The 57,671-nt window shown below is 63.6% G+C and carries 45 protein-coding genes and 1 pseudogene (2 of these 46 cut by a window edge); 19 read left to right on the top strand and 27 right to left on the bottom strand.

All coding sequences use genetic code 11. The annotated features are described in order from the left end of the window. Both LHFGNBLO_RS06840 and LHFGNBLO_RS06835 read right to left on the bottom strand, forming a co-directional pair. On the bottom strand, positions 1-956 hold the 5' portion of the coding sequence (locus LHFGNBLO_RS06840; protein WP_258605389.1) for a hydantoinase B/oxoprolinase family protein. The gene continues 787 nt to the left of window position 1, outside the view; the window shows 956 of its 1,743 coding nt (coding positions 1-956); it begins with the start codon at positions 954-956; the stop codon falls past the left edge of the window. 1 nt (position 957) lies between these two features. After that, complete coding sequence (locus LHFGNBLO_RS06835) at positions 958-3,042, bottom strand: hydantoinase/oxoprolinase family protein (protein WP_258605387.1); 2,085 nt, start codon at positions 3,040-3,042, stop codon at positions 958-960. Positions 3,043-3,263: 221 nt separating this feature from the next. Here LHFGNBLO_RS06835 and LHFGNBLO_RS06830 point away from each other — a divergent pair, with 221 nt between their 5' ends. The 5 genes from LHFGNBLO_RS06830 to LHFGNBLO_RS06810 all read left to right on the top strand — a co-directional run bounded on the left by LHFGNBLO_RS06830 (position 3,264) and on the right by LHFGNBLO_RS06810 (position 9,671). Continuing rightward, positions 3,264-4,091, top strand: a complete 828-nt coding sequence (locus tag LHFGNBLO_RS06830; RefSeq protein WP_258605386.1) for a ferredoxin--NADP reductase — start codon at positions 3,264-3,266, stop codon at positions 4,089-4,091. Positions 4,092-4,312: 221 nt separating this feature from the next. Then, on the top strand, positions 4,313-5,368 hold the full coding sequence (gene deoC / locus LHFGNBLO_RS06825) for a deoxyribose-phosphate aldolase (RefSeq protein ID WP_258605385.1): 1,056 nt from the start codon (positions 4,313-4,315) through the stop codon (positions 5,366-5,368). A 91-nt stretch (positions 5,369-5,459) separates the two neighbouring features. Next, on the top strand, positions 5,460-7,832 hold the full coding sequence (locus tag LHFGNBLO_RS06820) for an aldehyde dehydrogenase family protein (RefSeq protein ID WP_258605383.1): 2,373 nt from the start codon (positions 5,460-5,462) through the stop codon (positions 7,830-7,832). A 196-nt stretch (positions 7,833-8,028) separates the two neighbouring features. Next, positions 8,029-8,760: an SDR family oxidoreductase gene (locus LHFGNBLO_RS06815; RefSeq protein ID WP_258605382.1), complete on the top strand. Its 732-nt coding sequence runs from the start codon at positions 8,029-8,031 to the stop codon at positions 8,758-8,760. Between the two features lie 65 nt (positions 8,761-8,825). Continuing rightward, positions 8,826-9,671 carry a fumarylacetoacetate hydrolase family protein gene (locus tag LHFGNBLO_RS06810; RefSeq protein WP_258605380.1) on the top strand — a complete coding sequence of 282 codons (846 nt, stop codon included), beginning with the start codon at positions 8,826-8,828 and terminating at the stop codon, positions 9,669-9,671. Positions 9,672-9,878: 207 nt separating this feature from the next. Here the strand turns inward: LHFGNBLO_RS06810 and LHFGNBLO_RS06805 are convergent, their stop codons facing one another. From LHFGNBLO_RS06805 to LHFGNBLO_RS06780, 6 genes are all read right to left on the bottom strand, one after another. Further along, the gene (locus LHFGNBLO_RS06805) at positions 9,879-10,877 is read right to left on the bottom strand and encodes an ABC transporter ATP-binding protein (protein WP_258605379.1); all 999 of its coding nucleotides are present in this window, start codon (positions 10,875-10,877) and stop codon (positions 9,879-9,881) included. 15 nt (positions 10,878-10,892) lie between these two features. Continuing rightward, positions 10,893-11,954 (bottom strand): Gfo/Idh/MocA family protein, encoded by a 1,062-nt coding sequence (locus LHFGNBLO_RS06800; RefSeq protein ID WP_258605378.1) that lies wholly within the window; start codon positions 11,952-11,954, stop codon positions 10,893-10,895. Beyond that, positions 11,951-12,790, bottom strand: coding sequence for a carbohydrate ABC transporter permease (locus tag LHFGNBLO_RS06795; RefSeq protein WP_258605376.1), 840 nt, complete (start codon positions 12,788-12,790; stop codon positions 11,951-11,953). The genes LHFGNBLO_RS06800 and LHFGNBLO_RS06795 overlap by 4 nt, the downstream gene beginning before the upstream one ends. 228 nt (positions 12,791-13,018) lie before the next feature. Next, positions 13,019-13,948: a carbohydrate ABC transporter permease gene (locus tag LHFGNBLO_RS06790; RefSeq protein WP_258605375.1), complete on the bottom strand. Its 930-nt coding sequence runs from the start codon at positions 13,946-13,948 to the stop codon at positions 13,019-13,021. Positions 13,949-14,176: 228 nt separating this feature from the next. Continuing rightward, a complete protein-coding gene (locus tag LHFGNBLO_RS06785) occupies positions 14,177-15,436 on the bottom strand; it encodes an ABC transporter substrate-binding protein (RefSeq protein WP_258605374.1) in 1,260 nt (419 codons plus the stop codon). Between the two features lies 1 nt (position 15,437). Then, entirely contained in the window at positions 15,438-16,394 is a 957-nt protein-coding gene (locus tag LHFGNBLO_RS06780; RefSeq protein ID WP_258605372.1) for an N-acetylmuramic acid 6-phosphate etherase, read from the bottom strand. Positions 16,395-16,592: 198 nt separating this feature from the next. Between LHFGNBLO_RS06780 and LHFGNBLO_RS06775 the strand changes: the two genes are divergently transcribed. The 5 genes and pseudogenes from LHFGNBLO_RS06775 (at position 16,593) to LHFGNBLO_RS06755 (ending at position 21,585) form a co-directional block, all read left to right on the top strand. Beyond that, positions 16,593-17,474 (top strand): N-acetylglucosamine kinase, encoded by an 882-nt coding sequence (locus LHFGNBLO_RS06775; RefSeq protein ID WP_258605370.1) that lies wholly within the window; start codon positions 16,593-16,595, stop codon positions 17,472-17,474. Then, positions 17,471-18,253, top strand: coding sequence for a GntR family transcriptional regulator (locus tag LHFGNBLO_RS06770; RefSeq protein WP_258605368.1), 783 nt, complete (start codon positions 17,471-17,473; stop codon positions 18,251-18,253). Before LHFGNBLO_RS06775 ends, LHFGNBLO_RS06770 begins: the two co-directional genes overlap by 4 nt. Further along, positions 18,250-19,281: an SIS domain-containing protein gene (locus tag LHFGNBLO_RS06765; RefSeq protein ID WP_258605367.1), complete on the top strand. Its 1,032-nt coding sequence runs from the start codon at positions 18,250-18,252 to the stop codon at positions 19,279-19,281. Before LHFGNBLO_RS06770 ends, LHFGNBLO_RS06765 begins: the two co-directional genes overlap by 4 nt. Beyond that, positions 19,278-20,453, top strand: a complete 1,176-nt coding sequence (nagA, locus tag LHFGNBLO_RS06760) for an N-acetylglucosamine-6-phosphate deacetylase (RefSeq protein ID WP_258605365.1) — start codon at positions 19,278-19,280, stop codon at positions 20,451-20,453. The genes LHFGNBLO_RS06765 and nagA overlap by 4 nt, the downstream gene beginning before the upstream one ends. Before the next feature lie 11 nt (positions 20,454-20,464). Then, positions 20,465-21,585, top strand: a pseudogene (locus LHFGNBLO_RS06755) (NAD(P)/FAD-dependent oxidoreductase). Positions 21,586-21,673: 88 nt separating this feature from the next. Here LHFGNBLO_RS06755 and LHFGNBLO_RS06750 read toward each other — a convergent pair. The 12 genes from LHFGNBLO_RS06750 to LHFGNBLO_RS06695 form a co-directional block, all read right to left on the bottom strand. Then, a complete protein-coding gene (locus tag LHFGNBLO_RS06750) occupies positions 21,674-22,414 on the bottom strand; it encodes a GntR family transcriptional regulator (RefSeq protein WP_258605363.1) in 741 nt (246 codons plus the stop codon). Positions 22,415-22,686: 272 nt separating this feature from the next. Then, positions 22,687-23,364 carry a ribulose-phosphate 3-epimerase gene (rpe, locus tag LHFGNBLO_RS06745; RefSeq protein WP_258605361.1) on the bottom strand — a complete coding sequence of 226 codons (678 nt, stop codon included), beginning with the start codon at positions 23,362-23,364 and terminating at the stop codon, positions 22,687-22,689. A gap of 247 nt (positions 23,365-23,611) precedes the next feature. Next, a complete protein-coding gene (locus LHFGNBLO_RS06740; protein WP_258605359.1) occupies positions 23,612-25,576 on the bottom strand; it encodes a hypothetical protein in 1,965 nt (654 codons plus the stop codon). A 129-nt stretch (positions 25,577-25,705) separates the two neighbouring features. Continuing rightward, complete coding sequence (locus tag LHFGNBLO_RS06735; RefSeq protein ID WP_258605358.1) at positions 25,706-29,464, bottom strand: DUF11 domain-containing protein; 3,759 nt, start codon at positions 29,462-29,464, stop codon at positions 25,706-25,708. A gap of 10 nt (positions 29,465-29,474) precedes the next feature. Continuing rightward, positions 29,475-31,454 carry a hypothetical protein gene (locus LHFGNBLO_RS06730; protein ID WP_258609630.1) on the bottom strand — a complete coding sequence of 660 codons (1,980 nt, stop codon included), beginning with the start codon at positions 31,452-31,454 and terminating at the stop codon, positions 29,475-29,477. 350 nt (positions 31,455-31,804) lie between these two features. Beyond that, complete coding sequence (locus tag LHFGNBLO_RS06725; protein ID WP_258605356.1) at positions 31,805-32,746, bottom strand: alpha/beta hydrolase; 942 nt, start codon at positions 32,744-32,746, stop codon at positions 31,805-31,807. 13 nt (positions 32,747-32,759) lie between these two features. After that, positions 32,760-33,542, bottom strand: a complete 783-nt coding sequence (locus LHFGNBLO_RS06720) for a carnitinyl-CoA dehydratase (protein ID WP_258605354.1) — start codon at positions 33,540-33,542, stop codon at positions 32,760-32,762. Next, positions 33,535-35,613 (bottom strand): acetate--CoA ligase family protein, encoded by a 2,079-nt coding sequence (locus LHFGNBLO_RS06715; protein WP_258605352.1) that lies wholly within the window; start codon positions 35,611-35,613, stop codon positions 33,535-33,537. Before LHFGNBLO_RS06715 ends, LHFGNBLO_RS06720 begins: the two co-directional genes overlap by 8 nt. Positions 35,614-35,677: 64 nt before the next feature. Then, a complete protein-coding gene (locus tag LHFGNBLO_RS06710) occupies positions 35,678-36,841 on the bottom strand; it encodes an acyl-CoA dehydrogenase family protein (RefSeq protein WP_258605350.1) in 1,164 nt (387 codons plus the stop codon). 4 nt (positions 36,842-36,845) lie between these two features. Next, complete coding sequence (locus LHFGNBLO_RS06705; protein ID WP_258605349.1) at positions 36,846-37,940, bottom strand: carnitine 3-dehydrogenase; 1,095 nt, start codon at positions 37,938-37,940, stop codon at positions 36,846-36,848. Further along, positions 37,937-38,566 (bottom strand): HD domain-containing protein, encoded by a 630-nt coding sequence (locus LHFGNBLO_RS06700; protein ID WP_258605347.1) that lies wholly within the window; start codon positions 38,564-38,566, stop codon positions 37,937-37,939. Before LHFGNBLO_RS06700 ends, LHFGNBLO_RS06705 begins: the two co-directional genes overlap by 4 nt. A 23-nt stretch (positions 38,567-38,589) precedes the next feature. Continuing rightward, the gene (locus LHFGNBLO_RS06695) at positions 38,590-39,507 is read right to left on the bottom strand and encodes a 3-keto-5-aminohexanoate cleavage protein (RefSeq protein ID WP_258605345.1); all 918 of its coding nucleotides are present in this window, start codon (positions 39,505-39,507) and stop codon (positions 38,590-38,592) included. 77 nt (positions 39,508-39,584) lie between these two features. On the opposite strand from LHFGNBLO_RS06695, the gene LHFGNBLO_RS06690 reads away from it, so the two are divergent. Continuing rightward, positions 39,585-40,565 (top strand): GlxA family transcriptional regulator, encoded by a 981-nt coding sequence (locus tag LHFGNBLO_RS06690; RefSeq protein WP_258605343.1) that lies wholly within the window; start codon positions 39,585-39,587, stop codon positions 40,563-40,565. Positions 40,566-40,570: 5 nt separating this feature from the next. On the opposite strand, the gene LHFGNBLO_RS06685 is transcribed toward LHFGNBLO_RS06690, so the two are convergent. Both LHFGNBLO_RS06685 and xylA read right to left on the bottom strand, forming a co-directional pair. After that, a complete protein-coding gene (locus LHFGNBLO_RS06685; protein WP_258605342.1) occupies positions 40,571-40,774 on the bottom strand; it encodes a hypothetical protein in 204 nt (67 codons plus the stop codon). A 274-nt stretch (positions 40,775-41,048) separates the two neighbouring features. Further along, the gene (gene xylA, locus LHFGNBLO_RS06680; protein WP_258605340.1) at positions 41,049-42,374 is read right to left on the bottom strand and encodes a xylose isomerase; all 1,326 of its coding nucleotides are present in this window, start codon (positions 42,372-42,374) and stop codon (positions 41,049-41,051) included. 112 nt (positions 42,375-42,486) lie between these two features. Here xylA and LHFGNBLO_RS06675 point away from each other — a divergent pair, with 112 nt between their 5' ends. Further along, a complete protein-coding gene (locus LHFGNBLO_RS06675; protein ID WP_258605338.1) occupies positions 42,487-42,849 on the top strand; it encodes a nuclear transport factor 2 family protein in 363 nt (120 codons plus the stop codon). Between the two features lie 194 nt (positions 42,850-43,043). Here LHFGNBLO_RS06675 and xylB read toward each other — a convergent pair whose 3' ends face one another. Continuing rightward, positions 43,044-44,498 (bottom strand): xylulokinase, encoded by a 1,455-nt coding sequence (gene xylB, locus LHFGNBLO_RS06670; protein WP_258605336.1) that lies wholly within the window; start codon positions 44,496-44,498, stop codon positions 43,044-43,046. A 195-nt stretch (positions 44,499-44,693) separates the two neighbouring features. Beyond that, positions 44,694-46,016: a tetratricopeptide repeat protein gene (locus LHFGNBLO_RS06665; RefSeq protein ID WP_258605334.1), complete on the bottom strand. Its 1,323-nt coding sequence runs from the start codon at positions 46,014-46,016 to the stop codon at positions 44,694-44,696. Between the two features lie 218 nt (positions 46,017-46,234). Here LHFGNBLO_RS06665 and LHFGNBLO_RS06660 point away from each other — a divergent pair, with 218 nt between their 5' ends. Next, entirely contained in the window at positions 46,235-49,072 is a 2,838-nt protein-coding gene (locus tag LHFGNBLO_RS06660; protein ID WP_258605332.1) for an autotransporter outer membrane beta-barrel domain-containing protein, read from the top strand. Between the two features lie 27 nt (positions 49,073-49,099). On the opposite strand, the gene LHFGNBLO_RS06655 is transcribed toward LHFGNBLO_RS06660, so the two are convergent. Continuing rightward, positions 49,100-49,723, bottom strand: a complete 624-nt coding sequence (locus LHFGNBLO_RS06655; protein WP_258605330.1) for a LysE family translocator — start codon at positions 49,721-49,723, stop codon at positions 49,100-49,102. Between the two features lie 218 nt (positions 49,724-49,941). Here LHFGNBLO_RS06655 and LHFGNBLO_RS06650 point away from each other — a divergent pair, with 218 nt between their 5' ends. The 6 genes from LHFGNBLO_RS06650 to LHFGNBLO_RS06625 all read left to right on the top strand — a co-directional run bounded on the left by LHFGNBLO_RS06650 (position 49,942) and on the right by LHFGNBLO_RS06625 (position 56,078). Beyond that, entirely contained in the window at positions 49,942-50,706 is a 765-nt protein-coding gene (locus LHFGNBLO_RS06650) for a L,D-transpeptidase (RefSeq protein WP_258605328.1), read from the top strand. A gap of 164 nt (positions 50,707-50,870) precedes the next feature. Next, positions 50,871-52,037 carry a diphosphate--fructose-6-phosphate 1-phosphotransferase gene (locus tag LHFGNBLO_RS06645; protein ID WP_258605327.1) on the top strand — a complete coding sequence of 389 codons (1,167 nt, stop codon included), beginning with the start codon at positions 50,871-50,873 and terminating at the stop codon, positions 52,035-52,037. Further along, on the top strand, positions 52,037-52,771 hold the full coding sequence (locus tag LHFGNBLO_RS06640; RefSeq protein WP_258605325.1) for an MBL fold metallo-hydrolase: 735 nt from the start codon (positions 52,037-52,039) through the stop codon (positions 52,769-52,771). Before LHFGNBLO_RS06645 ends, LHFGNBLO_RS06640 begins: the two co-directional genes overlap by 1 nt. A gap of 254 nt (positions 52,772-53,025) precedes the next feature. Further along, complete coding sequence (locus tag LHFGNBLO_RS06635; RefSeq protein WP_258605324.1) at positions 53,026-54,555, top strand: DegQ family serine endoprotease; 1,530 nt, start codon at positions 53,026-53,028, stop codon at positions 54,553-54,555. A 168-nt stretch (positions 54,556-54,723) separates the two neighbouring features. Next, the gene (locus tag LHFGNBLO_RS06630; protein WP_258605323.1) at positions 54,724-55,335 is read left to right on the top strand and encodes a molybdopterin-dependent oxidoreductase; all 612 of its coding nucleotides are present in this window, start codon (positions 54,724-54,726) and stop codon (positions 55,333-55,335) included. Beyond that, entirely contained in the window at positions 55,332-56,078 is a 747-nt protein-coding gene (locus LHFGNBLO_RS06625; RefSeq protein WP_258605322.1) for an FAD-binding oxidoreductase, read from the top strand. Before LHFGNBLO_RS06630 ends, LHFGNBLO_RS06625 begins: the two co-directional genes overlap by 4 nt. Before the next feature lie 39 nt (positions 56,079-56,117). Here the strand turns inward: LHFGNBLO_RS06625 and LHFGNBLO_RS06620 are convergent, their stop codons facing one another. Together LHFGNBLO_RS06620 and LHFGNBLO_RS06615 are read right to left on the bottom strand one after the other, a co-directional pair. Further along, positions 56,118-57,218, bottom strand: coding sequence for a hybrid-cluster NAD(P)-dependent oxidoreductase (locus tag LHFGNBLO_RS06620; RefSeq protein WP_258605320.1), 1,101 nt, complete (start codon positions 57,216-57,218; stop codon positions 56,118-56,120). A gap of 23 nt (positions 57,219-57,241) precedes the next feature. Next, positions 57,242-57,671 carry the final stretch of an aromatic ring-hydroxylating oxygenase subunit alpha gene (locus tag LHFGNBLO_RS06615; protein WP_258605318.1) on the bottom strand. Its footprint extends 818 nt past the window's final position, so only the last 430 of its 1,248 coding nucleotides appear in the window; its start codon lies beyond the right edge, outside the window; its stop codon occupies positions 57,242-57,244.

Below are 57,671 nucleotides of genomic sequence, written 5' to 3'. Positions count from 1 at the left end.
ATCAGCGGCTCGAAAGCGCCGGCGCTGATCGGCACGTCCGGAAAAATATGGCGCATGGCGAGATAGACCGAGGACAAGGTCGTCGCCAGCACGCTGTTCATCGGCCCCGCGCAGGGCTTCGACGAGCCGGTAAAATCGAAGCTCAGCGTGTCGCCTTGCTTTTCGACCGCCAGCGCGATGGTCAGCGGCTCGTTCACCACCCCGTCGGAATCGACAAAGGCTTGCGAACGGTAGGTGCCGTCGGGAATGGCTGATATGTTGGCGCGCATCTGTTCGGCGGCGCGGCGGCGCAATTCGGCGATCGCCTCGACTACCGTTTCGTCACCGTAACGATCCAGGATTCCATTGAGGCGATCCTGGCCGATCAGCAATGCCGCCGCTTGCGCCCGGATATCGCCGATGCGCTGGTCGGCGACGCGGATGTTCGAGCAGATGATGGCGTAGATCTCCGGATCGAGCACGCCCTTCTTGAACAGTTTGACCGGCGGCAGCCGCAGGCCTTCCTGCTCGACCGCTGTCGCCGAGGCGGAAAAACCGCCCGGCACCGAGCCGCCGATATCCGGCCAGTGGCCGGTGTTCGACAGCCAGCAGAAGATTTTTCCTCCCCGGTAGACCGGCATGGCGAAGCGCACGTCCATCAGATGCGTGCCGCCGAGATAGGGATCGTTGACGATGTAGATGTCGCCCGGCTCGGGCGGCAGGCAGCGCCCGTCGGCGATCATTTCGATCACCGTTCTGGTCGAATACTGCATCACGCCGACGAACACCGGCAGGCCCTGGCTGCCTTGCGCGATCAGCGCGCCGTCGACCGCCGAATAAATGCCGTCGGAACGGTCGTTGGCCTCGGCGATCACCGGCGAGAAGGCGGCGCGCGAAAAAGTCAGGTCCATCTCATCGCAGACCTGCTGCAGGGCCGCCTGGATGACCGAAAGCGTGATGGCGTCGAGCTTGTCCATCTCAGTCCTCGCCGATGTCGATGATGATGTTCCCGTCGGCATCCGACCGCGCCCGGTCCCCGGGTTCGAGCACAGTGGTCGCGTCCATCTGTTCGAGGATCGCCGGCCCGACGATGATGGCGTCGAGCGGCAGCTTTTCGCGTGCGTAGACCGGCGTAGCGTGCCAGCGTCCGCCATACCAGACCGGCCGGATCTCGCGTCGTGCCTCGTCGAGCGTTTTTGCGCGGCCCGCCGGGTCGATCAGCCGCGAAAGATCGATTGCCGGCCTGACACCGGTCACCGAGGTGTTGAGATTGACAAGATTGGCACGGATTTCCGGCAGCTCAACCTTGAAGCGGGCGAAATAGGCTTTTTCGAACAGTTGCTGCAGCATTTCACGCGTCACCGACGACGATGGCAGCGGCACGTTGATGATGTGGGTCTGGCCGACAAACTGCATGTCGGCGGAGTGGGTGACGCGGATCGTCTCCGGCTTCACCGCTTCCTTGCCGATCAGCTCTTCACCTTCGTTTCGGTGCCGTTCCAATACCTCGTGAAGCTTGGATTCGTCGATCGTCCCCACCGGTTGGTTGACCGTGTTGACGAAATCGTGGCGCAGGTCGGCGACGACGCAGCCAAGCGCATTGGTGATGCCCGGCCGTGCCGGCACCAGCACTTTCGGCAGGCCGAGTTCGCGCGCCAATGCGGTCGCATGCAGCGGCCCGGCGCCGCCAAAGGCAAACAATGCGAAATCGCGCGGGTCGTGGCCGCGCGACACCGACACCATGCGGATAGCGCCGGCCATCTTCATGTTGCCGAGACGCAGCACCGCACCTGCGGCCTCGACGCCGGACAGACCGGTCGCCTTGCCTATTCTGTCCTCGAAGATGCCGGTGACGCGTTCGACGGTGACAGGATTTTCGACCGCAAGCAGCTTTTTCGGCGCCAGCCGTCCCAGCACCAGATTGGCGTCGGTGATGGTCGGCTCGTCGCCGCCGCGTCCGTAGCAGATCGGGCCTGGATTGGCGCCGGCACTTTCCGGACCAATCTGGATCAACCCGGCCGCATCGACGCGGGCGATCGAGCCGCCGCCGGCGCCGACCGTGTGCACCGCCACCATCGGCACATGGATCGGCATCGCATATTCGATCTCGATCTCGTTCGACACCGCCGGCTCCGCATTGCGGATCAGCGCCACGTCGGTCGAAGTGCCGCCCATGTCGTAGGTGACCAGGTTTTCAAAACCGGCGCGTTTCCCCGTATAGGCGGCGGCAATGACGCCGGAGGCTGGCCCCGACATCACGGTCTTGGCCGATTCGCGGGTGACAAAGCGGGCCGAGATCATGCCGCCATTGCCGTTCATGATCAGGAAGTCACGGGCATAGCCTTTTGATGCCAATTCCCTTCGCAACCGCTCGACATAACGTTCGAGGATCGGCTGCACCGAAGCGTTGACCGAAGCGGTGACGCCGCGCTCGAACTCGCGCGCTTCCGACAACAGCGCATGTCCTGACGTGATGTAGCCGTTCGGCCAGAGCTCGGCGGCGATTTCAGCGGCGCGACGCTCATGCGCCGGATTGGCATAGGAGTGCAGAAAATGGATGACCAGGGATTCGCATCCGGCCCCGATCAGCGTCCTCACGGCGGCGCGCATCTCGGGTTCGTCGAGCGGAACGCGAACCGCGCCAGAGGCTTCGACGCGCTCCGACACTTCGAGCCGCAGATTGCGCGGAATGATCGGAACGAATGTGCCCGTCATGCCATAGGCCTGCGGGCGTGTTCGCCGGCCAAGCTCGATCACGTCGCGAAAGCCGCGCGTGGTGATCATGCCGGTCTTCGCCAATCTGCGCTCGAGCACTGCGTTGGTGGTGGTGGTCGTGCCGTGCACGATGAGGTCGATGCCGTCGATCGGGAATCCGGTGGCGCCAAGCGCCGAAACGACCCCGAATGCCTGGTTGTCGACCGTGGTCGGGGTCTTGGCGATATGCACCCGGCCACCGTCGCGGCCGTCAATCAGAAGCAGGTCGGTAAAGGTCCCGCCGACATCGATGCCGGCGACGACGTTGCCCAGGGAATCGTGCGTCTGCGCCGAAAAATTCTCTTTCATTGTCGAAACCCGAAATGCCCGGACTACGGATATGTCTCAGTTTGGAAAGGTGTTTCACACTGGCGTCTTGACGCAAATATCATTTGTATACTAATAAATTCCGGACACAAGAGCTTACCGCTTCGGAGTGTGCAGACGGCACGCCGGGACCTGACAGGTTCGGGCGCGCAGGTGAAGGTTTGGCGTCAACGCCCAGGGCTTGGACCAGAAGGTTAGGTTTGATGAACACCACATCCGCGTTCAACACCGCCGCCGCCCGGCCGCTGCAATTCCCGATTCCGGCCAATGTCTATGCCGAGACCGTCGTTTCGGTGAAGCACTACACCGACCGGCTGTTTTCATTCCGCATCACCCGGCCGCAGTCGCTGCGTTTCCGCTCCGGCGAATTCGTCATGATCGGTCTGCCCAATGCCGAGAAGCCGGTGTTCCGCGCCTATTCGATCGCCAGCCCGTCCTGGGACGATGAACTGGAATTCTTCTCGATCAAGGTGCCGGACGGTCCGCTGACCTCGGAACTGCAGAAGATCGAGGTCGGCGACACCGTCATCATGCGCCAGAAGTCGACCGGCACTTTGGTGGTCGACGCGCTGACCCCCGCAAAACGCCTGTTCATGATCTCGACCGGCACCGGCATCGCACCCTTTGCCAGCTTGCTGCGTGATCCCGATACCTATGAGAAGTTCGACCAGGTGATCCTGACCCACACTTGCCGCGATACCGCCGAGCTTACCTACGGCCAGGACCTGGTGGCGGCGCTCGAAAACGATCCGCTGATTGGCGAACTGACCGGCGGCCGCGTCACCCTCTACAATTCGACGACGCGCGAAGAGTCCGGGCGCATGGGCCGCATCACCGCGCTGATCGGCTCCGGCAAGTTCTATGAAGATCTTGGCATCGACAAGCTCAACCCGGAGACCGACCGCATCATGATCTGCGGCTCGATGCACATGCTCAAGGACGTCAAGGAACTGGCTGAAAGCCTCGGCTTCCAGGAAGGTTCGCTGCATCATCCGGCGAGCTTCGTCGTCGAGCGCGCCTTCGTCGGCTGAAGCAGGGAAGCCTCGGCGTCCGTCTTATTCGGAATTCTGATTTTGACCGTGCGGTCAAAAATCTGCTGCTTTCGCCGCCTTTTTCAACTATGACCGCTTGAAGGACTCGTGAAGCATCGATTCACGGGCTATCTTCGGATGCGTGTCGCCCAAAAGTGTCGAGCGGTTTTGGGACAACGACACGCATCACGACGTGAAGTCGTTGAATGAAAGGGCAGGAGATGAGCAGCACAATCCGCGAAGCCGGTCTCGGTGCTGGCGCGTCCAAGGTCACGCCGCTGCCGGCGCGGGCCGCCGCCAATACTCCCGTCCCGCTGGACCATCGCATCGCCCGCAACCCCGGCATGAAGCTCGACCTGGGCTTTGTGGAATCGGTGCGCAGCGTCAATCGCTCGGCGCTGGAGCGCCGTGTCGCCAGCCTGACCAAGCGGCGCTCGATCAAGGCCGACAACCAGGCAGCCTGGCTGCTGCGCGCCGTCGCCTGCATGGACCTGACCACGCTGAATTCGAACGACACCGACGAGCGCGTGCGCCGGCTCTGCGCCAAGGCGGTCAATCCGTTCCGCCGCGACATCGTCGAAGGCCTCGGCATATCAGATGAAAAGATTCGACCGGCGGCGGTCTGCGTCTACCATCCCTTCGTCGCCACCGCCGTCGATGCGCTGCGCGGCACCGGCATTCATGTCGCGGCCGTTTCCACCGCCTTCCCGCACGGCCTTGCCCCGCTGTCGACCCGCCTGCAGGAGATCGAAGCCTCGGTCAAGGACGGCGCCGACGAGATCGACGTCGTCATTCCGCGCGGCCTGGTGTTCGGCGCAAAGTGGCGAGAGCTCTACAATGAGATCGTCTCGATGCGCGCCGCCTGCGGTGACGCGCATCTCAAGGTCATCCTCGGTACCGGCGACCTCGCCACGCTGCGCAACGTCATGCTCGCCTCCATGGTGGCGATGATGGCGGGTGCGGATTTCATCAAGACCTCGACCGGCAAGGAAAGCGTCAACGCGACGCTGCCGGTCGGCCTTGCCATGGTGCGCGCCATCCGCGCCTATTTCGAGGAGACCGGCTATCTCATCGGCTTCAAGCCGGCCGGCGGCATTTCCACCGCCAAGGCTTCGCTCGACTGGCTGGTGCTGATGAAGGAAGAGCTTGGCAGGCCGTGGCTGGAGCCCGATCTGTTCCGCTTCGGTGCGTCCAGCCTTCTGACCGACATTGAGCGGCAGCTCGAGCATCATTTGACCGGCCACTACTCGGCCAATCATCGTCACGCGATGGCATGACGGCCGATCGCCCCCCTTGTGGGGGAGATGTCCGGTTGGATAGAGGGGGGCGCGACGGAGTGCCTTCCGAGACAAGTATCTGGAGCGCCCCATGAACATTCTCGAACGCTATCACGCCATGGAGTACGGCCCGGCCCCGGAAGCCCGCAACGAGGCCGATGCATGGCTCGCCGCACGCGATTTCGGCAAGGCGCTGTTCATCGGCGGCGAGTGGAAGGCGGCCGCAGGCGGCAAGACCTTCGACACCAGCGAGCCCTCTTCGGGAAAATTGCTGGCAAAAGTGTCGGACGCCGGTGTCGCGGATGTTGACGCCGCGGTTTCCGCCGCCACCAAGGCGCTGGCGAAATGGAGCGCCAGATCAGGCTACAGCCGAGCCAAAGTGCTCTACGCCATCGGCCGCGCCATGCAGCGCCACCAGCGCCTGTTTGCGGTGCTGGAGTCGATCGACAACGGCAAGCCGATCCGCGAAAGCCGCGACATCGACGTGCCGCTGGCCATCCGCCATTTCATCCACCACGCCGGCTGGGCGCAGGCGTTGGACAAGGACTTTCCTGACCATAAGGGCGTCGGTGTCGTCGGTCAGATCATTCCGTGGAACTTCCCGCTGCTGATGCTGGCCTGGAAGATTGCGCCCGCACTCGCCGCAGGCTGCACCGTGGTGCTGAAGCCGGCCGAGTTTACGCCGCTCACCGCCATCCTGTTCGCCGAGATCTGCGAACGATCAGGTGTGCCGAAGGGCGTCGTCAACATCGTCCAGGGCGGGCCTGAGGCGGGCGTCGCCATCGTCAACCATCCCGGCATCCAGAAGATCGCCTTCACCGGCTCGTCCGAGGTCGGCAAGATCATCAGGAAAGCCACCGCCGGCTCGGGCAAGAAACTGTCGTTGGAGCTTGGCGGCAAGTCGGCCTTCGTCGTCTTCGAGGATGCCGATCTCGACAGTGCCGTCGAGGGGTTGGTCGACGGCATCTGGTTCAATCAGGGCCAGGTCTGCTGCGCCGGCTCGCGCCTGCTGGTGCAGGAAGGCATCGCCGATGCCTTCATCGCCAAGGTCAAGACGCGGATGAGCCGGCTACGCGTCGGCAGCCCGCTCGACAAGAACACCGATATCGGCCCGCTGGTCGACTTGACCCAGCTCGATCGCGTCAAGGGTTTGGTGGCCGAAGGCGCCAAGCAGGGCGCCGTCTGCTGGCAGCCGGATGTGGCGCTGCCGTCGTCCGGCTATTACCATTTGCCGACTCTGGCCACGGGTGTTGCGCCGGCTAACATCCTGGCGCAGGAAGAGGTGTTCGGCCCGGTGCTGGCCACCATGACCTTCCGCAACACCGAGGAAGCGATCGAGCTCGCCAACAACACGCGCTACGGCCTGGCCGCTTCGGTGTGGAGCGAAAACGTCAATCTCGCCCTCCACGTCGCGCCGCAATTGAAGGCCGGCGTCGTTTGGGTCAACGGCACCAACATGTTCGACGCCGCCTGCGGCTTTGGCGGCTACCGCGAAAGCGGTTTCGGCCGTGAAGGTGGGCGCGAAGGCATGTTCGAATATCTCTTAGCGAAACTGCCGCTCGGCCCGGTCATCAAGCCGGCAACGGCTTCGGCCCAGGCGATCGAGCAGACGGAAGGCGATGCCATCGACCGCACGGCAAAGCTGTTCATCGGCGGCAAGCAGGTCAGGCCCGACGGCAATTACTCGCTGGCGATTGCCACCGCCAAGGGCAAGCTTGCCGGCGAGGTCGGTCTCGGCAGCCGCAAGGATATTCGTGACGCCGTCGCCGCCGCGCGCGCCTGCAAGGCCTGGCCGGAGGCGACCGCCTACAACCGCAGCCAGGTGCTTTACTATCTGGCCGAAAACCTGTCCGGCCGTGCTGACGAATTTGCCGCGCGTCTCACAGAGCTCACCGGCGCCGCCATCAAGGCCGCGCGCGAAGAAGTCGAATTGTCGATCGAGCGGCTGTTCCTCTATGCCGGCCTGGCCGACAAGTTCGAGGGCAGGGTTCACCAGCCGCCGGCCCGCGCCGTCACGCTGGCTCTGCATGAGCCGGTCGGCGTCGTCGGCATCGTCGCGCCGGACAACGCGCCCTTGCTTGGCCTGATCTCACTGGTCGCGCCGGCGCTTGCCATGGGCAACACCGTCATTGCGGTGCCTTCGGAAAAATATCCGCTGCTTGCCACCGATCTCTACCAGGTCATCGAATATTCCGACGTTCCGGACGGCGCCATCAACATCGTCACCGGCCGCACCGCCGAGCTCACCGGCGTGCTGGCCAAGCACGACGATGTCGACGGGCTCTGGGTGTTCGCCGATGCCGAAACCTGCGCCAAGGCCGAAGCCGACTCGATCGGCAACCTCAAGCGTGTCTGGACCGGCCAGGGCCGCAGCCTCGACTGGGCGTCGGGTGACGCCTCAGGTGATGCGTTCCTGCGCCGTGCCGTCGAGGTCAAGAACGTCTGGGTGCCCTACGGCGATTGAGCGTTTTGCACGCGGCCGCAGCGCCGATGATCGTGTTCGGGCTTGACGCTTGGATATGTGTTCTTTAACGAGAAAAAACATCTCTAACTGTGGGCTGGCAGCGCAGCAGGCCGCACAATGGCGTCTGACTGGACCATGACGTCTTGGCCGACTGCCGATAAACCCCGATGACCACAAAGCGGGCGAGGAGAAAAGCATGGCGGATCTGGCAGGCAAGATCGTTGTCGTCACGGCGGCGGCGCAAGGCATCGGCCGGGCGAGCGCGCTGGCTTTCGCCAAGGCGGGTGCCGTCGTCCATGCCACCGACATCAACGAAGCGCTTCTCGCCGAGCTCGCCAAGACATCCGGCATCAAGACCCGCAAGCTCGATGTGCTGAACGATGAGGCGGTGGCGGCCGGCTTTGCCGAGATCGGCGCCGTCGACGTGCTGTTCAACTGCGCCGGCTTCGTCCATTCTGGCTCGATCCTCGAGATGAAGGACGCCGATCTCGACTTCGCCTTCAACCTCAATGTGCGCGCCATGATCCGCACCATTCGCGCCGTGCTGCCCGGCATGCTGGAGCGTGGCGACGGGTCGATCATCAACATGTCTTCCGTTGCCGGCGCGGGCAAGGGCGTGCCCAACCGTTTCGCCTATGGTGTCACCAAGGCGGCAGTCATTGGCCTGACCAAAGCGATCGCCGCCGACTATGTCGGCAAGGGCATTCGCTGCAACGCCATCTGCCCGGGCACGGTCGAAAGCCCGTCGCTCCAAGACCGCATGCATGCGCAGGGTGATTACGAAGCCGCCCGCGCCGCCTTCATCGCCCGCCAACCGATGGGCCGTCTCGGCACGCCCGAGGAAATCGCCGATCTCGCCGTCTATCTGGCCGGCGCCACCTACACGTCCGGACAGGCCTATAATATCGACGGCGGCTGGTCGATCTAAGCGGCCTCATTCGCCTCGGCGGAGCGTTTTTGCAAACGGCCACTGGCCGCAATCAGGAGAACAAGATGAAACTGCTGCGCTATGGCGAGATTGGGAGCGAACGTCCCGGCCTGCTCGATGCGGATGGAACGATCCGCGACCTCTCGGCTCATGTCGCCGACATTGCCGGCAAGGCGCTCGATCCGGCATCGCTCGCCGCACTGGCGAAGCTCGATGCGAAATCGCTGCCGGCGGTTCCCGGCAAGCCGCGCCTCGGCGCCTGCGTTGTCGGCACCGGCAAATTCATCTGCATCGGCCTGAACTATTCCGACCACGCCGCCGAAACCGGCGCCACTGTGCCGCCGGAGCCCATCATCTTCATGAAGGCGAGCTCGGCCATCGTCGGCCCGGACGACGACGTGCTGATCCCGCGCGGCTCGGTGAAGACCGACTGGGAAGTCGAGCTTGCCGTGGTCATCGGCAAGACCGCGAAATACGTCACCGAGGCCGAGGCGCTGGACTACGTCGCCGGCTACTGTGTGGCGCATGACGTTTCCGAGCGCGCCTTCCAGGCCGAGCGCCAGGGTCAGTGGACCAAGGGCAAGTCCTGCGACACGTTCGGGCCGATCGGCCCGTGGCTGGTGACCAAGGACGAGGTCAAGGACCCGCAGAACATCAAGATGTGGCTGACGGTCAACGGCAAGACGATGCAGAACGGCTCGACCAAGACCATGGTCTATGGCGTCGCCTATCTGGTTTCCTATCTCAGCCAGTTCATGTCGCTGCACCCCGGCGACATCATCTCCACCGGCACGCCGCCCGGCGTCGGCCTCGGCATGAAGCCGCCGGTGTTCCTCAGGGCTGGCGATGTTGTCGAACTCGGCATCGAGGGCCTCGGCCAGCAGAAACAGACGTTCAAGGCGGACGTGTAGGCGCATCACCTCACAGGTTTGCGCCGCCCCTCATCTGGCTGTCGCCATCTTCTCCCCGTGAACGGGGAGAAGGACGCTCTCGGCGACTGTTCGCCAACCACCACCGTCGCAGGAAAGGCGCCGAGTATGCGGCCTGCTCTTCCTCCCCGTTCACGGGAGAAATGCCCGGCAGGGCAATGAGGGGCAGCGCCAACCTATGCTTCGAAGCTACTTCAGCACCTTGCCATCAGCCCCAAAGCGATAGGTCCTGGCCGGATCCGGCGTCGCAAAAAGCGTCGAGCCGGGTTCGGCATTGTAGACGCCGAAGATGCGCACGGTGATCAGCCCGGCCTTCTCGCAGTCGAGATAGAGGTTGGTGTCGGCGCCGAGATGCTCGGCATGGACGACCGTCCCCTTCCAGGCGCCGGATTTCGGATCGACGGTCAGATGCTCGGGTCGCACGCCAATCGTCTTTGCCGTCTCGCCGAGACGGGCGCCATCGACGAAATTCATTTTCGGTGAACCGATGAAGCCGGCGACGAACTCGTTCGCCGGCGAATTGTAGAGCTCCATCGGTCCGCCGATCTGTTCGATTCTCCCCGCATTGAGAACGACGATCTTGTCGGCCAACGTCATCGCCTCGACCTGGTCGTGGGTGACATAGATCATCGTTGCCTTCAGCCGGCGATGCAGTTGTGCGATCTCCAGCCTCGTGTTGACGCGCAGTGCGGCATCGAGGTTGGACAGCGGCTCGTCAAAGAGAAACAGTTTCGGCTCCCGCACCACCGCGCGGCCGATGGCGACGCGCTGGCGCTGGCCGCCGGACAGCTCGGCCGGCCGCCTTTCGAGATAGGGTTCCAGCGACAGCATCGACGAGGCGATCCCGATTCGGCGATCGATCTCGGCCGCCGGGGTGCCCGCCTGCTTGAGGCCGAGGCCCATATTGTTCTTCACCGTCAGATGCGGGTAGAGCGCATAGGTCTGGAACACCATGGCGATGCCGCGCTTGGCCGGCGGCGTCGCGGAGACATCCTCGCCGTCGATCACCACACGGCCCGAGGTCGAATCCTCCAGCCCGGCAATGACCCTCAGCAGGGTCGACTTTCCGCAGCCGGAAGGGCCGACGAAGACGACAAACTCACCGTCCGTCACTTCGAGGTTGATGCCCTTCAGCACCTCGACCGGCCCGAAGGCCTTCTTCACATTCTCGATATTCAGCGAGCCCACAATATTGTTCCTAGCTTAGAGTTTGACGGCTGCGCCGCTGCGCACGCTCTCGTCGGCTGCAAGGCAGACGGCGAGCGACTTCACCGCGTCATCCATATGCCTGTTGAGATCGAGATCCTCGCGGATCGCCTTCAGCACAAAGGCCTGTTCGAGGTCGCACAGGTCCTGATGGCCGGGCTCGCCTTCCATCGACAGCATCTCGTCCGGCTTGGCGAACTTGCCGTCCGCCCCGGTCGCAGCACTGTGCAGGCGGATGGTCGAGGTCTTGGTGTGGGTGTCGATGTCGTCGGATTTGACGCCCTCCTTCATGACGATCGACACGCAGCCATTGGGCGAGATCACGTCCTTGACGAAGAAGGCCGTTTCCGAAATCATCGGCCCCCAGCCGGCTTCGTACCAGCCGACCGAACCATCGTCGAACAGCACTTGCAAATGGCCGTAATTGTACATCGAGGGCGAGACCTCTTCGGTCAGCCTGACCCCCATGCCGCGCACTTCGACCGGTCTGGCGTCGGTGATCTGCAGCATCACGTCGAGATAATGCACGCCGCAATCGACGATCGGCGATGTCGTCTGCATCAACTGCTTGTGCGTCCCCCAGGTGTGGCCCGAAGATTGCTGGTTGAGGTTCATGCGGAACACGTAAGGGCCGCCAAGCTTGCGCGCCTCGGCGATCAGCCTGATCCATGACGGGTGATGGCGAAGGATATAGCCGATCACCAGCTTCTTGCCGTTGGCCTTGGCCGCAGCAACGACACGTTCCGCATCCGCGACATTCGTTGCCAGCGGCTTTTCGACGAAGACATGGCAACCGGCTTCGAATGCCTTCACCGCGTAGTCGGCATGGCTGTCGGAATAGGTGGCGATGCAGGCGACGTCGGGCTTTTCGTTGCGCAACGCCTCGTCGAAAGAGCGCCTGATGCCATAGCCGGAGAGTCCATCGGGCAGCGGCACATCGGAGCGGTTGATCAATGCCGCGATCTCGAAACCCGGATTGGTGTGATAGGCCAGCGCATGGCTGCGGCCCATATTGCCGAGGCCGGCAACGACGACACGAAGAGGCTTTTCCAAACTCACTTGACGGCTCCGGAGGTGATGCCGCGGATCAGCTGCCGCGAGAAGATGACGTAGAGGATGAGCACCGGCATAATCGCCAGCGAGAGCGCTGCCAGGATGGCGTTCCAGTTGGTGACGAACTGGCCGAGAAACAGCTGCGCGCCCAGCGTCACCGTCTTGGTCTCTTCCGACGGCGCCAGGATCAGCGGGAACCACAGATCGTTCCAGATCGGGATCATCGTGAAGACTGCGACCGTCGCCATCGATGGCCTGACCAGCGGCAGCACGAGGCGGAAGAAGATCGTGTATTCGGACAGGCCGTCGATGCGTCCGGCGTTCTTCAGATCGTCGGACACCTGCTTCATGAACTCCGACAGGATGAACACGGCCAACGGCAGGCCTTGCGCCGTGTAGACCAGGACCAGCGCCGTCAGCGTGTTGACCAGCCCGCTCGCCACCATCAATTGCAGGATGGCGACAGTGCCGAGGCGGATCGGGATCATGATGCCGAGCGCCAGGTAGAGCCCCATCAGCGAGTTGCCGCGAAAGCGGTATTCCGACAGTGAAAAGGCGGCCATGGCGCCGAACAAAAGCACGAAGAACAGCGAGGCGACGGTGACGACAAGGCTGTTCTGGAAATAGTGGATGAAGTCGCCCTGGCCGATAACCGTGGTGTAGCCGATCAGGTCGAAGGTTTTTGGCGTCGGCGGCGCCAGCGGCGCGCCGAAGATGCCCGCGCGGGATTTAAATGAATTCATGATCACGATGATCACCGGAAACAGCGCGATCGCCGTGTAGGTCAGCAAGATCGCATGGGCGCCGATGGTACGGGGCAGCGAACGGGTTGCGATGCTCATTGGAACGTCTCCTGACGAGCTGCATTTCCAAAGAACAGCGCCCGGGCACCCCCCTCTGTCCTGCCGGACATCTCCCACTCAAGGGGGGAGATCGGCAGGGTCGGCGACAGCATACGTCCTGCGACGTTGAAAATTGGCGAAACCGGCAATGACATCCAATCTCCCCCCTTGAGGGGGAGATGGCCGGCAGGCCAGAGGGGGGTGTTCAAGCTCAACATCTCAGCCCCCTCAGAACTGGTAGCGACGCAAGCGCGTCTGGACGAGGAAGAGGTAGACGCAGACGCCGCCAAGGATGATCAGGAACATCATCGTGGCGATCGCCGCGCCCATATTGGGATCGCCGACCTGCAACTGGAAGCCGAAGAAGGCGCGATAGAGGAATGTGCCGAGAATATCGGTCGAATAGTTCGGTCCGGCCAGCGCGCCTTGCGCGGTATAGATCAGGTCGAAGGCGTTGAAATTGCCGACGAAGGTCAGGATCGAGATGATGCCGATCGATGGCAGGATCAGCGGCAGCTTGATCTTCCAGAACTGCGACATGCCGGTGATGCCGTCGCATTCGGCGGCTTCGATCACCTCTTCGGGGATCGACAGCAGTGCGGCGTAGATCAGCATCATCGGGATGCCGACGAACTGCCACACCGAGATCAGGCTGAGCGTGGTCAGCGCATATTCTTCCTTGCCGAGCCATGGCGTGAACAGGCTTTTCAGGCCGACCAGGTCGAGGAGGTTCGGCGCCACGCCCCACAGCGGCGACAGGATCAGCTTCCAGGCGAAGCCGACGATGACGAAGGACAGGATCGTCGGCACGAAGATCGCCGTGCGGTAGAAGGCGGAGAACCTGAGCCTGGGGCTCGACAGCAAAGCCGCCAGAAGCACGCCGATCGGGTTCTGCACCAGCATGTGGATGATGAAGAACCAGGTGTTGTTGCGCAGCGCATTCCAGAAATTGACCGACCAGTTGGGATCGCCAAACAGCGTGTGGAAGTTTCGCAGCCCGACAAAGACCTGGTGCTGGTCGATGTTGCGGAACAGCGACAGCTGCAGCGTGCCGGCCAGCGGCAGGATCATGATCGCGGTATAGACAAGCAAAGCCGGCGCCAGGAAGACGCCGATATGCCAGCGGAACGGTCGTTTTGGTCGTGTTTCTGCGGCCATGAGTTCGGTCCCCGCCGTCTCTCGGTTCCATAGGGTGTGATGCTAGATGATGCCTCGATGCACGGCCCGAATGTCCTTCCCCCGTCGGGCAAGGACAAAAGGCTTGCGACAGGTCAGCTAGCCTTTCCCACACAGAGCAGGGTAAGGCCGCGAGGCGGTGCCGACAATCGCAATCTGAAGTCTGAAATCCGGCCGGGCATATGCCCGGCCGGTCCGTTGCCTGAGCTCTTATTTCGCCGGCTTGTACCAGCTGTCGAGGCCGTCCTGCAGCTTCTTGGCGGCAGCCTCCGGCGTGTCGGTGCCGTTGATGACGTTGGCCGATTCAACCCACGTCTCGTTCTCGAGGTTCGGCGTGCCGCGCGACAGGATCTGGTAGGTCGAGCGGATCGTCGACTTGCACTTGTCGCGCCAGGAAACGAATTCCTGCGCCAGCGGGTCTTCCATCTTCACCGGCGTCGAGTTCAGGCTGAAGAAGCCTGGCAACGAGTTGGCGTAGATGGTGGCGAAATCAGGCGAGGCGACCCAGGACAGGAAGGTCTTGGCTGCATCCGCGTTCTTGGACGCCGCATTCAGGCCCATGCCGATATCGGTGTGGTCGGAGATGTAGCAGGTGTCGCCGGCCTTCTGCACCGGCGGCGGGAAGGCGCCCATCTTGAACTGCGCCTGCGTGTTGAACAGACCGATTTCCCACGAGCCGGCCGGGTAGATGGCGGCGCGGCCGAGCGTGAACAGGTTCTGGCTGTCGGGGTAGGTCTGGGCTTCGAAGCCATCGCCGAGATAAGGCTTCCACTTGGCAAGTTCGGCATAGGGCGCGACCCAGTCGGCGTCGGTCAGCTTCTGCTCGCCCTTGATCAGCGCAGCGCGGCCTTCCTCGCCCTTCCAGTAGTTCGGGCCGATGTTCTGGTAGCCCATGGTCGCGGCTTCCCAGAGATCCTTGGTGCCCATCGCCATCGGGATGTAGGTGCCGTCGGCCTTGATCTTGTCGAGCGCGGCGTAGAACTCCTCGTTCGTCGTCGGGATCTTGATGCCGAGCTTGTCGAAGGCGTCCTTGTTGTAGATGAAGCCGTGGATGACCGAGGCCATCGGCACGCAGAAGCTCGCCTTGCCGTCGTCGGTCTGCCATGCGGCCTTGGCCACTGGCGAGAAATTCTCCATGCCGGGCAGCGTCGAGATATCGGCGAGGTTGCCCTTCTTGAACAGCTCGAGCGACTTGTCGAACGGACGGCAGGTGATCAGGTCGCCCGCCGAGCCGGCAGCGAGCTTTGCACCGAGTGCGGCGTCATATTCGGTCGGCGCCGAGGGTGCGAACACCACCTTGATGCCCGGGTTCTTGGCCTCGAAGGCCGGGATCAGCTTGTCCTTCCAGATGGCAAGGTCGTCGCCGCGCCAGCTTTCGATGTTGAGCGTTACGTCAGCGGCATAAGCCACCCCGGCGGTGCCGAGAATGCTTGTGCCGAGAAGAAGTGCCGTCAGTAGTTTCGTTTTCATGCTAGTCTCCCTGTTGACCTTTTTCAGGTTCGGTGTTGAGAACAGGGGCCTTCGTGCCCTTGTTCCCCTCGATCAAGGAAAGCGCCGGCCGCAGCTTCTGGCCGGTCCCTTCCAGTATCTTCTCGGCCGCATCGGCGTTGGCAGCGCCGGCGGCGAGCAGAATGGCAGTCTTGACAACGCCACCGCTCTTTTCGAGCAGGCGCGCCGCATCGTCCTTGCCTCGCCCGCTGATGGCGGCGACGATGCGCGCCGCGCGGTCGCGCAGCTTGATGTTGTCGGCGGTGAGGTTGACCATGTAGCCGTCATGCACATGGCCGAGATGGATGGCGGTCAGCGTCGATAGCATGTTGAGCGCGATCTTCTGCGCAGTGCCGGCTCCCATGCGCGTCGAGCCGGCAATCACTTCCGGCGGCGTTTCGAGCAATATGGCGGTGTCGGCCAGCCGCAGCAGCGGCGTGTCCTTGTTGTTGGCGATCGCGATGGTCGCGGCACCCCGGCGCCTGGCGTCTTCCAGCGCCTGCACCGCATAGGGTGTCGAGCCGCTGGCCGAGATGGCGATCAGGCAGTCGCCCTTGCCGATACCGGCATTGGCAACTGCTGCCGAGGCCTCATTGGTGTCGTCCTCCGGCCCGCCGGCAAGCGTCTTGAAGGCTTCATCGCCACCGGCAATCAGGATGGCGATACGGTCGCGCCGAATGCCGAAGGTGCCGGGCAACTCCAGCGCGTCGGCCAATGCCATCAGGCCCGAGCTACCGGCGGCCGCATAGGCAAGCTTGCCGCCGCTGTTCAACCGGCTTGCGATGATTTCGGCGGCGGCAGCGATTGCAGGAATGGCGCCGCGCACGGCCTTGGCGGCCTCGATCTGCGCATTGGCCAGCGAGGAAAGGATGGCGTCCGGGGCCTGGATGTCCAGTCCCTCGGCATTCTGGTGAAGCGCTTCGGTGCGCGTGTCGGCCATCCCGTTCCCTCCGATCGGGGAACAATACCAAAAAAATACCACTTGTCTACACGCATTAACGAATTCCTTGCTCCGGAACCGGTCGGTCGACAAAATATGGTGATTTTTCAATAAAATACGCCTTAATCTTTTTGAAACAGAAATTAATCCTTGGCTATTGGTATTTTATTGGTATTATTCGCCTGGAGGAGAAATCGCGTGAATTTCGTGCTCGGTATCGATGGCGGCGGCACCAGCTGCAGAGCAGCCCTTGCGACAGCAGACGGCACCGTCGTCGGCCGCGCCAAGAGCGGAGCCGCCAACATCCGCACCGACCTGACCGGCGCCAGGACCAACATCGTCGATGCGGCACGGCAGGCCTTTGTCGCCGCCGGGCAGGATCCTGAAATGATCCCGCAAACCCCGGCCATTCTTGGCCTCGCCGGTGCCAATGTCGGCACCTACAGGCAGCAGCTCGAGGCGATCCTTCCCTTCAGCATCAGCCGCGTCGAGACCGACGCCGAGATTGCGCTGGAAGGCGCGGTCGGTTCCGGTGACGGCGCCATGGCCATCCTCGGCACCGGCACCGCCTATATGGCGCGCAGGAACGGCAAGTCGCGAGCCATCGGCGGCTGGGGCTTCCAGGTCGGCGACCAGGGCAGTGGCGCCCGCATCGGCCGCGACCTGCTCGAGCAGACATTGCTTGCCCATGACGGCATACGCGAGGGCTCGCCGCTGACGCAGGCCATGCTCGCCACTTTCCGCAACAACCCCGAGGACGTGGTCGAATTCACCACCAAAGCCAAGCCCGGCGATTTCGGCGGCTTCGCGCCCAAGGTCTTCGAGCATGCCGAAAAGGGTGATATCGTCGCAAACTGGATCCTCGACAAGGCAGTCACCGATGTCGCGGCCGCTCTTGGTGCGCTCGATCTCTCGGGCGACGCTCCGCTCTGCCTGCTCGGCGGGCTGGCGCCACTCTATGCGCCGCGCCTGTCGGCGCGCTACCGGGCGCTGCTGAAGCCGCCGCTCGACGACGCGCTGGGCGGCGCGGTGCAGATGGCGGTTCGCCTTTTCGCCAAAGTGGCGGAGGCGACGCGATGAGCGTGGCTGCCGACCAGATTTTCGCCACGCTGAAACAGTCGTCGCAAAGCGGTGCACCGCTCTATCTACAACTTCGCAAGAGCATCGAGGACGCGGTCAATCGCGGCCTGATCGGGCCGGGCGACGCACTGCCGTCCGAGCGTGACATCGCCAGCAAGGCCGATATTTCGCGCGTCACCGTGCGCAAGGCGGTGCAGGATCTGGTCAAGGGCGGCATCCTCGTCCAGCGCCACGGTTCCGGTACCTTTGTGGCGCCGCGCATGGAGCGCGTCGAGCAATCGCTGTCGCGGCTCACTTCTTTCACCGAGGACATGGCCAGGCGCGGCATGGTCGTGCGTTCGGCATGGCTCGACCGTGGCCTCTATGCGCCGTCGCCGGACGAGATGATGGTGCTTGGCCTATCGTCGAATGAACTGGTGGCGCGCGTGGCGCGCCTGCGTATAGCCAACGACACGCCGCTAGCGATCGAACGCGCGGCAATCTCGGCGAGCGTGCTGCCGGATCCGGCGGCAATAGGCTCCTCGCTCTACGCGGCGCTGGAATTGACCGGCAACCGCCCGGTGCGGGCGGTGCAGCGCATCTCCGCCGCCAATCTCGGCGACAGCGACGCGCGCCTGCTCGAAGTGCCGCCCGGCATTGCCGGCCTCCACATCGAACGCATTTCCTATCTGGCGAGCGGCAAGGTGATCGAATTCACCCGCTCCATCTACAGGGGCGACGCTTATGATTTCGTCGCCGAACTCCGGCTAAGCGGGCCGGGCGAAGAGGGCCGGCCATGAACGCAACCACCACCCATATGCGGCGCGAGATCGAGGAGATCCCCGAGGCCACCGCCCGCCTGCTCGACGGTTCGGCTGCAGTGCTGGCCGAGGCCGGGCGCGGCATTCGCGAACGCAATCCACATTTCATCGTCACCGTGGCGCGCGGCTCGTCCGACCATGCCGCCACCTTCATGAAATATGCCGTGGAGCTGACCGCCGGCCTGGCTGTTGCCTCGGTCGGCCCGTCGATCGCCTCGATCTATGGCGCCAAACTCAGGCTCGCCGGCTCCGCTTGCCTGGCGATCTCGCAGTCGGGCAAAAGCCCGGATATCGTGGCCATGGCGCAAGCCGCCAGGGCCGGCGGGTCGCTGACCGTCGCCATCACCAACACCGCAGATTCGCCGCTGGCGCGGGCCTCGGATTATGCGATCGACATTCTGGCCGGTCCGGAACGGAGCGTTGCGGCGACCAAGACCTTCGTCAACTCGGCTGTTGCCGGCCTCGCTTTGATGGCGCATTGCACCGGCGACGACAAGCTTCTGGCAGCTCTTGCCCGCTTGCCGGAGCATTTCCGCAAGGCGATCGGATGCGACTGGATGGCGCTGGCCCCAGCACTTGAGACGCCGAAATCACTGTTCATCCTCGGCCGGGGGCCGTCCTCGGCCATTGCCAACGAGGCGGCGCTGAAATTCAAGGAAACCTGCGCCATGCACGCCGAGGCCTATAGTGCGGCCGAAGTCATGCATGGCCCGCTGGCGCTGGTCGGCCCAGGCTTTCCGGTGCTGGCGCTGGCCGCCCGCGATGCTTCCGAGCCGTCGGTTGCCGAGGCCGCCGACAGCCTGGCGGGCAAGGGCGCGGCCGTCTTCGTCACCTCGGACAAGGCCAGGAGCGCGCAGCACCTGCCGCATGTCGCCACCGGCCATCCGCTGACCGACCCGCTGGCGCTGATCGTGTCCTTCTATGGCTTCGTGGAGGCCTTTGCCCGCCATCGCGGCCTCGATCCGGACACGCCACCCAATCTGCGCAAGGTGACCGAAACCGTATGAGCGACCGTTTTGCCCTGACTGGCGCCCGGATTTTCGATGGCGATGACTGGCACGACAAAGCGGCCCTTGTCGTGCGCGACGGACTCGTCGAGTCCATCGTTCTCGCCGGCGCCATTCCGTCCGACGTTCGTAAAGTCGAGACCGGCGGCGGCATGCTTGCGCCCGGCTTCGTCGACCTGCAGGTCAATGGCGGCGGCGGCGTCATGCTCAACGATCATCCCGATGTCGCGTCGATCGAAACCATCTGCCGAGCGCACGCGCCCTTCGGCACGACGGCGCTGCTGCCGACATTGATCACCGACACGCCTGATATCACCGCTGCGGCGGTCGCCGCCGGGGCCGAAGCCGCCCAACAAAAAGTGCCAGGCTTCCTCGGCCTGCATCTCGAAGGTCCGCATTTGTCGGTTGCCCGCAAGGGCGCGCATGATCCGGCGCTGATCCGGCCGATGACCGACGCCGACCAGGCGATGCTGGTCGCGGCGCGCAAAAATCTGCCGGTGCTGCTGACGACGATAGCACCTGAATCCGTCGAGCCGGCCCGGGTGTCAGCACTTGCCGAGGCCGGCATCGTCGTCAGCGTCGGCCATTCCGACACTGGCTACGTCAAGGCACGCGCCTTCGCCGGTGCCGGCGCGACGCTGGTCACCCATCTGTTCAACGCGATGAGCCAGATCGGTAACCGTGAGCCAGGCCTTGCGGGTGCTGCCATCGATACCGGCGCGCTGTTCGCCGGCATCATCGCCGACGGCATCCATGTCGATCCCGCCACCATGGCGATTGCGCTGCGGGCCAAGCAGGGACCGGGCAAGATCGTGCTGGTCACCGACGCCATGGCCACGATCGGCACCGACATGACGTCCTTCACGCTCAACGGCCGCACCATCTACCGCAAGGACGGCAGCCTGCGGCTTGCCGACGGCACGCTGGCGGGCGCCGATCTCGACATGATCTCCGCCGTGCGCTTCGTCCACCGCATTGTCGGACTGGATCTGTCGGAAGCCTTGCGCATGGCTTCGCTCTATCCGGCGCAAGCTCTTGGCCAATCGCACCGGCTGGGGCGGTTTGCCAACGGCACCGCGGCCGATATCGTCGCATTGTCTGATGATCTGAACGTCGAGGGCGTCTGGATCGGCGGCACCAAAGTATTTGCACTTGGCGCCACTTTGCGCTGAAGATCGAAGCTATGCACACAGTCGATTGCGTCGTCGCCGGAGCAGGGGTCGTCGGCCTCGCCGTTGCCCGGGCGCTTGCCTTGTCGGGCCGCGAGGTGCTGGTGGTCGAAAAGGCAGCCGCCATCGGCACGGTCACAAGCGCGCGCAATTCGGAAGTCATCCATGCCGGGATTTACTACGCGCCGGGAAGCATGAAAGCCCGGCTCTGCGTCGAAGGGCGCGCGCGTCTTTATGCCTATTGCCTTGACCGCAACATTGGCCATGCGCGCACCGGCAAGCTGATCGTCGCAGTCGAACCTGCACAGCTGGACAAGCTGCGGGCGATCCGCAACAACGCCGAACGATGCGGGGTTGCAGACCTCGAACTGCTGACGCGCGCGCAACCTGAAAGCCTCGAACCCGAGTTGAATTGCGCCGGTGCGCTGTTGTCTCCGTCGACCGGGATCATCGACAGCCAGGCGCTGATGCTGTCGCTGCATGGCGATGCGGAAGCTGCCGGCGCATCCTTCGCCTTTCTGACCGCTGTTGCCGCTGCGGTCGCTGAGCCCGACGGGGTCGAAATCCGCACCCAGGATGCCAGCGGCGAGGCGTTCGAACTGAAGGCCGGCGCCTTCGTCAACGCCACAGGCTTGGACGCCCAGGCTTTGGCTGCTCGCATCGGAGGCTTTCCGCAAGACAGCATTCCGCCGTTATGGCTGGCGCGCGGCAACTACTTTGCCCTTTCCGGTCGGTCGCCATTCTCGCGGCTGATCTACCCGGTTCCAGTCGATGGCGGCCTTGGCGTCCATTTGGCCCTGGACCTTGGCGGCAGCGCGCGCTTCGGCCCTGATGTCGAATGGATCGACCGTGTCGACTATACGGTCGATCCCGGCCGAGCCGATTCATTCTACGGAGAGATCAGGCGTTATTGGCCTGGCCTTCCGGATGGCGGCCTGCACCCGGCCTATGCCGGCGTCAGGCCAAAACTGTCCGGCCCGGGCCAGCCGGCGGCTGACTTCATGGTGCAAGGGCCGGCCGACCATGGCGCCGGACAGATCGTCAACCTGTTTGGCATCGAGAGCCCCGGCCTCACCGCGAGCTTCGCTATCGCTACCATGTCCTTACGCTTTTGTACCCAAATCCTGGTCGTTAGCCGGCTTTGTCGTACAGGCCCTTGTAGGTCTCGCGCAGCAGGTACTTCTGCACCTTGCCCACCGTGTTGCACGGCAGTTCACGAGCAGCTATTTGCGGCCGCGCAGGGTCTTGCTTGCCTTTGGATATTCGCTCTGGCTGAAGCGCTCTATGCACATTGCCGCCGTCAGGCGGTAGTGGTTGAGCAGTGCTTCAACCGCGCCGTCGGCGTCGCCATCCAGCGTGCGTTCCGCGATCAAGCGATGCTCGCCGAGATCGTCTCGTTCGATTGCCGGGCTGGCCTGCGACATCAGCCTGTAGCGGGAGGCCTGATCGGAAAGCTGGTCGCAGAACCCAACCAGCCAATGCGACCGGCAGGCCGCAATCAGCGCGCGGTGGAAGGCACGATGCAACTTCTCCCATTCCGGATTGTTGGACGCGGGATCCTCGGGCAAGCGGCGTTGCGAGCGTGCCAGGCGGTGCAAGGCCAGCACCAGTTGTTCTTCCCATTCACCGGTGCGGTGGGCGATGGATTCGCGAAGCGCCCGCTCTTCCATCCAGCAGCGGGTCCGCGTCAGTTCCTCCAATTCCTCCGCGCTGACCGGCATGATGAAGAAGCCACGCTGGTCGTGCCGACCGAGAAGACCTTCCGACGCAAGCCGGTTGAGGGCCTCGCGGACGGGTGAGGCACCGGCGCCATACCGGGAGACCACCCATTCGACCCGCAGCTTGCTTTCGGTTTCGAGCACGCCACGCAGGAGATCGTCACGAAGTTGAGTATAGACCGCGCTGGCAAGCGTGCTCTTGGACCCTGGGCCTTCTTCGCTCAGATCGGCGGTTCCGTATGTCAACGTTGCTCCTGTTGTCTGCGTTAGCTCCGCCATCCTGTCCGCGAGGCAGTCCGAATCTCGTACATGTACTCTACCGTGTCAGGCTTCCACGCCAAAGAGAAAGGTCATGATATTGTACTTAAAGAGGAAGGGTCACCCCATCATGCTCTGGCTAAGTAACGCTTGTCGTGAAAATCTTGCTCTTCTTGGGAAATTTTGTACAGCTTTGCCGACGGTGTCTCGGCGCCCAGCAGGGACATCATAATGTCCGCGATTTGTTCTCGACGAGAGCGTCAGCCGGGCGTCCGGTCCGCAGCCGCCCTGATCGCCTCGATGTTTGCCCGGTAGGCTTCGACGCTGCCGCCCTTGAAGATGGCGGCGCCGGCCACCAGCACGTCGGCGCCGGCGGCGGTAACCAGGGGCGCCGTTTGCGGCGAGATGCCGCCGTCGATCTCGATGCGGATCGGCCGGTTGCCGATCATCGCCTTCACCCGCTTCACCTTGTCGACGATCTCAGGAATGAAGGCTTGGCCGCCGAATCCCGGGTTGACGGTCATGATCAGGATCAGATCGAGCCGGTTGAGCACATACTCGATCATGGTTTCCGGCGTCGCCGGGTTGAGCGAAACGCCGGCCTTCTTCCCGAGGTTCCTGATCGTCTGCAACGAGCGGTCGAGATGCGGCCCGGCTTCGGCATGCACGGTGATGCCGTCGCAGCCGGCTTCGGCAAAGGCCGCCAGATAGGGGTCTGCCGGTGCGATCATCAGATGGCAGTCGAAAAAGGCCTTGGTGCGGTTGCGGATAGCCTTGATCACCGGCGGGCCGAAGGTGATGTTGGGCACGAAGTGCCCATCCATGACGTCGAGGTGGATCCAGTCGGCCCCAGCCGCCGCTACAGCCTCGACCTCGTCGCCGAGCTTCGAAAAATCCGACGCCAGCACCGATGGCGCGATCAGGGTTCTGTGAGCCATGTCCGCTTCCCGTTCTTGAGCCCGCTCTCGCCCTGGCGCATCGACCCGAAAATCGGAATTGATTTTCGGAAAGCACGATGCGTGGGTTCAAAGTGTTAGAGCGTACTTTGTGCGCCCAAATGGACGCAGGTCGCTCTAATCGTCTCAGCGCTGCTTGTCGACAGGAATCCGGCATCGGCGCCTCGTCTGTGCAACGGAAGGAGAGAGGCGGTGGTAGGCCGCCTCTCTCCTTTGCGGGCGTCGGATTTCAGTTTACATGCCGCGGCGGCCTGGCCCGTCCTGGCAGAAACGGCTTGCCGCTGCCTTGCTTCACCTTTTGCAGACTGAACTTTTTGACAGGTGGCTTGGGCACGCAATGCCCACGCACCAGTTTTTCGGTTGCACGGCAGGCGGTGACGATGACCTGGTTCTTTACACATGCCTTGCCAACCAGATGGTAGCCGCGCTTGCAGTCGATAATGATGGGAGGCTTGCGCACGCACACTCCATTGACACGCTGTTCGTTGCGCTTGCACCTGTCTGCGATTACCGGATTCCTCACGCATTTCAGGCCGACCTGCCGATAGCCGGGCAGGCAGTGTATGCTGATGCCAATGCACTTGCCGTTGACGAGCTTTTCGGTGCTGCGGCATGCAGCCACAAGCGGCTTGTCGACACATTTGCCCCGGATCAACCTCTGGCTCGGCAAGCATGAGCGGCCGGGATCGACGACGACCGGAGGAAGTTGTGGCTCCGGCTTGCCGGGATCGGGCCGCGTATCGACGGTCAGGTCGTCAGCGTTCGGGTCGAAATTGCGCTTGATGCAGGTGAAATCCTCGCTGTCCTTGTCGACGGTGGCGATAGCGCCGCCCTGCTTGATCTCCTGCAGTGTGCACTGGATCGAGCGCGTTCTGACGATGCTGAGATCATGCGCAGCGCTCGCCTTGAAGGAGCCGCCCTGATTGAAGGCGACCGTCGTGCCCGTGAAGAAGGCGCCGTTCGAGCAGCTGATCCGATAGTGGAACGCGCCCGGTGCATCGCGCTCGACCTCGAACGCCACCTGGCCCTTGCGTGGGCAGAGCTTCTTGAAACCGGCGCTGTCGGACACGGTGACCTCGCCGTGCCAGTCCGAATGCGCCGGCGGATTGTCGGGGTCGTCCTGCGGTGTGTCGGCGAAGCCGCCGCCGCCCGCGCCGGTGCAGTGGACGGTTATGTCCTTCCAGCCGTCGAAGGGCTCGAACGGGCCGTTGCCGACGATCTCGGTCTTGTACTGGAAGTAAGCGGTCGCGCCGACATTCTCCCATTTCTCGTCGGTGGCGAAGTAGCCGTTCTTGCCCGCGTCGTAGGACGCCCAAACCTGCTTGAACTCCGAGGTGATCGGCCCGTTGTCCTTCTGCCGCCAGATGCGCATCGACACCGGCCCGGCCTGGTTGGCCTGCGCGCGGCTGGTCACCTTGAGCGCCGGGCACACGGTGCCGGGTGTCGATCCCTGCTGGTTTGACTGGTAGGTGGTCAGAAACAGCTTGACGTTCTTCACCTCGAACGCGCCGAAATCGGTAGCGATGTCTTGAGTGTTCGGTTTGATGACGGGGTCGCAGACGACTTGAACGTCGAACGAACCGTGTTCGGCATAGTGCGAATCGTAAATCGGATGGGGCCAGTTACCGGCCTTGGCCTCGCTGACTGCGTTGTCCATGTCGAGCGCCGTATCGGTAAGTGCCGAGAAGCTCGCGTGGAAGGTGTGAGTGAACGAATAGGACTTCGTCGGCCCATCGGGCTGGAGGTGCTGGTTGCACTTGGCGACGATCTGATCACCGTAAGGCACCACGGCGATGCCCGTATTCGACGACAGCGGTATGGTGGAGGGGTTGAAGGAGAAATTCTCCTGGTGATTGTAATCGCGGCTTACAGGCGATGCACTCCAGATCGGCGGGAATACGCCGCACTGGCTGGGTCCGCATGTGCCCAGAGAAACAGCGACATCCTGCACATAACCTGGCCACCGCGTGTTGATCTTCATGTGGCCCCAGAACTGGACATTGCCGCTTTTCAGTGTGTCCCACTTTTGCTTGTCGCTCGAGCCGACGTGGATCGTCGTATTGGCGCTTTCTGTGTGGAATGACATTGACTTGATGTTCGCCTGCTTGGCGAAGGCCGGTGTGGTGGCGAGCGCTCCTGCGATCAGAGCAACAGTCGTCGCCGTATTGCGGAAGACGTACCTGGCTGAAGACATTTCTCTCTCCTGATGTGTCCTTCAGGAGTTGGTCGTCGCTTGGCCCGGTAAGGTTCACGCAACGATCCAAGCCAAAGAAAAACCCCGCCGGATTGCTCCGGCGGGGTTGTGGTCTTGCGTGGCGCCGAACTACGGCTTGGAGTTCAGGATGGTCGCCGGATCCTGCTGCTCCGCCTGCGGCTTGCGCCTTGGCAGAAGCTGCTGCAGCACGTCCGGGTTCAGCAGGTTCTGGTTCAGCGTCGGCTGCCTGCGGATCGGGGTGCAGTTCGGGTACCTTCCGACTGTCCCGGCCGGACAGCGCCGCGTGATGATCGGCTGGCACTGGCCGTTGATCATCTGCGAGCCGGGCGCGCATTCCACCTGCCGCTTGCGGCATGCGCCATTGATCACCTGCGTGCCACGCGGACAGACACACTCGCCGCGCTTGTTGAGGACCTGGCCGCGAATGGTGCACTGCTGCGGCTTTGGCCGGATCGGTCGGCAGGCATTACCCCTGACTTCCGTACCTTTCGGGCAGACGCAATCTCCGTTGGCGTTGTGGACCTGGCCGCGGATGGTGCACTGCTCTGGCTTTGGCCGGATCGGTCGGCAGGCATTGCCCCGGACTTCCATACCCTTCGGGCAGACGCAATCTCCGTTGGAGTTCAGGATCTGGCCACGAATGGTGCACTGCTCCGGCTTTGGTTTGATCGGCCGGCAGGCATTGCCCCGGACTTCCGTGCCTTTCGGGCAGACGCAATCTCCGGCGGAGTTGTGAACCTGGCCACGAATGGTGCACTGCTCGGGTTTCGGCTTGTCCCGCACGCAGGCGCCATTCTTGAGCGATGTTCCGCGCGGACAGATGCAGCGTCCGTCTTCGGTACGGATCTGTCCCTTGAGCAACACGCAGGGCTTCGGTTCCTTCGGCGGGATGATGACCCCGCCGTCAGGCGAGCACTGACCGTTGCGGAAGGTGGTGCCGGGCGGGCAGACGCACCGGCCGGCATTGTTCAGGACAAAGCCTGCCGAACACTCCTTCTTCACCTCATTCCTGATGGTGAAGGGATGGCAGGCATAGGCCTTGCCGCGATCGCCCTGGACGTTGGTCGCATCACCGGGGAGCACGTCGCCGCCGCCTTGCACCTTCGTGTTGGGTGACAGCACGCCGACGCAGTTCTGACCGTTGACGTTGCCCTGCAGATTGGCCAGGCGGCCGTCGTCGGGAATGACCACGGTCACATGGTGGACGCGGCTTTCCCCGGCGCCGAGCGTCAGGTTGGCAATGCAGGATGCAGGCAGCGTTGCCGGCTCAGGCGAGCAGCCGAAGGGCGGTTCGATCGAGGTGATCGCAACGCCTTCCAGTCGGCCCAGGCCTTCGACGCCGATCGCATCACCGATGCGAACCGGACCGGAGAAGGCGCTCTCGCCATCGTTCGTGATGGTGATCTCGAACGTGCAGGGTTGGCCGAGCTTGCACTCGGTATCGCCGGTCTTCTCGACACGGATGGTCGAGGTGCCGCCGCCCTTGGCGCAGGCCTGGCCGATCGGATAGACGATGTCGTCTCCCGGGGCCGGACCATAGGAGCCGCGTGCGCAGTTCTCGAACTCGCCATTGGCCGAAACCGTCACGTCGAAGTGGCGGCTGGTTCCGGGCGTCATCACGGCGCCGGGAATCTGGCACGACAGCGCATTGGCCGGAACCGGTCCGCAAGCCCATTCCGCACCGTCAGGGGTGACGGTCTGGATCTGGACAGGCGCTCCGCCGGTCACGAGCTTGGCGGCATCGTTGACCCGCACCGGACCGGCGGGGGCAGCGGTGCCAACGCTGATGACGGTGATGCGGCAAGAGATGAGCGCAGCACCAGCCAGCGAGCCGCTGCACACCTTGGTGATGCGCATGGCCGGCTTGCCGCCATTGGGATGAGGGAAGCGTGCCTTGGCACAGGCCTTGTTGTTGGTGAGGTCGTTCTCACCGGGAATGGCCTTCACCGCAGCGCAGTTCTCGACCGTATCCGGCCGATAGCCGGCCGGCATTACCGCCTTGACGAAGATCGGCGTCGAGGCGCCCGGCAACAGCACGATGCCGGCATTGTCGCAGCGGAACTGGCCGGGGCCGTTCGGTCCGCATGTCCAGGGCGGGGTCGGGCCGAAAGACGAGGATGTCGGTGCGCCGCCTGGATAGGTATCTATGACCGTCAGCGGCCCATTATATGGGACGCTGCCGTTGTTGATGATGTCGATCACGAAATAGCAGATGCCGTCGGCCGAGCAGACCGGGGTGCGGGCACGCTTCTTCAGGATCAGGTCGACCTTCTTCTCGACCGGTGGCCGGCAGTCGCGGTCACGATCGCCGCGCTGGCAGATCGGGATCGAGGCACAGCCCCGATCGTTTTGCTGGCTGCCGAACAGCGGTTTGCCGCTGGCCCCATAATTATAGGTGGCGCAGTTGCGTAAAGCACCGTCTTGCCAGCCTCCGGCCGGTTTGAAGCCGAGCTTGAGGTCGACAAAGGCACCCGGGTTGAGCGTGGTCACCGGATGGGTGCACGTCATCGGGGTGGTTGCCGGCGCACAGACCCAGGGCGGGTTCGGCCCTGAATCGAGGGTGGAGCCGGGCGGCAGCGTCACTTCGTCGAGCACGATCTTGCCGTTGTACGGTGCCGTGCCGACATTGGTGACCCTGATGGTGAAGTCGCAACCGCCGGCCATCGTGCAACGCTGGACATTGGCGCGTTTTTCGACCTTCAGATCCGGTTCCTTGGGCGGCGGGCACCTCTGGTCGCGCGGAATGACGATGTCGATCGTCTGCGTGCAGCACAGGCCCCAGCCTTCCTCCGGGCCGGCATAGGTCTCGATGCCGCTGACGATGAGGTGGATGACGTCGCCGGGTGATGCACCGACGATCTTCCAGTTGAGCACACCGCCGCCCGCCGGCACCAACTGCGTGTCGGGGATGATGGTGATGCCGGGCGTCGTCGTCGAGACCTGCACCCATTTGCCACCCATCTCCGGGCCGAGCGGCATGTGGTAGATGAAGGCGCCGCCGCCGGGCACGCAATCGACCGTGCCTCTTTCCACCTTGAAGCATTCCTTGCCGGGAGGTGGAGGCGGTGGGTTGCACTTGGTGACGTCGATCTTGATCGAAGTCTTTACGCCGGTGAGAAAATCGCCGTCGTCGGGCTTGCTCGGATCCTGCGACGGGATGATGATCTCGGTGGGCCCATTGGTCACCTTGATCAGGCCCTGGTTGTCGACGATCGTCGGCGATGGAAACGCCGCATGGTCGATCTTGGCCGTGATCTTGAAGGTGATGACGCGCTCGTTCGCAGCGCCGGCGCCGTCGAGATCGCTGTCGGAAATCCGGAAATCGGAAACCGTTGCCGTATCGTTCGGATTTGCCGAGGTGCTGATCGTTGCACCCGGCAGCGGTCCGCCGGCCGAATCCGTGCCGTCACCGGACACGTTGACGTTGACGATCTCAAGGCCAGCCGGGAGCTGGTCCTTGAAGTCCATCTTGAGCTTTTTCAGTCTGGCCACGAGGTTCGGATCGGCAAAGCTCTGCGGATCGCCGCGCAAGCCGAAGCTCAGGGAATAGACGACGTAATCGCAGCCTCTTTGAGTGCCTTTCTTGGTGAAGAAGGGCACCACCCGGTCCGGCCTCGGATTGACGACGCGCGGATTGTCGAGGTCGAGCCTAAGTTCCGGGCCGATCGGGACAGCGTCTTCAGCGAAGACTTGCACCGGGGTTAGCATGGCGACCGCGATACCGGCCGCCATCAGCCAGCGCGCGCCGCGCCTGGCGAGTGACAGGGGTTTCATGATCGTCTCCATGACGGTTGGTTGATTGCCGGTCGATTGGCTGCCGGTTGATTGGCTGCTCTGGGCGAGCGGGGAAAGTGCGAGATTCATCATCTTCCCCTCCTCACGGTTCGCAGCTGACGGCCGGGGTTCTGAGCGGCACGGTCATCTTGCAGCAAGGGAAGTAGCCACCCTTGTCCTTGTCGGACTGCCTGTAGAAGCAGAGCCCGACATCGACGGTGTCGCCCGGATAGTGGCCGGTGATGTTGACCGTGTAGGGCGCGCCGGGAACATGCGACATGGGTGAGGTCACCCCGACGCCTGGTGTCCTGGACGAAGCCTTGATCGAATCGCCGCCAAAGCCGGCATGGTCATGGAGATAGAGATCGGCCTCGAGGCCGGATGGCGTGCAGAAATACTGGACGTCTTCCACATCGAGACATGGAGGCAGGTTGCCAGGGGGCGGGAAGTCCGGCGGATAGAAGGGTGGCAGATAACCGCCCGGTATTTCTTCGTAGTAGCCGGCACGGCCTTCGCAGGGGTGCCAGACCTCGACGTCGCCGACATGGCCTTCAACCTCGGGGTCTTCGAAATAGCTGTCGAAGTCGACGAACCACGAGCCGAAAGGTGGCACGTTGGCCGGCTTGACCAGCGGCGTCGGTGTGATCTGCACGCCGTGCACGGCGAGCGGCCCGCCAGCGGCGAGCTGTTCGGCAAGGGCTGGATTGTCGCGCAATTTGTCGCCGGTGTTGACCAGCGTTTCGGTGCAGACGCGCGTGTCGAGATTGCCGTCGGAATCATAGCCATATTGCAGGTCGAGGCCGCCGGCCGACTGGCGGTTGCCTTCCGGGAAGCCGACCGCATATTCCTGTGGCACTTCCACCCAGACCGATTCCGTCGCCGGATCGTCAGGGTTCTCGCGCCAATAGCGGATGATCTCGCCTTTGCCGGAATCGGCGAACTGGCGGTAGTCATAGTGGTTTTCCACCGGACCACGCTGGGCCAGGTACATGAAGCCTTTGTTGTCAAAGGCGATATCGGTGACAGCATGGTCCTCGTCGGCATTGACCGTCAGTTCCCAGCGCGGGTCGCCGGCAAAGCTGCCGTCGCGGGCGATGCCCACCGACCAGATCTCTGCCTTCTCGCCGACCGAATAATAGAGCCGGCCGCCATGATAGGCGACGGACCAGACACGGCGTTCGTCCTGCGTGTAGCCCCACGTATCGGGGGCTTCGCTGTCGAAGGCGGCGCCCTGTATGTCCATCACCGAGCCGTCGTCGGCGAGCGGGGCAAGCCCGTGCGCCGGGCGCCCGGCAACGCCGTGGTCGAACGTATCGATCAGCGTGCCGTTGGCGTCGATGCGGTGGATCAGGCCAATGTCGAGATCGCTGGCAAAAAACTGGCGGTGGATGGCGTCGAAGGTGACGTCGCCGATGCCGGGACCGCTGTCGGTGTCGATGTCGGCGAATTTCGATACGGCGCCGGTGATGCCGTCGATCTTCCAGATCGTGCCGGGGCCGCCACCGTTTTCGGTGCCGAACTGGCCGTCCATGAAGACAGCACCCGCTGTGCCGCGGCGCTGCCGCTCCGGGCGGCCGTCCGCGTCTTCGTCAGGAGTGACGATGCGGATGCCGTGCAGCGATGTGGCGCCGGCATAGAGGTTCGGAATGCGTGAGGGAATGCCGTCGCGCACGCCATCATCATAGGTGATACCGAACACCTGGCCGATCTGCTCGGCCGTCACCTCGAAGGGTGGCGGCGTGTTGACGAGGTGGCCGGAGGCCGGCCCGCCAAGCCCTGAAACGTCGAAAACGCGCAAGGTTGCGCGCGTCGTGTCGATGAAGGTTTCGTCGACCGGATCAACACCCGGCGGCAGGCCTTCTTCGAAATTGGGAATGATGGTGCCGGAAAATCCGGTCACCGCCATCGAGCCCGGATAGATGATCTGGGTTTCCTGCGCCTGGGCAGGTCCGCCAAGCCAGAGGCTGGCGGTCAGCGCCAGTGCCAGCAATCCGCTGGTTGCCAAGAATCTACTCGGTAGGTGGATGGCGCGGCGCAAACGGCCAGCATGAAAGGGCACAAACGTGCCGTGATCGCAAGACATTGAGCTACCCCCACTAGCTACGGGAGTAACGTCCAGTCTTGCCGCCCAGATCAGGGCAAGGCGCGGCGTTCCGGCACGTTCTTCCCTGATCGAATTGTCTGCAGTCCTCCTGGTCACGATACGCCTGCTCTTACGCAGGGTCAACGGAATCAGCGAAAAGCCCAGCGCGTCGACCCGGTCCCGAAGGCGGTGATCGCGCTGAGCTCCTGTTGTTCCCGGAGACCGTGGAGTCTCTGGGTTTCTGGTCATGGCGGCTTTCCTTTCCGGGCCGCACCATGCGGCACCTGAGCGTCAGTCGCCGGCTGACGCGGAAAGGTTCATTGGAGCCGAGCTTCAGGGAAAGAGGGTGCTCACCAGATCCATTCGCCTTTTCCCAGCGCCGACACCGCATCGACGATCCGGGTAAAGCTCGCGCGTGCCCGGCCGACCGTGTGCCTGGCCCTGAGATAGCCATGCACCAGCCCCGGCTCCTCGAGCCAGGTGGCGCGCCCGCCAGCAGCAATGATGCGATCGCGATAGATCTCGCCGTCGGACGACAGAGGGTCGTATTGCGCGGTGATCAGCACCGTCGGCGGCAAGCTGGCGAAATCGGTGTCGGCCAGTGGCGCCAGCGTGGGGTCGCCGCTGCGATCGGCGCCACCGGTGCGGATATCCTTGTAGAAATCGAGGTCGCGCATGGTCAGCATCGGCGCCTCGGCGTGGGTCACGTAGGATCCTTGCGAGCGGTCGCCGCCAAGACTGGGATAGATTAGCACCTGGCCGATCGGCTTGCGCGCGTGGCCGCGTGTCGCATGGCTGACGGCGGCGGCGAGATTGCCGCCGGCACTATCGCCGCACAGCAGGATTGGCCGTTTGTAGGTGGTGGCGGCCCATTCGAAGGCGCTGACGGCATCATCGAAAGCGGCCGGGTGAAGGTGTTCAGGCGCCAGCCGGCAGTCGACCGAAACCACTTCGTAGCCGGTGCGCACGCAAAGCTCGGCGCAGACGTCGTCATGGCTGTCGAGCCCACCAAGGATGAAGCCTCCGCCATGGAAATAAAGCACCATCGCCCCTGCTTCCGGCGCCGGGGTGCGATAGATGCGGATCGGGATGTCATGCTTCGGCACGGCAATGAAAGTGGTTTCCGCCGTCACGCCCTCGGGATAGCCGGCAAAGAACTCGCGGCACAGTCGATCGTAGATGCTGCGCTGCTCGGCGATCGTGTAGTCGATCGTGTCCGGCGGATAATAGGAATTGGTGCGCTCGATGAAGGCCCAGGTCTCGGCGTCGATGAGTTTTTTGTAGTCGGTCATCGGAGCCTGCCGCTCACTTCCCCTTCCACACCGGGTCGCGCTTTTCGGCAAAAGCACGAAAGCCTTCCATACCGTCCTCGGAGCCATAAAGGGCATCGACGGTCGGCAGCTGGCGACGCGTCACCTTGTTCATTGCATCCTGGAAGGTCAGCGCTTCGGCCACCCGTGCCGTCTCCTTGATCGCGGCAAAGACCAGCGGCGGACCGCTGGCGAGCAGGCGGGCGATCTCCCAGACGCGGTCTTCGAGCTTCTCCTTGGGCAGCACCTCGTTGACCAGGCCCCAGCGATGCGCCTCGGCGACATCCATCCAGCGGCCGGTGAGCAAAAGGTCCATGGCGACATGATAGGGGATGCGCTTCGGCAATTTTATCGTCGCCGCATCGGCCAGCGTGCCGGCGCGGATTTCGGGCAGTGCGAAGGAGGAATGGTCCGAGGCATAGATGAGGTCGCAGGACAGCGCCAGTTCGAAGCCGCCGCCGACCGCCATGCCGTTGACGCAGGCGATGACCGGCTTGTTGAGGTCGCGCAATTCCTGGAGCCCGGCGAAACCGCCGACGCCATAGTCGCCATCGACGGCATCGCCGCCGGCTGCTGCCTTCAGATCCCAGCCGGCGCAGAAGAACTTGTCGCCGGCCGTCTTGACGATGGCGACACGCAAGCCTGGATCGTCGCGGAACGCCTTGAACGTCTCGCCCATTAGCCGCGAGGTCTTGAGATCGATGGCGTTGGCCTTGGGCCGGTCGAGCGTGACTTCGAGGATCGTGCCCTCGCGACGGGTCGAAATGACGTCAGACATTCTTCTTGTCTCCCAGCACCAGCAGCGCGTCGGCGATCCAGGCGCCCTTGCCCTCGGCGCAGACGATGAGCGGGTTGATGTCGAGTTCTTCGATCTCGCCGGCATTCTTCTGCACGAAGGCGGCAATGCCCGCGATGGCCTCGATGGCGGCCGCGACATCGGACTTGGGCCGGCCGCGATAGCCTTCGAGCAGCGGGAACAGTTTCAGGCGGCGCAACGCCGCCTCGATATCGTCGCGCGTCGCCGGCAGCATCAAGGTGACGCTGTCGCGCAACAGCTCGACCAGCACGCCGCCGGTGCCCAGCGTCATCACGGCGCCGAACATCGGGTCGCGGGTGAAGCCGACGATCAGTTCGGCGACGCCGTCGCGCACCATGCGCTCGACATAGAGCCCGGTGCCGAGTGGCAGGAGATCATGCGCCGCTGTGCTGACGGATTCGGCGTCCTTGAGGTTCAGCCTGACAGCGCCGACCTCCGACTTGTGGGTGACGCCGAGCGCCTTCAGCGCCACCGGGAAGCCGAGCGCCATGGACGAGATGACGGCCTCGACCGCATTGGCGGCGCGTTCGCCCTTCGGCACCGGCAAGCCGGCCCTGATCAGCCGCTCCTTGGCTTCGGCCTCGTCTGGCGTCACATGGTCGCCTCCGGCGGCGCCGGCAGCTGTCGTGTCGATCGGCTGCGCCTGCGGCTCGGCCCAGGCCCAGCCGATGAAGGCTGCCGCCCCTGCGGCGTCCATGGCCTCGGAAATGCCGAACAACGGCACCATGCCGCGCGCCATCAGCTCGGCGGTATATTCCTCCGGCAGGTTCTCCGGCAACGACGAGACGATCGCGCCATGCGCCTTGTTGGTCTTCAGCGCCGATTCGAAGGCGCGCAGCGTCGCCCACCAATCGGTCACCGAGCAGCGGTCCGGGCGCGGAAAGTCGAGCACCAGCATGTTGAGGTCGAAGCCACCCGACACCATGGCGGTGAAGGTAGCGGTCATCGCCGGCTCGTTGTTCCAGATGAAGGTGTGGTAGTCCAACGGATTGGCGACCGCGACCAGCGGCCCGAGTGTCGATTTGACATGGGCGCGGTGCTTGCTGGTGAGCTCCGGGAAATTGACCCAGCGGCCCTCTGCGCTGTCGGCCATGACGGAAGCCTCACCACCCGAGCAGCTCATCGACGACAGCCGGTAGCCGGGCAGCGGGCCGGTGATGTGCAGAAGCTTCAGCGCCTCGATGAAGGCGGGGATGGAATCGACGCGGGCAATACCCAGCCGCCTCAGGAACGCGCCCGATGCCGCATCGGAGCCGGCCAGCGAGGCGGTGTGCGACACCGTTGCTTGCCGTGCCTGTTCGGAGCGGCCGACCTTCATGGCGATGATCGGTTTCTTCAACTCGCGGGCACGTGCTGCCAGCCTTTCGAAGCCGGCTACCGAATCGAAGGCCTCGATATGCAGGCCGAGCGAAGTGACGCGATCGTCCTCGATCAGGCCGAGCGCCATTTCGGAAAGGCCGGTCTGAGCCTGGTTGCCGGCGGTCATCAGGAAGGCGATCGGCAGGCCGCGCTTCTGCATCGTCATGTTGATGGCGATGTTGGACGACTGGGTGATGATGGCGACACCCTTGGCGCCTTCGGGCAGCCTGATGCCGCCATGCTGGTCGGGCCACAGCAACGCGCCATCGGCGTAGTTGATCAGGCCATAGCAGTTCGGCCCGATGATCGGCATCTGGCCCGCAGCAGTGACCAATTCGGCCTGCAGCCGCTCGCCGTCGTCGTCATAGGCCTCGGTCTCGAGAAAGCCGGCGGCAAAGCAGACGGCGCCGCCGGCGCCGCGTTCGGCCAAAGCCTTGATCACCTCGATGGTCAAATGCCGGTTGACGCCGACAAAGGCGGCGTCGGGGGCACCCGGCAGCTCGGCCACCGAACGATAGGCCTTGCGGCCGGCGACCTCGTCCTTGGTCGGATGCACCGGCCAGATCTCGCCGGCAAAGCCCATCTTGATCGACTGGGCGACGACGGCGGCGGCCTGCGCCCCGCCGAACACGGCAATCGATTTTGGGCGCAGGAGACGTTCGAGTTTATGCATGGTCATCTTTTCGTTTGAGCACGATCTTTTCTAAAACCCGGATCCCGGCTTTGGGGATCATGCTCTAAGCCCCGAACGGACGCAGCAGCGCCCGCGAAATAATATGTCGCTGAATCTCCGAAGTGCCTTCCCAGATGCGCTCGACGCGGGCGTCGCGCCAGATGCGCTCCAGCGGCAGATCGTCCATGAGCCCCATGCCGCCATGGATCTGGATCGCCTCATCGGCGACGAAAGCAAGCATTTCGGTGGCCTTCAGTTTGGCCATGGCCATGTCCTGTTCGGTGACGGTGCCCTGATCGTACTTCCAGCCGGCTTCGAACACCATCAGGTCGGCGGCCTTCAATTCGGTCGCCATGTCGGCGAGCTTGAACGACACGCCCTGGAACTTGCCGATCTGCTGGCCGAACTGCTGGCGCTGTGCGGCGTATTCGACGGCATGGCCAAGCGCCCGCTCGGCGCGGCCGAGACAGGTGGCCCCGACCTGCAGCCGGGTCGCGCCCAGCCATGAGTTGGCGACCTCGAAGCCCTTGTGAACCTCGCCGAGAACTTGGGCAGCCGGCAGGCGGCAATCGTCGAATTCGAGGATGGCGTTGGTGTAGCCGCGATGCGAGACGTTGCGATAGCCGTCGCGCACCGTAAAACCCTTGGTGCCCTTGTCGACGAAGAAGGCGGTGATCTTCTTGCGCTTGCCGCGCGGCGACTCCTCTTCGCCCGAGGCCATGAAACAGATGGCGAAATCGGCGAGATCGGCATGGCTGATGAAGTGCTTGGTGCCGTTCAGCACCCAGTCGTCGCCATCCTGGACGGCGGTCGCCTTCATGCCGCGCAGGTCGGAGCCGGCGCCCGGCTCGGTCATCGCCAGGCAGTCCCATTTCTCGCCGCGGATGCAGGGGAACAGGTATTTTTCACGCTGCTCCGGCGTGCCGGCCAGAAGGATGTTGGAAGGCCGGGCCACGCAGGTCCAGTGCAGCGCGTAATTGGCGCGGCCCAGTTCCTTCTCGTAGAGCAGCCAGGTCACAGTATCGAGCCCGGCGCCACCGACATCGGCCGGCATGTTGGCGGCGTAGAGCCCGGCTTCAATCGCCTTGACCTTGATCTCTTCGATCAGCTCGCGACGCAGCACGCCGGTGCGCTCGACCTCGCGCTCATGCGGGTAAAGCTCGTTCTCGACGAACGCCCGCGTCGCCTCGACGATGAGCTTCTGCTCCTCCGACAGACCGAAATCCATGGTCTCAGCCCTTCTTCTTTTTCTTCGGCTTTTCGGCCTTCTTGACTGGTTTGCTTGCCTTGGCCTTCTCGGCCGCCTTGGAGGCGGTCGGTTTCTTCGCCGCCAGCTTGGCCAACTGCTTGGTATAGTCCTTGTGCAAGGCGCCGGCACCCCAGCCCTTGCCTTTGTTCTGCTTCGACAGCGCTTCCATGATGGCGACCAGATTGTCGTCGCGGATCTTTTCCAACTCGCGGATCGACAGCCCATGTGCCTGGTCGTCAGACTGGGTGGCGATCAGGTCCACCAGCTCGTCGTTGAACTCCGGTACATCCATCAGCTTGGTCCATGGCCATTTCAGGCACGGGCCGAACTGCGCCATGAAGTGGCGCATGCCGGCCTCGCCGCCGGCGACGCGATAGACCTGGAACATGCCCATCTGCGCCCAGCGCAGGCCGAAGCCATAGCGCATGATGTCGTCGAGTTCCTCGACCGTGCAGATGCCGTCCTTGATCAGCCACAGCGCCTCGCGCCATGCCGCCTCCAGCAGGCGGTCGCCGACAAACGCTTCGATCTCCTTGCGGATCACCACCGGCTTCATGCCGATCGAGGCATAGATCTCCTTGGCGACCTCGATCGCCTCGGGGAACGTCTGCTCGCCGCCGACGATCTCGACCAGCGGCAGGAGATAGACCGGGTTGAAGGGATGTCCGACAACCAGCCGCTCCGGATGCTTCTTCATCGCCACCTGCATGTCGGTCGGCTTGATGCCGGAGGTCGAAGAACCAACAATGGCGTTGGCCGGCGCATAAAGATCGATCTCTGCCAGCACGCGGTGCTTCAGGTCGAGCCGTTCCGGCACGCTCTCCTGGATGAAGTCGGCGTCGGCCACCGCCTCGGCGATGGTCTTGGCGAAGGTCAGTCTGCCCTCTTTGGGCAAGCCGCCCGGAACCATCTGCTTATAGGCGCGGCGCGCGCCCTTCATCACTTCGCTGACTTTCCGCGACGCCTCGGGATCGGGATCGAAGATAGATACGTCGATGCCGTTGAGCAGCAGTCGGGCCACCCAGCCGGCGCCGATGACGCCGCCGCCAATGGCGGCTGCCTTGTTGATGATGCTCATGCGGAGGCTCCGGTTCTTGTCGTGGCTGTTTGGGGATCGATGAGGGGCACGCGCTCGCCGGCGCGGATCACGGCGGGGTCGTAGGCTTTGCGGGCAAACACTTCGAGCACGAAGGGCCGGAAGAAGTCGATCGGCAGCGTCTCGTAGTCCGGGTCGAAGCTCGACTGGTCCCAGCGCTCGCAAAACTCATCGCAATCGTCGAAATAGACATGTCCGGCGAAGCGGTCGCGGGCATGAGGGTTGCCGCCGAGATGATGGGCATAGTAGAGGCGCTGGAAGTCGCCATGCTTCTCCACCACCCAGGTGCATTGCTCACGCACGAAGGGCTTCAGTATCGAAGCTGCGTACTCATCGTGATTGTAGGGTGCATAGATGTCGCCGATGTCGTGCAGCAGCGCGCAGGCGATCCAGTCGGTGTCGGCGCCGTCGCGCCAGGCGCGAGTCGCCGCCTGCAGCGAATGGCCGAGCCGGGTGATCTTGTAGCCGGAAAGGCCCTCATCCAGTTGCACCAGCGCGTCGAGCAGCCGCTCGCCGGTCTTGGCCGCATAGTCGATTTCATGCGCGGTCAGGAACTCGTAGTCGTCCTTGTCGCCATCCTTCATCGCGGTGAACTTGACGGTAGCCATGCCGACCTCCCGGCTGTTTCAGCTCATGCGGCTATTGGTGCACGCTTGGTCAGGTTCAGCTTCCTGCGCACTTCCTCGGGTCCAAGGATCCTGGCGCCGAGATTGGTGACGATGCTGGCGGCCCGTTCGACCAGCTGCGCGTTGGTGGCCAGCACGCCCTTGTCGAGCCACAGATTGTCCTCGAGCCCGACGCGGACATTGCCGCCGGCCAGCACCGCGGCTGCGGCATAGGCCATCTGGTTGCGGCCGATGGCGAAGGCCGACCAGTTCCAGGTCGACGGCACATTGTTGACCATGGCCATGAAGGTGTTGAGGTCGTCCGGCGCCCCCCACGGCACGCCCATGCACAGTTGCACCAGCGCGTCAGGGTTGAGCACCTTCTCCTCGACCAATTGCTTGGCGAACCACAGATGACCGGTGTCGAAGGCCTCGATCTCCGGCTTGACGCCCATCGCCGTCATCATGCCGCCCATGGCGCGCAGCATGCCGGGCGTATTGGTCATGACATAGTCGGCCTCGGCGAAGTTCATGGTGCCGCAATCGAGCGTGCAGATTTCCGGCAGGCACTGGCGCACATGTTCCACGCGGTTGGTGGCGCCGCCCATGTCGGTGCCTTTTTCATTCAGCGGCAGCGGCGCCTCGGGCGAGCCGAACACCATGTCCCCGCCCATGCCGGCGGTCAGGTTGAGCACGACGTCGACATTGGCGTCACGGATACGCTCGGTCACCTCGCGGTAGAGATGCACATCGCGACGCGGCTTGCCGGTCTCTGGATCGCGGACATGGCAATGGACGATCGCCGCACCGGCCTTGGCCGCATCGATGGCCGAATCGGCGATCTGCTTGGGCGAGCGTGGTACATGCGGGCTGCGGTCCTGCGAACCACCGGACCCGGTAACGGCACAGGTAATGAAAACCTCACGGTTCATCGAGAGCGGCATGAAATTTCCTCCCAATCCAGACCGACCCCAACAATGCCTGACTTGTCGGAAACTGTTTTGCGTTTTACGAAGGCGGCATGATCAAAAGCGAAAAACCTGATATCTTTCGTGCCGAGCGCTCGCCGCTCAAGGTGACGTTGCTGGTGTTTTCGGGCTCGTCGATCATGTGCGTGGCCTCAGCTGTCGATCCGCTGCGCGCCGCCAACCGCATCGCCGGTGAGACCTTGTTCGATTTCAAATTGGTCTCGGTCACCGGCGAGGCGCCAGTCACCACTTGCGGCCTGCCGGTGGCGGTCAGCGGCCGCTTCGATGCGGCTGAACCAGCCGATGTGCTTGTCGTCGTCGCCGGTTTCGGCACGCAGAACTATGCCACATCAGCCTTGCTTGCCGGCCTGCGCCGTGCGGCGCGTGCGGCGCGTGCCTGCGGCGGCGTTGAGGCCGGCACCTGGCTGGTGGCCCGCGCCGGCCTGCTGGAAGGGCGCAGTGCTACCACCCACTGGGAGGATATGGAGGACTTTTCGACGGCGTTTCCCGGCGTCGATGTTCGTCCCGACCGCTATGTCATAGACGGACCGGTGTTCACCTCGGGCGGCGCCTCGCCGACCTTCGACCTGATGCTGCATTTGATCCGCACCCGGCTTGGCATGGCGGTGGCGCTCGATGTGGCCAGTGTGTTCATCTACGACCAGGCCCGCGCCGCCACCGACGCGCAGCCGCTGGTCTCGCTTGGCCGCCTCGACGGCTACGACCCGCGGCTGGCGCAAGCCATTCGGCTGATGGAAGCCCATGTCGACCGGCCGCTGACCATCGCCGCGGTGGCAAAGCGCGCCGGGGTGACGGCGCGAACGCTGGAAAGCATTTTTCGCAAGTCGATCGGCGAGACGCCAGGCGCCTACTATCTCAGGCTGCGGCTGGGCGCAGCGCGCCGGCTGGTGGTCGATACGCGCGTGGCCATGGCCGATATTGCCGGGCGGACGGGGTTTTCGTCCGCCGCGGCATTTTCCAGAGCGTTTTCAAGAGCTTTCGGCGAAGCGCCGGTCAGGCTGCGCCGGGGTTAGTCGGATCAGGCAGCGTTCCGGCGATCTGTGCCGCTGTCGATCTGGGAGCGCATCTGTCTCGCCAGACGGACTTCGAAACGGTTGCTGACTGCACGGTCCCATTCGTTCTTTACATCGTCGGTTGGTCTCGGCAACGCCATCAGCCGATCGATGATCGATCCTGTCTCGCCGGACGAGAGCAGGGCGTCGATTTCGCGTTCGTGCTGCATATCGGTTCGCCTCCTTCTTCTTCACCCGCCACAGAGCCATCCTTATACGAGCTTCGTGACGGCTGTTTGAAGGCAAGAGCGAGGTGATTGAGGGGCGGCACGAGGCAAAACCTTGTCGTCGGACAAGGCCTCGCGCAAACTCGTTCTAATGCATGTCGCCCCAAAGGTGCGTAGACTGAAGCGCGTCGACTGAATCCGTTTCAACGCGACGCGCTTTAGGGCGGCAGGGGTGTTGTCCAGCCGCCCCTCGAACAGTACGAATCGGCTTCCCGCCTCAGACGTAGCGGTTGACGATGTTTTCCAGATACTCCTGGCGGCCCGAGCGCGGCTGCGGCTCGATCTTCTTCTTGACGACGCGCTCGGCGATCTCCTCCAGCGTCCGCTTGCCGGCAAGCATCGCCTTGGCCTCGGCCGAGTTCCAGCCGGCATAGCGCTCGGCGAGCGGTCCGGACAGGGCCTTGTCCTCGACCATGCGGGCAGCCGCTTTCAGGCCACGCGCGCAGCAATCCATGCCGCCGATATGGCCAATCAGCAGATCCTGCGGGTCGAGCGACTGGCGACGCAGCTTGGCGTCGAAATTGGTGCCGCCGGTCTTGAAGCCGCCCGCCTGCAGCACGTAGTAGTAGGCCAGCGCCATCTCCGGCACATTGTTGGGGAACTGGTCCGTATCCCAGCCCGACTGGTAGTCGTTGCGGTTCATATCGATCGAGCCGAAGACGCCGAGCGCATTGGCCAGCGCCAGCTCGTGCTCGAAGGAATGGCCGGCCAGGATGGCATGACCCTGCTCGATATTGAGCTTGACCTCTTTCTCCAGGCCGAAACGCTTGAGGAAGCTGTAGACCGTCGCGACATCGTAGTCGTACTGATGCTTGGTCGGCTCCTGCGGCTTCGGCTCGATCAGGATGGTGCCCTTGAAGCCAATCCTGTGCTTGTAGTCGACGACCAGGTTGAGGAAGCGCCCGGCCTGCTCCTGTTCGCGGGCCAGGTCGGTGTTGAGCAGTGTTTCATAGCCCTCGCGCCCGCCCCACAACACATAGTTCTCGCCCTTCAGCCGCTTGGTCACATCGATGCAGTGCTTCACCGTCGCTGCCGCATAGGCAAACACATCCGGATCGGGATTGGTGGCCGCACCAGACATGAAGCGGCGATTGGAGAACATGTTCGCCGTGCCCCAAAGCAGCTTGACGCCGGTCTGCTTCATTTTCCCCGCGAAATAGTCTGATATCTCGTCGAGCCGCGCCGCACTTTCGGAAAAGTCTCTGCCCTCCGGTCGTACATCGGCATCGTGAAAGCAGAAATAGGGCGCACCGAGCAGAGAAAACATCTCGAAAGCGACATCGGCCTTGAGCTTGGCCAGCTCCATCGTGTCGGTGCCGCCGGCCTTTGGGAACCACGGACGGTCGAAGGTCTGGCCGCCGAAGGGATCGCCGCCCTGCCAGGCGAAGGAATGCCAGTAGGCAACGGCAAAGCGCAGGTGGTTTTCCAGCCGCTTGCCGGCGACGACTTCGTCGGGATTGTAGAACCGGTAGGCCAGCGGATTGGTCGAATCCGGACCCTCATACTTGATCTTCTTGATATCGCCGAAAAACCCGCTGCTCATGATTTCTGTCCTCTCACAAAGTTCTGCCGCCATTACCTCAGGCGTAATTGGTTTCACGCCGGCGCTGGTCGAAAAGGGTCATGTCAAAACCACTCAACGAAGGAGACAGACCATGACCGACCTCACCACGATCGCCGAAAACTACATCACCGCCTGGAACGAGAGCGATGCCGCTCGCAGGGTAGCCTTGCTCGAGGCGACCTTCACCGAGGACGTCAGCTACCGCGATCCGATCATGCAGGGCGACGGCCATGACGGCGTCGCTGCACTCATCGACGGCGTGCAGCAGCGCTTTGCCGGCTTCCGCTTTTCGCTGAAGGGCCAGCCGGATGGTTTTGAAGACAAGATTCGCTTCTCGTGGAACCTCGGGCCGGAAGGCACCGAGTCCGTCATCGAAGGCACCGACATCGGAATCATCGAGAACGGCCGTCTGAAAAGCGTCACCGGCTTTCTCGACAAGGTGCCGGCGCAGTGAGGTAACCTTGGCAAGACGGGGGGCACTCACCCCCCTCTGGCCTGCCGGCCATCTCCCCGTCAAGGGGGGAGATTGGCTGGCGTTCCTGCCTTCGCCAATCGCCGACCTTGCAAGACTGGCATGGTCGTCGACGCTGCCGATCTCCCCCCTTGAGGGGGAGATGCCCGGCAGGGCAGAGGGGGGTACGTTCAAGCTCACGTCGTCGCACCTTTTATCGCCGGGTAAAGCGCCCGATAGCGGCTATACGCATCCGCATAGGCTCCGATCAGCGCTGCAACCGGCTCGACGGTGGCGTCAGTAGCCGGCGCCGTGCAGACGGCAAGCGGATCGGCGCCCGTCGCCGCGATCAGGCCAAGCCGCGCCGCACCGAAGGCGGCGCCGAAATCACCGTCGGCGGGGATGTCGACGGGAAGGCCGAGCGTAGTGGCGATCGCCTTCAGCCAGTAGCGCGAGCGCGAGCCGCCGCCGATCGCCGTCACCCGCGTCAATGTCGTGCCGGCTGTTTTCAGGGCTTCGAGACTGTCGCGGAAGGCGAAGGCGACGCCTTCGAGCACGGCTTGGGTGAGTACGGCGCGGCTGGACTCGTGTGCCAGCCCGGTGAACGCGCCGCGAATGGCGGAATCATTGTAGGGTGTGCGCTCACCCGAGAGATAGGGCAGGAAGGACACGCCGGTCGGCGCCTTCAGCGTGTCGCCGAGTTCGGCGGTCAGCTCGCCTGCGCCTTTTCCTGATATCTCCGACAGCCAGTTGAGAGAATCGGTCGCCGACAGGATGACGCCCATCTGGTGCCAGGTGTTGGGCAGAGCATGGCAGAACGTATGCACAGCACTTGCCGGGTTGGGCAGATAGGTGGCGTTGGCAGCAAACAGCACGCCCGACGTGCCGAGCGAGACAAAAGCGTGGCCCGCGCCGACCGTGCCCATGCCGCAGGCCGAGGCGGCATTGTCGCCGGCGCCGCCGGCGATCGGGATGCCAGCCTGCATACCCCATTTTGAAGCCAGCTCGCCGCGCAAGCCGCCGGCCTTCTCGGTACCCTCGACCAGCGACGGCATCTGCTTTTCATCGAGTGAGGTGGCTTCGAGCAGCTCGGCCGACCAGGCACGCTTGCCGACATCGAGCCAGGAGGTGCCGGCCGAATCCGACATCTCCGAAATATTCTCGCCCGATAGCCAGAGCCGCAGGAAATCCTTCGGCAGCAGAACCTTTGCCACCTTGGCGAAAACGGAGCGTTCGTGGTTCTTCACCCAGGCAAGCTTTGGCGCGGTGAAGCCGGGGAAAACGATGTTGCCGGTCAGCTTGCGAAAGCGTGGGTCGGCATCGAGCGCGGCGGCCTCGGCATGGCTGCGCGTATCGTTCCACAGAATGCAGGGGCGCAACACCTGATCGCCGGCGTCAAGCAACGTGGCGCCATGCATGTGGCCGGACAGGCCGATGCCTTTCACCGCAGCAAGTTCTTTCGGATGGGCGGCTTTCAGCTCGGCGACCGCCGCCTCGCAGGCCCGGGTCCAGTCCGCGGGGTTCTGCTCCGACCAGCCGGGATGCGGCCGTGACACGTCAAGCGACGCATGGCCGGAACCCACGACAGTCTGCCCGGCATCGATCAGCAGCGCCTTGACGCCCGACGTGCCCAGATCGAGGCCGAGATACATGTTTTCCTCCCATGCCCGTCGCGTCTGGCGGCGACGGTCCTTTCCTTGCTTCTTCGCCCTCTGTGTTGCAACGCGGGCGAAGAAGGTATCCGGCGAAATCGTGCCGCCGGAAACGCTATCCGGTCAACGCACGAATTTTTTCGACACTCGAAATAATTTGGTCGAACCAGTTTTTAAGGCAAGAATTGCCGCCGGTCAATTCGTTGCGAGATCGGCCGCGCGCCGCAAAAACAGTGCCGACAACGGACTGTCGGGTCGCGCCAGCGAGCGTTCCGCTGCAAGCGCCCGCGCCAGGGCTCCATCACCGGAACGCAACGCCGCCTCTATCAGCGTCAGGTCGATGACGTCGCGCTGGGCATGGCTGCCGCCGAATCGGTGGGCAATCGCCCGAATGGGCCGGATCAGCCGCACCGTCTCGGCATAGTTGCCGTCACCAAACGCCTTGATCGCCAGCGTCAGGGGATGGCCGACATCCCTGGTGAAGGCGGCATTGTCATCTGCGGCGCGCATGGCCTCGCGCTGCACGTCGAGAAGGGTTTGGGCCGGCGCTTCGAGGCCGGCGCCGACGAAGGCCATCATCGCGTGGGCGTCGTTGAAGGCATAATTGCCGGCCCCGGCCTTGGGCCAATTGGCGGCGAGGGCCGTCCAGCGGTCGCCGACATTGACGCCGCCGAGATGCAGCCGCCACAGGATCGCCGAGGCATCCACCATGTTGAGCGCCAGCGTCGACGGCTCGCCATAGATCGGCCCGTCATAGAGCGCCAGCACCTCGTCGGTCTCGCCGAGATCGTAGTGGAACAGCGCCAGATGCCACCAATTGTGCACCTGCAGGAAGCTTTCCCGCGTCCACGCCTCGGGATTGGCGCGCATCCACAGAATGCCGTCCTTTTGCCGGCTCTGCATTTCCATGACATGGGCGACGGCGTGCTGTGCCCAGCCGTCGCGCGGCTCGATGTCGACTGCGGTGCGGCCAAGCTGTTCGGCGCGAGCATAATCGCCCATTTCTTCGAGCCCGAAGGCCTGCATGCCGAGAATGGCATGGTAGCCGGGCATGCCGCTCTGCCAGGATGGCAGGGCGCGGCCGATGCGGTCGCGCAGCATGCGGGCGTTGCCGGTGAAGAAATCGATCTGGTGGCCGGTTTGAAGAGCCAACATGTCGAGCGGGAAGTCGATGGCGATATCCTCGAGGATGCGGCTGGCTTCATGCCAGCGCCCCCCGGCGAGGTGGCCAAGGGCTGCGACATGCGCCTGTTCGCGCGCCGTCGCGGCAAGCGGCAACGCCGCCTGATGGCATGTCCTGGCCACCGCCGTCGCCTCACGCTCGGTGGCGAGGCCGAAGAGATAGCCCTTGAACACATGAGCCATGACGAAATCGGGGTTTTCGGCGATGGCGCGGTCGGCTGAGGCGACGGGGTCGCCGATGAAGCATTGCAGTTCGCGCACGGCCTGGCTGTAAGGCGAAAACCCGGCTTCCGTCGCACCCGAAAACGTCAGGCCGAATGCGTCCCTAATGGCCATGTCATGTCCTTTGATGACCACACAATTCCAGCCCGATCCTAGAGCATTGACGGCAGGTGCGCCAACCACGTTCTGGACCAATCAATACTCAGGTAAATCCGAATACTTTCGCAGTTCATCAACCATGAGGTGAAGATTAAGATTTTTAAAATTTTCCAGATTGTGTCTTCATCGTGGCGCCGGGCCGGGGATTGAAATCGCGAAACCACGAGGGCGCGATGCGGCACTTGAAGGAGAAGCTTCCGAGCAACTGTTCGGAAGACACGAGGGAAACGGTTGCTTTGGTGTGGCGAAAGTCACGTTACATGCACCATTGCTTTATTAGCTTTCTCGCAACTACAACGTTGACGCTTCTGCCCAATTCCGTGGCCTTTGCCGCATGCGTGTTGGTCCCATCCCCGGGAAATAACGATTCCATCTGCGACAGCGGCGATTCTAGCGGCAGCCTCACCGACACGGGCGGCGACAACACGCTGACCTTTCCCGTTGGCGGCTCAGGGCAGGTCAGTGGCAATGTCACCTTTGGTATCGGCACCGACCGCATAGACATGCAGTCCGGTTCCATCACCGGCACCGTCGACCAGGGCGCTGGCACCGATTTCTTCACCATCGGTGCGGGCACGATCGGGGGCAATGTCCAGCAAGGCGCCGGCATCGACGATTTCAACATGAGCGGCGGCCAGATCGGCTCGCTCAACCAGGGCGACGGGCTCGACACCTTTACAATGACCGGCGGCCGCATCGTCGATTTCTTCGACGATGGCGACCGTGCGGTGATGACCGGTGGTCGCATCGGTCGCGTCAACATGAAACTTGACAAGAACTACTTCAACATGTCCGGCGGCATCATCGACCGCAACCTCGTCACCGGCTTCGACGAAGACACCGTCATCCTCTCGGGCGGCACTATCGGCGGCAATATCAGCGTCAGTGGCGGCAATGACAGCGTGACCGTGACCGGGGGAACGATCGGCGGCGACGTGCTGATGAGCTTGGGAGCCGATACCTTCGTCTGGAACAATGGCGGCATCATCTATGGCGCCGTCGACCTCGGCGGCGACAACGACACCGCGGCGCTGAGCAATCTCACCAGTGCCAATCTCGGAGGCTCCGATACGATCAGCGGGGGTCTCGGCACCGACGCGTTGACCTTCGATAACGTCTCGCTCGACGGGATCAGTCGGGTTCAGAACTGGGAAACCATCAACGCCACCAACGACACTGAACTGATGCTGGACGGCAATCTGGTGCTTGGCGACAGCGGCACCGGCGCGCTCAATGTCGATGCGGCAAGTACGCTGTTCGGCGGCGGCTTCAACGCCTCGATCCAGGCCTTTGCCGCCGGCCAGCTGGCGCAGGTCGCCAATGCCGGCCGCATTGACCTGACCAATGGCAGCACTGATGCGACCGACCGGCTGACGATATCCGGCAATTATGTCGGGCTGGGCGGCCTGCTGCTCGTCCAGACCGTGCTTGGCGATGATTCCTCCGCCTCGGACAGGCTGGTTCTGTCGGGCGGGACCGCTTCCGGCTCGACCGGTATTTCGGTGATCAATTTCGGCGGCGCCGGCGCTTCGACCACGCAAGACGGCATCATGGTCGTCCAGGCGATCAATGGCGCCACATCCGGTGCCACTACCTTTGCCCTCGACGCGCCGGTCGCCGCCGGCGCCTTCGAATATTATCTGTTCAAGGGCGGCGTCAGCGCCGGCAGCGAAGAGAACTGGTATCTGCGCTCGACGCTGAACACACCGGCACCGCCGGCGCCGGCGCCGCCGGCACTCGAGCCCACACCGCCGCCGGAGCCGGAGGCGCCGGAGACCGCGCCGCCGCCACCGCCATCCGAACTGCCGCCGGTGCCGCCGCCGACCGAAGGCGATATCAACAACCCGCCCGTGGACCCGACGCCGCCGGTTCAGGCCAGCGATCCGGAACCCGAGCCCCCGCCACCGCCGCCGCCGGCGGCGCCTGCGGACCCGCCACCGTCACCGCCACCACCGCCAACCGGGGTCCCCGTTCTGCCGGTGCCGACGCTGCCTGGCCCGCCGCCGGTGCAGCCGTCGCCGCCGACGCCCGGAGCGACGCCGGTGCAGGCAGCCGCGATCCTGCTCTACCGCATCGAGGTGCCGGTCTATTCGGCCGTGCCGCCGGTGGCCGAGCATCTGGCACTGGCAACACTCGGCACCTTCCACGAGCGGCGCGGCGAACAGAGCCTGTTGTCGAACACCGAACTGCAGCCGATCTGGGGTCGCGTCTTCGGCCAGGACGCCAAGATGAGTTGGTCGGGGACGGTTTCGCCTTCCTTCGACGGCACCCTGTTCGGCTTCCAGGCCGGCTTCGATGCCTTTGGCCGTGAGACCACCTCAGGTCAGGTCGACCGCGCCGGCCTGTTCATCGCCTATGGCAGCATGAATGGCGATGTGCGTGGCCAGGCATTGGGCTGGAACAATCTGTCTGTGGGCGGCATCGATCTCGGCGGCACCAGCATTGGCGGCTACTGGACCCGGATCGACCCGGGCGGCTGGTATCTGGACGGCGTCGTCATGGGCACGTTCTTCAGCGGCTCGGCGAGCTCGTCCCGCGGCATCGGCATCGATGTCAAGGGGACCGGCATCACCGCTTCGCTCGAAGGTGGCTATCCCCTTGTCCTGGCCGAAGGCTGGACGCTCGAACCGCAGGCGCAGCTGGTCTGGCAGCATCTGTCGCTCAACGATGTCGAGGACAGTTTCTCGGCCGTCTCCTTCGATGTGGACGGCGGCCTGAACGGTAGGCTGGGGTTCCGGCTGCAGGGCGAGACGACGCTGAACGGCATCGCGCTGCAGCCTTACCTCAAGGCCAATCTATGGCACGATTTCGGTGGCACCGACCACGTCAATTTCGGCGCCACCGATATCTCCACCGAAGGCAAGTCGACCTCGCTCGAATTCGGCGGCGGCGTGGTCGCCAGGGTGACTGACAAGGTCAGCATTTTTGCCACCGGCGACTACACCACCAATCTCGGCGGTGACAGGCGGCGCATCCTCGAAGCCAATCTCGGCTTCAGCGTCAAATGGTGAAGGAGGCGACTACCCGCCTCCCGGCCTCTAGTTACCTGAACGCATCGCCATCGTGGCGATGCCGGCGCCGACCAGCAGTGTGCCGCCGGTGCGGTTGAAGATGCGGATCGCCTTGGGATTGCGCACGACGTTGCGCGCCCTGGCCGCAACCAGCGCGTAGCCGAAGGCATTGGCGAAGGCGAGCGCCAGGAAAGTCGTTTCGAAGATCAGCATCTGCGTCCAGAAATCGGCGTGCCGGTCAAGGAACTGCGGCAGGAAGGCGACGAAGAAGGTGATGCTCTTCGGGTTGAGCGCGGTGACCAGCCAGGCATGCGCCGCCATCTTGGCCGAAGACACAGCATCGGTGCGCGGCTCGGCTCTCAGCGCGCCGCCGGCGCGGAACAGCTTTATGCCGAGGTAGATCAGATAGAAGGCACCGATCACCTTCAGCACCGTGAACACGGTTGCCGACGCCGCCAGCAGCGCGCCGATGCCCAGCATCGACAGCGTCATTGCGGTGAAGTCGCCAAGCGCCACCCCGACCGCCATCGGCAGCGCGGTACGCCAGCCCTGGCCGAGCGCATAGGACACCACCAGAAGGATGGTCGGGCCCGGAATGACGAGCAGGATGGTGGAGGCGGCGGCAAAGGCGGCCCAGTTTTCGAAAGACATGGTCTTCTCCTTGAGCTTAAAGAAGAGGATAAATCCTTGGCCTCGCGAAGATGTAAAGAGGTGACATCGAAAATCTTCAATCCGGTGTTCCGCTGTCTCGGTGGCCGGCGCGTTAAGATCAGATTGCGGCCCTTCACGCTTTTTCAACCATGATTGGCGAAAATACGCATAATCCGGCCGGACCGTGTTTCCCGCCGATAGCGTAGGGTTTGGGTTACATGCGTGAGTTGCCGCAAAGTCTGACGCCGCCGCACAGTGGCGACGCAATCGAAACCGAAATTCAGCTTTCCCGCCGCGCGTTGCTGTCCGGCGCCGGCGCCTTGGTGCTGCTCGGCGTCGCCGGCTGCAGCCAGACGTTGGATCTGCCGTCGCTGCAACTCGACGACGTCACCACCGGTTCGGTGCGGCCCATCCGCCCAAGCATCAGCGTCGACAAGAACATCACTGGCCCTGACGTGATGTACGCCTCTCTCACTGATGGCGGGTTCACGCTGCCGGAAGTGCCCTACAAGAAGGTCAAGCCGGAATTCCGCCGCCAGATCGTCGTCGATCCGACCGGCGAGCAGCCCGGTACCATCGTCGTCCACCTGCAGGACCGGCTGCTCTATCTGGTGCAGCCGGGCGGTGAGGCGATCCGCTACGGCGTCGGCATCGGCAAGGATGGTTTCCGCTGGTCGGGCCGCGCCAACATCCAGTATGGCAAGGAATGGCCGGTCTGGACCCCGCCGGCCGAGATGATCGCCCGCAAGCCGGAACTGGTGAAGTGGCAGGGCGGACAACCCGGCGGCCTCACCAATCCGCTCGGAGCCAGGGCGCTCTACATCTACCAGGACGGCAAGGACACCGGCTACCGCATCCACGGTTCGCCCGAATGGGCGAGCATCGGCCAGGCCATGTCGTCGGGCTGCGTGCGCCTCATCAACCAGGACATCATCGACCTCTACAGCCGCGTCTCCAAGAAGAACCCGGTCGTCGTCGTCTGACCTCTCGGCCGCTTGCGCAGCCGCAGTGAAATCTTCTTGTTTGAGCATGATCTCTATCGAAACCGGTTCCCACTTTTCGGGATCATGCTCTCGACTCTCCCGTTGCGTGATGCGCCAAGACAGGCGAATGTGCCTGCGAATTCATCGCCCGGGAGACTTCAGGAATGGCTGGAACGTTTGTTATCGCGCAGGGCGGCGGCCCGACTGCCGTCATCAACCAGACCATGGTTGGCGCCGCGCTCGAGATCCGCAAGCGGCACCCCGGCGCCAAGGTTCTGGGCTCCATCCATGGCGTGCGCGGCATTCGCGATGGCAACTATGCCGATCTTTCTTCTATTCCCGAGGACCGGCTGCGGCTGATTGCGGCAACGCCGAGTGCTGCGCTGGGTTCGACGCGTGACAAGCCGGATGCCGCCTATTGCGAAGTTATTCTCAACGGCCTGAAGAAGGCCGGCGCCGACGCCTTCATCTATATCGGCGGCAACGACACATCGGGCACGCAGCAGATCCTGACCGACGCCGCCGGCGGCAGCATCGCGTTCGTCCATGCGCCGAAAACCATCGACAACGATCTCGAGGAGAACGACCACACGCCCGGATTCATTTCCGCGGCCGAATTCGTCGCCGGCGCCTTTCTCTCCGTCGATCTCGATTTCCGCGCTCTGCCGGGCATCTATGTCGGCATCGTCATGGGCCGGCATGCCGGCTTCCTCACCGCCGCGGCGGCCGCCTGGCAGCTTGACCCCGACAGCGGTCCGCACCTCGTCTACGTGCCGGAGCGACCGTTCTCCGCCGCCGCCTTCATCGACGACGTGCGCGCCACGCTCGACCGCCACAAGCGCTGCATCGTCGCCGTGTCCGAAGGCGTCAGCACCGCCGACGGCAAGGCGCTGGTCGAAAGCCTGGTGCCGCCAGAGAAGCTCGAGCGCGACGCGCATGGCAACGTCAAGCTGTCGGGCAGCGACCTGCCGGCAGCCCTCGAGCGCGCCCTCGCCGAAGGCCTGCCGGGCAAGCGGGCGAGGGTCGATGCGCTCGGCTACATGCCGCGCGGCTATGTCGGCGCCATCAGCGCCGTCGATGCGCAGGAAGCCTTCGATGCCGGCGCCTTTGCGGTCGCGGTCGCCGACGAGGGCGGCGGCTCGGTGGCGTTGCAATATGACGGCACAAGAACGGTGCTGAAGAAAGTGCCGCTGAAGAACGTTGCTGGCAAGACCCGCCACATGCCGGATGATTTCATGCTGCCGGACGTCAACCAGCTGTCCGAAACGGGAATGGCTTATCTGAAGCGGCTTGTCCCCCAGAAATACAAGGTCGGAAAGCCCTTCGTCTGATGGGCGATCGTCTGGTCGGCGACTGGTTCGGCAAGACCATCGTCGACGCCAAGACGACGATGCTGACCGAACCGTTCGTGCATGATTTCGTGCGCGCCAACATTTGGCATCTCAAAGGCCGCGACGTCGACCTGCTTGTCGACACCGGCATGGGCATCTGCCCGCTGGCGCCCGAGATCGACACGCCGGCCGGCAAGCCGCTGCTCGCCGTCGCCACCCATATCCATCTCGACCATGTCGGCTCGCTGCACGAATTCCCGTTGCGGGCAGGGCCTAGGCACAGCGCCGCAACGTTCGACACCATGGATGAGGCGGTGACCTACGCCTACATGTTCCACAATCTCGACGACGCCGTCTCGAAGCTGCCGGCGCCGGGCTGGAAGGCGGCCGACTACAGGATTCCACCGGCGCCGCTGACTCGGATCCTCGACGAGGGCGACGTCGTCGATCTCGGCGATAGGCAATTCAAAGTGCTGCACCTGCCGGGACATTCGCCCGATTCGATCGCGCTGTTCGACGAGGCCGATGGCCTGTTCTTTGCCGGCGACGCCATCTACGATTCCATACTGATCGACGACCTGCCGGATTCCGACCGGGCCGCCTATCGCCGCACGATGCAGCGGCTGCTCGACCTGCCGGTCCGCATCGGCCATGGCGGCCACGGACCGAGCTTTGATGGCAAGCGGATGCGCGAACTGGCATCGGCCTATCTCAGGCGAACCGGCGGGGTTTGATGCTGCCGTCCGGCGCGCCCCTCGGTCCGGTGTTGACGGCATTGTGATCCGCTGCCGTCCGGAAATTAAATCTTCGTAACATCGGCCGAAAACCCTAATTCGGGCCTATGGGCACCCTAGATGCAGGGCTGTCGATCCGGTCGGCTGCCATGCCAGGCGAGACAGGCAATCCGATCGTCGACACGCCGAATAGGCGGTTCCCTAAATCGGGACGCGCCACGGCGACGGACCAACTCTCGCCCGGACAAACGACCATGTCAGATATCCTTCGCAGACATCGCGTCGCGGCCTTGCTGGGCGCTGCGCTGATCGTCAGTCCCCTCGTCGTGTCTTTCGCCCAAAGCGCCAGCAACACTGTTGCGACGACCCAGACGCCCGTGGCCGGGAAAGCGGCGCCAAACGGCTCGTTCGCCCCCATCGTGGCGGCCGACAAACCGGCGGTGGTGACGGTCACCACGGTCATGAAGGCGCAGCCGGCGGACAGCGACGACGCCTCGCCCCTCGATGGGTCCTCGCCTTTCGACGACTATTTCCGCCAGTTCTTCGGCGACCAGGGCATGCCCGGACCAAAGGCCCCGCCGCAGCAACAGGCGCAGCGTGCCGAAGCCCTCGGTTCCGGCTTCATTGTCGGCGCCGACGGCACCATCGTCACCAACAACCACGTCATCGATGGCGCCACATCGATCAAGGTGACGCTTGATGATGGCACCGAGCTTCCCGCCAAGCTGATTGCCCGCGACACCAAGAACGACCTCGCCGTGCTCAAGATCAAATCCGACAAGTCCTTGCCGATCGTCAAGTGGGGCGATTCCGACAAGCTCATGCCGGGCGACCAGGTGCTGGCTTTCGGCAACCCGTTCGGCATTGGCACCACGGTCACATCAGGCATCGTTTCGGCGCGTGGCCGCGATCTGAACAGCGGCCCGTTTGACGATTTCATCCAGATCGACGCGCCGATCAACCACGGCAATTCCGGCGGACCGCTGGTCGATGTCAGCGGCAATGTCGTCGGCATCAACACGGCGATCTATTCGCCGAATGGCGGCAGCGTCGGCGTCGGTTTCGCCATCCCGTCCGACCAGGCGCAAAAGGTGGTCGCCAAGCTGATGAAGGGCGGCTCCATCCAGTACGGCTATCTCGGCGTCCAGATCCAGCCGGTGACGCCCGATGTGGCAAGCGCCATCGGCCTCGATCGCGCCAGCGGCGCGCTGGTTTCCGAGGTCAATGACGGATCGCCGGCCGCCACGGCAGGGATCGAGACCGGCGATGTCATCACCAGTTTCGCCGGTCAGGACATAAAGGATCCTAAGGATCTGTCGCGCGCTGTTGCCGACGTCTCGCCAGGGATCAAGGAAACGCTCGATGTCTGGCGCAAGGGCAAAAGCATGGAGATTTCGGTCGACATCGGGCGCAATGGCGACGATGTGAAGACGGCATCGGCGAGCGGCGATTCCGGCCAGCCGTCGGCAGAGCAAGGCCTTCGCGCATCCGCGATGGGCCTTGGCTTGGTCGACATCAGCCCGGAGGTTCGCGAAGCCATGAATCTGGCGGCCAACCAGCGCGGCGCGTTGGTCGAGCGCGTCAATCCGGACAAAGCGGCGGCGGCTTCCGGCATTGAGCCGGGCGACATCATCGTCGCCGTCGATCAGGCGTCGGTGAGGAATGCCAGGCAGGCAACCCAGGCGATTGCGCAGGCAGGAAAGTCCGGCCGGAAATCCGTGCTCCTGCTTGTCGAACGTGGCGACGCACAGATCTTCGTCGCCGTGCCCTTCGCCAACGGCTGAGGCGGCCCTGGTCGGTGGCTAGCTTGCGGGATCGATCGCAGGCGCGCCGCCGGCCGCCCCAAAATTTCTGTTGCCCGCCGCAACATCTTCTAGAAGACTGCCGAGGGTTACAAACGGCGTGGTGCAAATCGGCCGATTCAATCGGCCTGATTCAAACGGATACTCCCGATGGTCACTCGCGGCTTCTCATCCGGGCGAAAGCCTCCGACGGATACGGATGCGCGCATCCCGCCAGGGCAGTATCTCGAACAGGGTTTTCCGGTACTGTCGGCTGGACCGACGCCGCGTGTGCGCACCGAGGACTGGTCGTTCACGCTGAAGCACGGGCCGCGCCCGATCAAGAAATGGAACTGGGCCGAGTTCAACGCCCTGCCGCTGACCAAGATGACGCGCGACATCCACTGCGTCACCGCATGGACCAAGTTCGATACGCCGTGGCAAGGCGTGCTGGTCGACGACATTTTCGCCGACGCCGGCCTGGAGCCGCCGACCGGCTTCACCTTGGCGCACGCGTTCGACGGTTACACCACCAATGTGCCGACCAAGGATCTCACCGACGGCAAAGCGATGGTGGCGCTGCTCTACGAAGGTAAGCCGATTACGTCAGACCATGGCGGTCCGGCGCGGCTGCTCGTTCCGCATCTCTATTTCTGGAAATCGGCCAAATGGCTGAACGGGCTGCAGTTCACCGAGCGTGACGAGCCGGGCTTTTGGGAATTGCGCGGCTATCACATCTATGGCGATCCGTGGCGCGAACAGCGCTATACGGGCGATCCATGAGCGAGCCGTCGACGGCGCAATCGCCCTGGCAAACGGCCAGGATCACCCGCATCGAGAAGCGCACACCGCGCGTCACCAGTTTCTTCTTCCTGTTGTCGCGGCCTTTCACTAGCCGGGCCGGACAACATGTCGATGTCAGGCTGACGGCGCCGGACGGCTATCAGGCGCGCCGCTCCTACTCCATCGCCTCTGCGCCGGAAGCCGCAGGAACAATCGAACTGGCGATCGAAAGACTCGACGATGGCGAGGTCTCGCCTTTCTTCCACGAGGTGGCGGTGGTCGGCGACGAGGTCGAGTTGCGCGGGCCGCTCGGCGGCCATTTCGTCTGGTCCGACAGTGACGGCGGACCGCTGCTGCTGATCGGCGGCGGTTCGGGCGTGGTGCCGTTGATGGCAATGATCCGCCATCGTGTTGCGCGGAAATCACCGGTGCCGGTCGCGTTGGTGTTCTCAGTGCGGGTCTGGGACGAGGTGATCTTTCGCGACGAGCTGATCGGTCTCGATGACCGCCGGAATGGTTTCGAACTGGTGCTGACGCTGACACGCGAGGCCGCCCGGCGCCCGGCAGACTATTCGCGGCGGATCGATGTCGCGATGATGGTGCAATCCATGGCGCGGCTGCCCGAGCCGCCAAAGCTCGCCTTTGTCTGCGGCTCGAATGCCTTCGTCTCGGCCGCCGCCCAGGCGCTGATCGATGCCGACATTCCGGCAGGTCTCATCCGCACCGAGCGCTACGGGGTATAGGTTCCGATCCGAACATACGAGCCTCCGTGCACGGCCGTTTCAGGCCTCGATTTCGAGCGCCGACAGCGGCTTGGAGCAGCAGGCCAGGATGAAGCCGTCATCGATCTCGTGGTCGAGGATGCCGCCATTGTGGCTCATCTCGACGCTGCCGGAGACTTTCTTCACCTTGCAGGTTCCGCACAGGCCGAATTCGCAGGCCGCCGGAATTCTCACCCCCGAAGCGCGCGCCGTCTGCAGCACGGTCTGGCCGGCAACGCATTCGGCGTCGACATCCGAGAGCGAGAAGCGGATCGGCGTTGCGGCTTCGGCGGGCACATCGGCGCCACCGTCTGCCGGCAACGCAAACGGCGGCGGTATTTCCTCCACGGCGGGCGCGGCAAAGCTCTCCTGGTGGTATTGCACCATGTCGAAGCCGGAGGCCTCCAGCATCTGCCGCACCGCGCGCATGAACGGGTCTGGGCCGCAGCAGAAGATTTCGCGCTCGCGGAAATCTGGCGCCAGCAGCGGCAGCCTGATCGCGTCGATCCGCCCCATATGACCGAACCAGCCCTCGCGGCTGGAGCGCTCCTCGATCATGAAGCCAAGCGACAGGCCGGGCATACGGCTTCCCAGCAGTTCGAGCTCCTTGCGGAAGATGATCTCCTCGGGCCGCCGCGCGCAGTTGACGAAGCCGACATCGGTCCATGGCGCGCAGTCGTTCAGCCAGCGCAGCATCGACATCATCGGCGTCACGCCGGAGCCGGCCGAGATGAACAGATATTTGGCCGCTGGGTGGCTGTGCAGCGAAAAGTCGCCCGCCGGCCCATAGGCCTTCACGTGAACGCCGGGCTTCAGATGATCGAACATCCAGCGCGTACCGATGCTGCCGGCCTGGGCTTTCACCGTGACCGCGATCGAGAACGGCCGCGACGGCGAGGATGACAGCGTGTAGGTGCGCATCAGCGGTCCATCGGCGGTCGGCAGTTCCAGCGTTACGAACTGCCCCGGCTTGTAGCGAAACCAAGTCTGGTTGTCGGAACGGAAGGTGAAGGTCTTCACCTCCGGCGCCTCATCGCTGACGCCGATCACTTCCAGCACCTGGAGCCTGTCGTTCCAAGGCGCCATCTCGTCGAGATGGCGGTAGAGCCCGAGATCCGTCATCGCATTCATCCCTTTACCCTTTCTCAGGCGACGCTACGCAGTGCGGGCCGGCCGCCTTCGGCAAGGCGCGGCTCGATGAAGCGGGCATACCAGTCTACGAACTGGATGACACCGCCCTCATGCAGCTCCGAATAGGGGCCGGGTTCATAGGCCGGCGACAGGATACCGAAGGCGTTCTCCTCGACGATGCGGCGGTCCTGATCGTTGGTCTCGGTCCAGACATGGGTGAGTTCGGCAAGGTCGTAGTCGACGCCTTCGACCGCATCCTTGTGGATGAGCCATTTCGTCGTCACTGCCGTTTCAGTGGCGCTGATCGGCAGCACCCGGAAGGTGACGGCATGATCGCCGAGGATGTGGTTCCAGGTCGTCGGATAGTGATAGAGCAGCAGCGAGCCGATGCGGTCGGTGGCAACGCTGTCGGAAAGGTTTCTCTTCACGGCGCGCTTTCCCGTC

The sequence above is a fragment of the Mesorhizobium sp. AR10 genome (assembly GCF_024746795.1).
In the GTDB taxonomy this organism is placed as follows: Bacteria; Pseudomonadota; Alphaproteobacteria; order Rhizobiales; family Rhizobiaceae; genus Mesorhizobium.
This window is presented reverse-complemented; position numbering and strand designations above follow the sequence as displayed.

Bases quoted from the DNA above. Each gene is read 5' to 3' on its own strand.
- LHFGNBLO_RS06690 (WP_258605343.1), top strand. From the start codon at position 39,585: ATGATCAAAAGCGAAAAACCTGATATCTTTCGTGCCGAGCGCTCGCCG.
- LHFGNBLO_RS06700 (WP_258605347.1), bottom strand. From the start codon at position 38,566: ATGGCTACCGTCAAGTTCACCGCGATGAAGGATGGCGACAAGGACGAC.
- LHFGNBLO_RS06625 (WP_258605322.1), top strand. From the start codon at position 55,332: ATGAGCGAGCCGTCGACGGCGCAATCGCCCTGGCAAACGGCCAGGATC.
- LHFGNBLO_RS06730 (WP_258609630.1), bottom strand. From the start codon at position 31,454: ATGTCTTGCGATCACGGCACGTTTGTGCCCTTTCATGCTGGCCGTTTG.
- LHFGNBLO_RS06780 (WP_258605372.1), bottom strand. From the start codon at position 16,394: ATGGCCGACACGCGCACCGAAGCGCTTCACCAGAATGCCGAGGGACTG.
- LHFGNBLO_RS06770 (WP_258605368.1), top strand. From the start codon at position 17,471: ATGAGCGTGGCTGCCGACCAGATTTTCGCCACGCTGAAACAGTCGTCG.
- LHFGNBLO_RS06695 (WP_258605345.1), bottom strand. From the start codon at position 39,507: ATGCCGCTCTCGATGAACCGTGAGGTTTTCATTACCTGTGCCGTTACC.
- nagA (WP_258605365.1), top strand. From the start codon at position 19,278: ATGAGCGACCGTTTTGCCCTGACTGGCGCCCGGATTTTCGATGGCGAT.
- LHFGNBLO_RS06660 (WP_258605332.1), top strand. From the start codon at position 46,235: ATGCGGCACTTGAAGGAGAAGCTTCCGAGCAACTGTTCGGAAGACACG.
- LHFGNBLO_RS06725 (WP_258605356.1), bottom strand. From the start codon at position 32,746: ATGACCGACTACAAAAAACTCATCGACGCCGAGACCTGGGCCTTCATC.
- LHFGNBLO_RS06785 (WP_258605374.1), bottom strand. From the start codon at position 15,436: ATGAAAACGAAACTACTGACGGCACTTCTTCTCGGCACAAGCATTCTC.
- LHFGNBLO_RS06675 (WP_258605338.1), top strand. From the start codon at position 42,487: ATGACCGACCTCACCACGATCGCCGAAAACTACATCACCGCCTGGAAC.
- LHFGNBLO_RS06705 (WP_258605349.1), bottom strand. From the start codon at position 37,940: ATGAGCATCATCAACAAGGCAGCCGCCATTGGCGGCGGCGTCATCGGC.
- LHFGNBLO_RS06735 (WP_258605358.1), bottom strand. From the start codon at position 29,464: ATGATGAATCTCGCACTTTCCCCGCTCGCCCAGAGCAGCCAATCAACC.
- LHFGNBLO_RS06655 (WP_258605330.1), bottom strand. From the start codon at position 49,723: ATGTCTTTCGAAAACTGGGCCGCCTTTGCCGCCGCCTCCACCATCCTG.
- LHFGNBLO_RS06630 (WP_258605323.1), top strand. From the start codon at position 54,724: ATGGTCACTCGCGGCTTCTCATCCGGGCGAAAGCCTCCGACGGATACG.
- LHFGNBLO_RS06720 (WP_258605354.1), bottom strand. From the start codon at position 33,542: ATGTCTGACGTCATTTCGACCCGTCGCGAGGGCACGATCCTCGAAGTC.
- LHFGNBLO_RS06815 (WP_258605382.1), top strand. From the start codon at position 8,029: ATGGCGGATCTGGCAGGCAAGATCGTTGTCGTCACGGCGGCGGCGCAA.
- xylA (WP_258605340.1), bottom strand. From the start codon at position 42,374: ATGAGCAGCGGGTTTTTCGGCGATATCAAGAAGATCAAGTATGAGGGT.
- LHFGNBLO_RS06685 (WP_258605342.1), bottom strand. From the start codon at position 40,774: ATGCAGCACGAACGCGAAATCGACGCCCTGCTCTCGTCCGGCGAGACA.
- LHFGNBLO_RS06645 (WP_258605327.1), top strand. From the start codon at position 50,871: ATGGCTGGAACGTTTGTTATCGCGCAGGGCGGCGGCCCGACTGCCGTC.
- xylB (WP_258605336.1), bottom strand. From the start codon at position 44,498: ATGTATCTCGGCCTCGATCTGGGCACGTCGGGCGTCAAGGCGCTGCTG.
- LHFGNBLO_RS06830 (WP_258605386.1), top strand. From the start codon at position 3,264: ATGAACACCACATCCGCGTTCAACACCGCCGCCGCCCGGCCGCTGCAA.
- LHFGNBLO_RS06820 (WP_258605383.1), top strand. From the start codon at position 5,460: ATGAACATTCTCGAACGCTATCACGCCATGGAGTACGGCCCGGCCCCG.
- LHFGNBLO_RS06640 (WP_258605325.1), top strand. From the start codon at position 52,037: ATGGGCGATCGTCTGGTCGGCGACTGGTTCGGCAAGACCATCGTCGAC.
- LHFGNBLO_RS06710 (WP_258605350.1), bottom strand. From the start codon at position 36,841: ATGGATTTCGGTCTGTCGGAGGAGCAGAAGCTCATCGTCGAGGCGACG.
- LHFGNBLO_RS06765 (WP_258605367.1), top strand. From the start codon at position 18,250: ATGAACGCAACCACCACCCATATGCGGCGCGAGATCGAGGAGATCCCC.
- LHFGNBLO_RS06810 (WP_258605380.1), top strand. From the start codon at position 8,826: ATGAAACTGCTGCGCTATGGCGAGATTGGGAGCGAACGTCCCGGCCTG.
- LHFGNBLO_RS06620 (WP_258605320.1), bottom strand. From the start codon at position 57,218: ATGACGGATCTCGGGCTCTACCGCCATCTCGACGAGATGGCGCCTTGG.
- LHFGNBLO_RS06715 (WP_258605352.1), bottom strand. From the start codon at position 35,613: ATGCATAAACTCGAACGTCTCCTGCGCCCAAAATCGATTGCCGTGTTC.
- LHFGNBLO_RS06650 (WP_258605328.1), top strand. From the start codon at position 49,942: ATGCGTGAGTTGCCGCAAAGTCTGACGCCGCCGCACAGTGGCGACGCA.
- rpe (WP_258605361.1), bottom strand. From the start codon at position 23,364: ATGGCTCACAGAACCCTGATCGCGCCATCGGTGCTGGCGTCGGATTTT.
- LHFGNBLO_RS06740 (WP_258605359.1), bottom strand. From the start codon at position 25,576: ATGTCTTCAGCCAGGTACGTCTTCCGCAATACGGCGACGACTGTTGCT.
- LHFGNBLO_RS06665 (WP_258605334.1), bottom strand. From the start codon at position 46,016: ATGGCCATTAGGGACGCATTCGGCCTGACGTTTTCGGGTGCGACGGAA.
- deoC (WP_258605385.1), top strand. From the start codon at position 4,313: ATGAGCAGCACAATCCGCGAAGCCGGTCTCGGTGCTGGCGCGTCCAAG.
- LHFGNBLO_RS06795 (WP_258605376.1), bottom strand. From the start codon at position 12,790: ATGAGCATCGCAACCCGTTCGCTGCCCCGTACCATCGGCGCCCATGCG.
- LHFGNBLO_RS06790 (WP_258605375.1), bottom strand. From the start codon at position 13,948: ATGGCCGCAGAAACACGACCAAAACGACCGTTCCGCTGGCATATCGGC.
- LHFGNBLO_RS06635 (WP_258605324.1), top strand. From the start codon at position 53,026: ATGTCAGATATCCTTCGCAGACATCGCGTCGCGGCCTTGCTGGGCGCT.
- LHFGNBLO_RS06835 (WP_258605387.1), bottom strand. From the start codon at position 3,042: ATGAAAGAGAATTTTTCGGCGCAGACGCACGATTCCCTGGGCAACGTC.